Source organism: Alloalcanivorax gelatiniphagus, from assembly GCF_005938655.1.
GTDB classification, from domain to species: domain Bacteria; phylum Pseudomonadota; class Gammaproteobacteria; order Pseudomonadales; family Alcanivoracaceae; genus Alloalcanivorax; species Alloalcanivorax gelatiniphagus.
In genome coordinates, this window is record NZ_VCQT01000045.1 from 333,735 (window position 1) to 382,090 (window position 48,356).

Below are 48,356 nucleotides of genomic sequence, written 5' to 3' on the forward strand. Positions count from 1 at the left end.
CGCAGCCGCTTGATGGTGGAGAGCAGGCGCAGCACCCGCAGAATGCGCAGGCTGCGCAGAATCGCCAGGGGCCCGGCCGCCGGCGCCAGCGCGATGCCGACGATCACGAAGTCGAACACGTTCCAGCCGGAGCGGAAAAAACGCGGGCCCAAGGCCAGCAGTTTGGCGGCGATCTCCACCACGAACACGGCCAGGATCAGGCTGTTCAACAGGCCCAGCAGTTCGCCGGCGGCGTCCATCACCTGCCTGGAGGTCTCCAGCCCCAATACCACGGCGTTGAGAATGATCAGGCCGGTGATGAAGTGCCGCACCGCCGGGGATTCCACCCAGTGGCCCAGCCGGGCCCGCCAACCGTTGATTGCCTGTGTCGTCATGCCTTGTTCCGTCGCGCCGGATGATTGTCGGCGCGCAGTATACCCACCGGCGTTGGCCGGCGCTGCCCCGGTCCGGGGTTGGAGGCGGCGCGGAGGGTTAACGTGGCCGTCATCCCTGACCTGTTATCTCTCGAGGAAGGATTACGCCAACGGGCAGCCACTGGCTACGGCTATCGCTTTCTTCGATTGGCTGAATTGGATCAATAGGCTGAGCAAGGGTAAACCTATAGCAATCACAGGCGTGTTTTTTCAGGGAGAATGACCATGACCGAGAGCAAATGCCCCTTTCACCAGACCGCCGGCGGCGGCACCACCAATCAGGATTGGTGGCCCAACCAGCTGCGCATCGACATCCTTCACCAGCACGCGCCGGTGACCAGCCCCATGGACCCGGACTTCGAGTACGCCGAGGCGTTCAAGAGTCTGGACCTGGCGGCGCTGAAGAAAGACCTCACCGAGCTGATGACCGATTCCCAGGACTGGTGGCCGGCGGATTTCGGTCACTATGGTCCGCTGTTCATCCGCATGGCCTGGCACAGCGCCGGCACCTACCGGCTGGGTGATGGCCGTGGCGGCGCCGGCACCGGCACCCAGCGGTTCGCCCCGCTCAACAGCTGGCCGGACAACGTCAATCTGGATAAGGCCCGACGGCTGCTGTGGCCGATCAAGAAAAAGTACGGCAACAAGATTTCCTGGGCCGACCTGATCGTGCTCACCGGCAACGTGGCCCTGGAATCCATGGGCTTCGAGACGTTCGGCTTCGCCGGCGGCCGCGAGGATCTCTACGAACCGGAGACCGACATCTACTGGGGTGAGGAAGGCGATTGGCTCGGCACCGACAAGCGCTACTCTGGCGACCGTGACCTGGAGGACCCGCTGGGTGCCACCACCATGGGCCTGATCTATGTGAACCCGGAAGGTCCGGAAGGGGAGCCGGACCCGCTGAAAGCGGCCCACGATATCCGCGAGACCTTTGGCCGCATGGCCATGGACGACGAGGAAACCGTGGCCCTGATCGCCGGTGGTCACACCTTCGGCAAGACCCACGGCGCCGGCGACCCGGGTCTGATCGGGCCAGAGCCGGAAGCGGCGCCCATTGAATCCATGGGCCTGGGCTGGCACAGCCGCCACGGCAGCGGTTTCGGCGACGACACCATCACCGGCGGCCCGGAAGTGACCTGGACCAAAACCCCCACGCAGTGGAGTCACTACTTCTTCGAGAACCTGTTCGGCCACGAATGGGAGCTGGAGAAAAGCCCGGCGGGCGCCTACCAGTGGGTGGCCAAGGACGCCGACGCGGACATTCCCTACGCCCACGACGCCAGCAAGAAGCGCAAGCCCACCATGCTGACCACGGACCTGTCGCTGCGCTTCGACCCGGCCTACGAAAAGATCTCCCGGCGCTTCTACGAGAACCCGGAGGAATTCGCCGACGCCTTCGCCCGCGCCTGGTATAAGCTGACCCACCGGGACATGGGCCCCATAGAGCGCTACCTGGGCCCGGAAGTACCGCAGGAAGAACTGATCTGGCAGGACCCGGTACCCAAGGTGGACCACACCCTGATCGATGACCAGGACATTGCCGCCCTCAAGGCGAAGGTCCTGGACAGCGGCCTGTCGATCCCGGACCTGGTGAAAGCCGCCTGGGCGTCCGCGTCCACCTATCGCGGTTCCGACATGCGTGGTGGCACCAACGGTGCCCGGGTGCGGCTGGCGCCCCAGAAGGACTGGGCGGTGAACGATCCGAGCAACCTGGACAAGGTGCTGAAGGCGCTGGAAGGCATCCAGGCGGAATTCAACGGCGCCGCCTCCGGTGGCAAGAAAGTGTCGCGGGCGGACCTGATCGTACTGGCCGGCGCGGCGGCGGTGGAGAAAGCCGCGGAGAAGGGCGGTCACCACGTCACCGTGCCGTTTACCCCGGGCCGCACCGACGCTTCCCTGGAACAGACCGATGTGGATTCCTTCAAGTACCTGGAGCCGTTCGTGGACGCCATGCGCAACTACCGCAAGGCCAAAGCCACGGTGGACGCGGAGCACCTGATGATCGACCGTGCCCAGTTGCTCACCGTCACCGCCCCGGAACTGACCGTGCTGGTGGGCGGCATGCGCGCGCTCAACGCCAACTACGACGGCGCCGAGCACGGGGTCTTCACCGACCGCCCGGAAACGCTCAGTAACGACTTCTTCAAAACCGTCGTGGACATGAGCATTGCCTGGGCGCCGGTGTCCGGCGAGGACGAGTACCTGTTCGAAGGCCGCGACCGGTCCACCGGCAAGCTGCGCTGGACCGCCACCCGGCTCGACCTGATCTTCGGCGCCAACTCCCAGCTCCGTGCCCTCTCCGAGGTGTACGGCGCCGACGACGCCGAAGCCAAGTTCGTGAAGGACTTCGTGGCCGCCTGGGCCAAGGTCATGGATCTGGGGCGGTTCTGATCCATCGCCAGCGGGCGCCCCGGGAGTAACACAATTACCCTCGGAGGCGCCGCTCCCCTTCTTGATTCAATGTAATCTTCGTGAGACATTAAAGCGTTTAATGACTTATGAAGATTGCATTATGCCCGCTCCTTATCGTCCCTCTCCGGCGGCCCGCCGAGCCTTGCGGAAACTGGGCGAGGATATCCGCGAAGCCCGCCTGCGCCGTAATCTGTCCATGGAAATCGTGGCCGAGCGCGCCGCGACTTCCCGCGCCACCCTGACCCGTCTGGAGAAGGGGGACACGGCGGTGAGCGTCGGGATTCTGGCCGGTGTGCTGCAGGCCCTGGGCATGCTGCCCCGGCTGGCGGACCTGGCCGACAGCGCCAAGGACCCCCAAGGGCTTGAGATCAGTCGGGAATCGCTGCGCCAGCGGGCCTCATCGCCGCGTCCGAGGGTCGACAAGGATGAGTGACGTCGAGGTGTTTCTGGATTGGCGGCGCCGGAATTGTCGCGTTGGCCTGTTGCGCCGCCATGCCAGCCGGGGCCGGGAAACAGTGACCTTCGAGTACGCGCCGGAGTGGTTGGCGGCGGACCACCGCTTTTCCATGGACCCGGCGCTGCCGGTGGGGCCGGGCCTGTTTCGCCCCCCGGCGGGCGCGGAAATGTTCGGCACCCTGGGCGATTCCGCGCCGGACACCTGGGGCCGCATGCTGATGCGCCGCCGGGAACGGCGCGCGGCGGAACGGGAAGGCCGGGCGGTGCGCACCCTCCACGAGACCGACTTTCTGCTCGGTGTCTCGGACCAGACCCGGCTTGGCGCGCTGCGCTTTCGGTGGGAAGGGGACGAGGTCTTTCAGGCGCCTCAGTCCCGGGGCGTGCCGGACCTGCTTGCATTGGGGGATTTGCTCGGAGCTTCGGAGCGGATCGTTCGCGGTGACGAGACCGATGACGACCTGCGCATGATCTTCGCGCCAGGCTCTTCGCTGGGTGGCGCCCGCCCCAAGGCGTCCGTGATTGATCAGCACGGACGGCTGGCGATCGCCAAGTTCCCCAAGGAAACCGACGAGTATTCCCTGGAACGCTGGGAGGCCATCACCCTGGATCTCGCGGAGCGGGCGGGGATCCGCGCGGCCGACCACGAATTGCATGAAGTGGCCGGGCGGCCGATCTTGTTGTCCCGCCGATTCGACCGCGACGGTGATGAGCGGATTCCTTTCCTGTCGGCCATGTCGATGACCGAGCACCGGGATGGCGAACGGGGCAGCTATCTGGAGATCGTCGATGCTCTTGCCGAGCAAGGCGCGAGTGCCCGCGAGGATCGCCGGGAACTGTTCCGGCGAGTGGCGTTTTCCATCCTGGTTTCCAACGTGGACGATCATCTGCGCAATCACGGATTCTTGTGGCAAGGCGGGGCCGGCTGGTCCCTGTCGCCGGCCTATGACCTCAACCCCACGCCCCAGGATATGAAAGCCCGCGTATTGGCCACCAACATCGATCTGGATGATGGCACCTGCTCCATCGAATTGCTGCGCTCCGTGGCGGACGAATTTTCCCTCAAACTGACGGAAGCGGATGCGTGCATTCGGGAAGTGGCGGAGGCGTGTCAGGGTTGGCGTGATGCGGCGAAAAAGCGGGGCGCCCCCGCCGCCGAAATCAAGCGCATGGAAAGCGCCTTCGAGCATGAGGACCTGGCCATCGCCAGCGGTTTGTAGAAGCGGTGTTACGAGTTCCAGGGATTGATCAAAGGAATGCCGAGGGGTTCGAAGTCCTTGGTGTTGCGGGTGGCCAGGGTGGCGCCGTGGGCGTGGCAGATGGCGGCGATCTGGCCGTCGGCCATGCTCACCGGGGTGCCGTTGCGCTCGGCCTGGGCTATTCGTTGTGAATAGTGGCTGGCGGCCAGGGCGTCGAAGGGCAGCAAGCGGCCGTGGAATTCCTGATCGAACAGCTCGGCGGCGAGCATCGCCAGGGTGCGTTGCCGGCGGCCGGCGGGCAGGCGCTCGATGCCGTACAGAATCTCCGCCACGGTGATGCTGGTGGTGGCCACGTCCCCGGCCGGTTGCCGGTCCAGCCACGCCACCACCGCCGGGTTCGGCGCCGGGCGCATCAGCTCGGACAGCACATTGGTGTCCAGGACGATCACGGTTCCATGTCCGCCGGCCGTGGCGGGTCGCGGCGCTCGGGCAGCTCCAGCTCCTGGCCGTCGTAGGCGGCGAAGCGGTCGCGGATGCGGCTGCCCAGGCCCTGTTCCGCCGCCGGCTCGCTCAACGCCCGGCGCAGAATCCGCCGTACTTCCTCTTCCATGGAATGCCCGTGCCGGGCGGCCTCCAGCCGCAGGCGCTGTTTCAGGTCGTCATCGATATTACGGACCGTCAGAGTGCTCATCGGCGTTCTCCTCAATGAATGACAGCAATGCTATCACTGCTGTCATTCAGAGGAAAGCACCCACCGGGCGGCCGCTCAGGCCCGCGCCGGTTCCGGCGGCGTGGTGCCGCCGGGAAAGGCCAGCCGCAGGTTGTTCAGCCAGGTGGTGCCGAACTGCCGCCACAGGGACGCGGAGTTGTAGGGCAAGCCATAGCGGTCCGCCAGGGCTTTCACCCGGGGCGCCACTTCCGGATAGCGGTTGCTGCACAGGTCCGGGAACAGATGGTGCTCGATCTGGTGGCTCAGGTTGCCGGACATCACATGGAACAACGGGCCGCCGGTGATATTGGCGGAGCCCAGCAGCTGGCGCAGGTACCACTGACCGCGGGATTCCCCTTCGGTCTGCTCCTGGGTGAAGTGGTACACCCCGTCGGGGAAGTGCCCGCAGAAGATGATCATGAACGCCCAGATATTGCGCATGATGTTGGCCACCGCGTTGGCCGCCGCCACCAGGAGGAACACGGTGAGCGGCGATTCCGGCACCACCAGGGAAATCGGCAGCGCCACCAGGGCGGCCAGCCCCGGCCACATGATGTAGTCCTTGCGCACCTGGCCCCACACCTTGCGGCCGATATGCTTCATCAGCGGGCGGATGTCGCGGTGCTTCTTGCGGCCTTCGACCACATCGACAATGGCCTGCTCGTGCAGCGCCACGCCTTCCTCGAACAGCAGCATCAGCAGCACGAAGTACACCGGCTGCAGCAGGTAGGCGGGCTTCCACGGCTGGCGCGGGGTCACGCGCATGATGCCGTAGCCCACGTCCAGATCCTTGTCCAGCACGTTGGTCCAGGTGTGGTGCACCACGTTATGGGAGTGCATCCAGCGGTCCGAGGGGCTCATGGTGTCCCACTCCCAGGTGTTGGACTGGATCTCCGGGTCCTTCATCCAGTCCCACTGGGCGTGCAGCACATTGTGGGCGATTTCCATGTTCTCCAGGATCTTGGCCAGACCCAGCAGGATCACGCCCAGGGCCATGACGATCAGCGTGGACGGCCAGCCGGCCAGGGCGTGGCCCCAGGCCGGCAGCAGGAACAGGCTGGCGTAGATCACCAGCCGGCCCAGCAGCGCCATGCTGCGCTGGGTGCGGATCAGCCGGAGAATGTAGAGCCGGTCCTTTTCCCCCCGGGATTCCAGGGTTTCATAGTAGATGGCGTCCATTTCCCGACCAAACTCGTCGATCTGTTCTTCGGTGAGATCCACCGGAAGGGGTCGTTTCGTGCTCATAGTTTGCCTCCTGGGCCTGATGGGCCCTAAAGCGCCAGTTCGCAGTCCCCGGCGGCCGCGCACACGCAGACCTGTACGATGGCGCCGGGTTCGTTAATGAAGTCGCCGCTGCGCAGGTCGCGCACGCAGCCGGATTGCAGGGTGGTGTTGCAGGTATGGCAGATGCCCATGCGGCAGCCGTGGGGCGGGTTAAGCCCGGCGTCCTCGGCCACGCGCAGCAGGTTGGTCTCGCCGTCCGCGTCCACGTCCAGGTCGCTGTCGGCGAAGCGCACCCGACCGCCCACGGCGTCGTCGGGAATCGGCGCGAAGTCGGCGCGGAACCGCTCGATGTGCAGGCGCTGGCTCAGGCCGGCCTCTTCCCAGGTGCGCTCCAGGGCGGCCAGCAGGGCCGGCGGGCCACAGGCGTAGCAGTCCCGCTCGCGCCAGTCTGGGCACAGCCGCTCCAGCTGCGCCTCGGTGAAGTGGTTCTGGTCCTCCGGCGCCTGCCGGGTGTGCACCTCGTGCAGGTGGTAGTGGGCCTGCTCCTGGTCCAGCCGGCGCAGTTCGCGGCCGAAGATGGTGTCGAATTCATGGGGCGCGTAGTGGATATGCACGGTATCCGGCAGCCGCTCCTGGGCGATCAGGCTGCGCACCATGCTCATGGCCGGGGTGATGCCGCTGCCGGCGGTGATAAACAGGGGCTGCACCGGCGAGGCGTCCGGCAGGTAGAACTCGCCCTGGGGCAGCCCCACCGGAATGAAATCGCCCACCTTCAGGTTACGCACGATATGGTGCGACAGGCGCCCACCGTCGATCTTCTTCACGGTGATGGTGAAGCAGCCGTCGTCGCGCTCCGGCGGCGAGGAAATGGTATAGGTGCGGGTGTAGTGCCGGCCGTCCACCGGAATGCCCACCCGGATGTGCTGGCCCGGCCGGTGCAGCCGCCAGTTGCTGCCGGGCTTCAGGGTCACGGTGCGGGCATCGCGGGTCTCGTCCCACACGTCCACCACCCGGGCATGCATGCGGTGGGTGGTCCACAGCGGGTTCACCAGCTCCACGTAGTGTGAGGTGCGCAGCGGGAACGCGAACATATCGCTGATCGCGGACAGCCGCGTCAGCCAACGCCTGGGTGCCTTGCCTTGCGGTACCGGGGTGGTCATGTCTGCCTCCTGATCACCTTGTTATATTATCTGGACCATTGGTGTTTGTGTACAGATGTTCACAGTAACGGCAAAACGACCTTTTTGGAAGACGGCAACTTTGTTCAACGGTGCCGCCGCGCCAATCGCTCCGGCGTGAAGGTCAATCCCCGGCAAATTCGCTATTGCTACGGAAGAGCCCGCCGGTCCCTGGGTGAGAGTCGCCGGGTAAAGCCCGGCGGGTAGAGGTTTGGAAACGGGTCGGCGAGGGCACGGATGCTGGCCGGGGAGTAGCCTTGATGCCATAGCGAGACATGGCGCTTCTGCGACGGCACAAACGCAACCGGTTGCGCGGCATCAAAGTCGATCAGCTCGCGCAGTACCCGGATCGGTTGCTGCAATGGCGACATGGTGGTCACCCCGTTGTTATTCTCCAGACTCATGGCAGCACCGGCTTAAGGCGACGTCAAGGAGAACCCGTGAGCGACACTCTGAACTACCGCGCCCTGCTCCAGGTGGCCCTGGATCAGGCCCGCCAGGGGCTTGAGGAAGGGGGCATCCCCATCGGCGCGGCCCTGTTCGACGCCAACGGCACCCTGCTGGGGGCCGGGCACAACCGGCGCATCCAGGAAGACGACCCTTCGGTGCACGCGGAGACCGACGCTTTCCGCAAGGCCGGCCGCCAGCGCCGCTACGGCGACAAGATCATGGTCACCACCCTGGCCCCCTGTTTGTATTGCTGCGGCCTGGTGCGCCAGTTCCGCATCGGCACCGTGGTGGTGGGCGAGTCCGAGAATTTCCCCGGTGGTTTGGACGAACTGCGCGACCACGGCGTGCGTGTTATCGAGCTGGACGATCCGGACTGCAGGGCCTTGCTCGCCGATTACATCCGCGCCCATCCGGACATCTGGAACGAGGACATCGGCGAGGCCGACTAGAACTCGCCAGGGCGGGCCCGTCAACGAAGCGTGAAGGGGGTGTTATAATGGCGCTTTTACGCGCCCCTGGCGCCCTTGCCTGGCCGAGAGAACCAATGAGTGATTTGCCCGCCTGCCCGAAATGCAATTCCCCCTATACCTATGAAGATGGTGCCATGTTCGTGTGCCCGGAATGCGGCCACGAATGGAACAGCGCCGATCAAAAGGCCGCCGCGGAAGCGGACCTGATCCACGATGCCAACGGCAATGTGCTGGCCGACGGCGATACCGTCACCGTGATCAAGGACCTGAAAATCAAGGGCACCTCCTCGGTGGTCAAGGTCGGCACCAAGGTCAAGAACATCCGCCTGGTGGGCGGTGACCACGACATCGACTGCCGCATCGACGGCGTCGGCGCCATGAAGCTGAAATCGGAGTTCGTGAAGAAGGTCTGAACCCCGGCGGCGCTCGCCATCGGTGCGGCCTTTCGCCATGATAGGAAACCTTTGCGGCGCCCCCGCTTCCCCGCCCGCCCGGGACGTTTTATGGTGCCGGGTCCGGCTCCGCGCCGCCTTCGTATCCGCACGGGAGAGATGCTTCATGTCCGATGACACCTACACACCGCCCAAGGTCTGGAAATGGGAACCGGGCAACGGTGGGCGTTTCGCCAACATCAACCGTCCCATCGCCGGCCCCACCCACGACAAGGAACTGCCGGTGGGCAAGCACCCGCTGCAGCTCTATTCCCTGGCCACCCCCAACGGGGTCAAGGTCACCGTGATGCTGGAGGAACTGCTGGCCCTGGGGCACTCCGGCGCTGAATACGACGCCTGGCTGATCAATATCGGCGAGGGCGACCAGTTTGGCAGTGGTTTCGTGGAGACCAATCCGAACTCCAAGATTCCCGCCATGATGGATCACAGCGAGACGCCGCCCCGCCGGGTGTTCGAGACCGGCTCCATCGTCCTGTACCTGGCGGAAAAATTCGGCGCCCTGATTCCCGAGGGCGCGGCCCGCACCGAGTGCTTCAACTGGCTGTTCTGGCAGCAGGGCGCGGCGCCCTTCCTGGGCGGCGGCTTCGGCCACTTCTACGCCTACGCGCCGGAGAAGTACCAGTACCCGATTGACCGCTACACCATGGAAGCGAAGCGCCAGCTCGACGTGCTGGATCGCCATCTGGCCGAGAACACCTGGCTGGCCGGTGACGAGTACTCCATCGCCGATATCGCCACCTGGCCCTGGTACGGGCAACTGGTGCTGGGCCGGCTCTACGACGCCGCCGAGTTTCTGGATGTGACCAGCTACAAGAACGTGCTGCGCTGGGCCGAGGCCATCGACGCGCGGCCGGCGGTGAAGCGCGGCCGCATGGTCAACCGCAGTTTCGGTGACCCTTCCACGCAGCTGCGAGAGCGCCACGACGCCTCCGACTTCGACACCCGCACCCAGGACAAAATCGGCGGCGGAGAATAACCCCTCCATGAGCCGTTTTCTGCTGCGGCCCCGCAGCGGTATCAACGAAATCCGCCTTGGCGACCGGCCGGAAGCGGTGCGCCGGGCGGTGGGCCAGGAGCCGGAACACTGGCCGGCGCGGCAACAGTTCGGCATCGATTTCCCGGCCCGGGACCTGTTCTTCGATGGCGCCCTGGTGGTGCATTACGACGAACACCGGCGCGCCGAATGGATCGCCGCCGGCGACGGCCTGCCGCTGCGCCACGAAGGCCTGGACCTGTTCCAGGCCGCCGCCGACACGGTGCTGGTGCACCTGATGCAGTTCGGCACCCTGGAGGAAGACGACCAGGAACCCGGCCGCGCCTATGTGTTCCCCTCCCTGCAGCTGTCCCTGTGGCGACCGGACGATCCCCGCGTGCTGCAGGAAGAGCTGGCCGCCAGCGGCAACGAAAAGGAACGGCGCGCCCTGCGCCAGGCCCTGGCCCGGGCCACCTTTTTCCAGCAGATCGCGGTGTTTTCCCAGGGCTACTGGGCCCCTCCCCTGGATCACCGGCCGTCATCCGCATAGCCCGCCGATCCCAAAACATCCCAACACGCCTGAAAAGGAGGTCCAATGGCGATCACCCACACCGACCGCGCCCACCTGGAACACTGCCTGGACCTGGCCGAACAGGCCCTGGAGGCCGGCGACCAGCCGTTCGGGTCCCTGCTGGTGGATGAAGATGGCACCATCCTGCTCGCCGCCCGCAACCGGGTCGGCGGCGGCGACCATACCCGGCACCCGGAATTCGAGATCGCCCGCTGGGCGGCGCAAAACCTGCCGGCGGAACGGCGCGCCCGCGCCACCGTCTACACCTCCGGGGAACACTGCCCGATGTGCGCCGCCGCCCATGCCTGGGTGGGTCTCGGGCCCATCGTCTATGCCAGCTCCGGCGAGCAGCTGCGCGGCTGGCTGGCGGAACTGGGCCTGCCCCCGGCGCCGGTGGCCGGCCTGTCGATTCGTCAGGTGGCACCGAGCGTGCCGGTGAAAGGCCCGGTACCGGATCTGTCCGAGCGGGTGCGTGCTTTGCACCTTCGGTATCGCGACTGAAGTCGCTCCTACGTCACCTGTAGGAGCGGCTTCAGCCGCGATAAAAAAAACCTAACCGCGACGCTTACCGACCGCCCTTTCCAGCGCCATAAGCGTATCCACGTAGCCCACCAAGCGTTCCAGATACTCCGGCGCCAGCTCTTGCAACTGGTCCAGGGCGCGCACCACCTGGCGGTGGGCGTTGAGCGGGCCGGCGTCGCCGGTGGGGTGGTCCACGGCGTGGCGGATACGCCGGGCGGTGTGTTGGCGGGCGCGGCGGGCGTGCAGGGTGGCCAGGGTTTTCAGTTCCCGGCGCGGGGCGTCCTGGTCGCCGCGCCGGTCGGCGCGCAGGCGCTGATGGTGCTGTTGCAGCAGGGATTCCAGGGCGTCCTGTGGCTGGCTCCCGGCGGGGGCGTCGGCGGCTTCGCGCAGCCGGCGGGTGAGTTCCGCCAGCGGTGAGGGCCCTGGGGCGGCCAGGGTGGCCAGGCGCCGTACCGCCTTGTAGTCGCCGGCTTGGTAGTGCTCACGCAGCTGTTGGCGTTGGGCTTCGTCGGCGGCGGCGTCCAATAGCGAGGCGGCGTGCTCCCGGGCTTGTCGCAGGTCCCGCTCAAAGTCGTCCAGGCGTTGCGTCAGCCGTGTGGTGGCGCCACGCCGGGCGAGACTTTCCAGGTACTCAAAGCGCATCGGGTCGTAGCGGTGCCCGTGCTGTTCACGCAGGTCCTGGAGGCGGCTCGCCGGGTCATTCATCGGCCTGGTCCCGGCGCGGAATGGTGGTGATTTCCACCCGGCGGTTGCGGGCCCGGGTGTCGTCGTCGGTGTTCGGCGCCACCGGCTGGTTGTCGCCGAAGGCGGCGGCGAAGATGCGTTCTTCCGGCAGCCCCTGGGCGATCAGGGTGCGGGTGACGGTGAGCGCCCGTTGTGCCGACAGGCCCCAGTTATCGGTGTAGCGGGCGTTGCCTTTCTGGATCGGCAGGTCGTCGGTGAAGCCGCTGACCATAAGCAGATCATCGTGGGTGGCCAGGTATTTTTTCAGCGGCGTCACCAGGCTTTGCAGCAGGTCTTCCCCGTCGTTCTGCAGGCGGTCGGAGTTGAGTGAGAACAGTACGCTGCCGTTGATGCCGATGCGGCCGTCGCGGAACGAGATGCGGCCGCTGGCCAGCGGGTCGGCCAGCGCCTCTTCCAGGGCGGCGCGGCGTTGCTGTTCGGTTTCCAGCTTGGCCCGTTCCTCGCGCAGGGACTGGCTCAGTTCCAGCTGGATGCCGATCACCCACACCAGCATCAGCACGAAAATGCCCACCAGCGCCGCCATCAGGTCGGAGAAGATCGCCCATACCGGCGTGGTCTGAACGTCGCCGTCCTGATCCATCAGCGGGCTCCGGCGCCGTCGGCATCGGCGTGCGGCTGGCCGGATGTCTCGGCCACGTCCTTCTGCGCCGCCAGGCTCAGGTCGATCACTTCACGGGCCTGCTCCACGTAGTAGGCCAGCTGTTCGTCGTGGCGGCTGGCGGACTGCTCCAGGGCGGCTTCGATGCGTTGCAGGGTGTCCAGCAGCTTGTCGTTGGATTCGCCGAACCGGAGCACGGCGCCGCCGAAGGCGTCACTGAGGCTGGCCACGTCCCGGGCCCCTTCGGTGAGGTCGCCGGCCAGGCTGTCCAGCTGCGTGCTTTGGCGCTCCACCTGGGCGCCGAAGGTGTCGCTGACCTCACGCAGGGCGCCGCCGGCGTCCTTGATCAGGGTTTCCACCGCCTGGCGCTGGGCTTCCGCGGCCTGACGCTGGGCGCCGAGCAGAGCGTCCAGTTCGTGCATCAGGCGGTGGCGTTCTTCCAGCAGTTCGTTGTCGCGCTCGCCGCTGCGGGCCATTTCCTCGCGCAGCCGGGTGATTACCTCGGTGGCGGCCTTGGGGGTTTCCGAGGCGGTTTCGATCAACCGTGCCAGGGGCGCTTCCAGGGCGGTGCCCAGCTCGGTGAGATGGCGGGCGGCGGTGGCCTCCAGGTCGGCCAGGCGCTGCACGGCGGCCTCGCCACGGGCGCTCTCCTGGTCGCGCAGGGCGGCCAGGTCCTCGCCGGTGCGGGCCAGCAGGGTGTCCAGGCCCTGGCGCTGGCCGTCCAGCAATTCGCCGCTGGCCTGTCGGAACGCTTCTTGCTGCCGTTGCAGGCCGTTGTTGAGTTCGCCGACCAGGGTGTCCAGATGCTGCCGCTGGCTCTCCAGGCCGTCGCTGTGGCCGGCCAGCAGTTGCTCGGCGGTGCTCTGGAAGCGCTGGTCATGGGCCTCCAGGGCGGCGCCCAGATCGGTGATCAGCGTGGCGCCCTGGCGTTGTTGTTCCTGCAGGGCTTCGCGCCAGTGGCGGGCGGCCTGGTCGGTGCTGGTGGCGAACTGCTCGGCGGTGGCGGCCAGTTGCCGTTGATAGCGTTCGGTCAGCTGTTCCTGCTGGTCGCGGCCATGGGCGATCAGCGCCTCGTGGTCCTCGCGTACCCGCTCGGCGGTGGCTTCCAGGGCCCGGGTCAGGCGTTCGCCGTGCTCGCCCTGTTGCCGGTTCTGTTCCGCCAGCCCCTGTTGCCAGGTTTCACCGGCCCGGGCGGTGACCTGCTCGAAGCGCTCCGCCAGTTGCGCCAATTGCCGGTCCTGGGCCTCGCGGGCCTCCGCCAGACCCCGTTGCCACTGTTCGGCGGTGTCGTCGGTGGTGGCCCGGAAACGCTCGGCCAGGCCCGCCAGTTGTTGTTCGGTGATGGCGCCAAGATGGGCGTGGGTCCGTTCGGTCTGCTGATGCAGCCGGGTCATGGCGTCTTCCATGACCGGCCGCATACTTTCAGCGGTTTGGCGGGCGCCCTCGGCCAGGTGCCGTTGCAGGCTGTCGCCCACGGTGCGCGACAGGGCCTGATACTCGTCGCCGATACGCTGGTGAAAATCGCGCTGGTTGTCGGTAAGGGTGCCGGCCAGCCGCTCGCCCATTTGGTCCAGGCGTTCGCTCAGGGCGCGCAGTTGATCCACCACGGCGGGGAAGGCGCCGGCCTGCTCGCGCAGTGCCTGGAAGGTGTCCCGTTGCTGTTGTTTCAGGGAGAAGGGGCGCAGCTCGCGGTTGATGCGGCCGTCCAGGTCCCGGCCCACCAGCAGCCGTTCCCGGCGGCAAAAGGTGGCGGCCAGACCCAGCATGGCGGAGGCGGCGACCCCGGCGATGGAGGTGCCGAAGGCCAGGCTGAGGCCGGCGATGGGCGCGGCCAGGGCGCTCTGGATGGCTTCCAGGTTGGCGCCGCCGTCCAGGGCGGCGACCGCGCCCTGCAGGGTCACGGTCATGCCTACGAAGGTGCCGAGCAGGCCCAGCATGATCAGCAGGCCGGACAGGTAGGGGGTGAGCATGGGGCCGGGTAGGGCGGCGGGTTCGCCTTCCACCCGGCGCCGTACCGGGCCGCGCAGTTCCGCCGGCAGGCTCGCCAGCCAGCCGCCCAGGCTCTGCTCGTCGCAGGGGGTGGAGCGCAGGGTGTCGCGCAGCTGGTCGGTGGCGCGCCGGAAGCGCAGCAACTCCAGAAAGCCGAAGCCATAGACCAGGGCGATCAGGGCGGTGGCGAGCAGTGCCACCGGTGGCCCGGCCACAAAGCCCAGGCCCACCCGCAGCACCGCGGCGGCGCCCAGAAAAAATGCCAATGCGAACAGAAAACGTGTCATGTGCGGTCGCGTACCTCTTTGTACAAAGCGTCCAGCAGGCCGCGCAGGGGTTCCAGGCGGGCCTCCAGTTCGGCGAGCAGCAGCAGCTGCATCTCCCCGGTGAATCGGTGCAGCCAGCCGCCCGGTGCCATCCAGGTGGCCGGGTCGTCGGTATTCTCTTCCAGCAGCCGCTGCTGGCCGTCCGGCTTGAGCGCCTCGAAGCGGCGCGCCAGCAACCGGGGAATGGCGCCAAAGCCCCGGCGGGCATAGGCGGTCAGGGTGGCGTCGAACACGGTGTCCAGCTCCGCCAGTTGGGCGCCCGCCGCGCTGGCGTCGGAGAGGGCGCCGCGCAGCCGCACCCGCAGCGGCTGCAGGCCGGCGGTGAGCTGCCGCTGGCGGGCCACGTAGAACTGCTGGTACGGATCATAGTCGGCCACCGGTGCCGGCAGCCCGTTGCGGGTGCCCAGTTGTTCCGGCTCGAACGCCCGGGTCAGGCCGGCCAGCAGTTTGTCGCGGGTCTTGGCCAGATCCGCGCTGAGGCGCTGGCGGTCCTTGTCGCCGGCCAGGAACGGGCCGCTGGCCCGGTGGCCGTTGGCGGCGTCCAGGGCCACGGTGTCGGACAGATCGAACAGCCGTGCCAGCCGTTCCGCGAAGTCCACTTCCGGCGCACCGTTGAGCAGCTGCAGTTCGCCCAGCAGGCGCACCAGCCGGCCGCCCGAAAAGGAGGTTTGCGAAACGCTATGCACGCCGTTGCTCATGCTTGCCACCCTGGCCTTATCACGGGCCCGGCGGCGCCGGTTCGAGGGCCCCGGCCAGGCGAAGCGGCACATTCTAGGGCCTGTTCCCGCGACTTGCATCAGGTCTGTGGTAGCCGCAAAGCCGGGCCCGCTCAGGCCACCGCCAGGTCCCGGGGGAAGCGGCGGATGCGCAGGGTCAGCAACAGGGCGCCAAGCAGGGACGCGCAGGTGAAGCCCACCGCCAGATGGAAGCCGCCGCTGAATTCGATCAGCGCGCCGGCGATGGCCGGGCCCAGGAACTGGCCGGTGGCGAAGAACACGGTGACATAGCTGAACGCGATGGGGATGAAACGGGGCGCCACCTGGTCGGTGCTAGCGGCCTGGATCATGGTGAACACGCCGTTCACCGCGCAGCCCATCAGCAGAAAATGGGCGAAGAACACCGGCAGGCTCTGGTCCAGCAGGGGTAGGCCCATGGCCAGGGACACCACGGCGGTGGCCAGGGTCAGCGCATTGCCGCGCCCCCAGATGTCCGACAGCGAGCCCCACAGCGGCCCGCTGGCCACCGACAGCAGGCCGGACATGGCCATCAGCCAGCCGGCAACCTTGTCGCCGTGGCCCGCTTCCACCACATAGCTGACCATGAAGATGGACTGGATGATGTAGACCATGCCGATCACCCCATAGACGGTGGCCATGGTGATCACCCGGGGGTGGCGGTAGATGCGCCATTTGTCCGCCGGCGCCGGCCGCTGCGGGTCGTTGGCGCTGATCGGTTCGGGATCACGCACCGCTATCAGCACCAGCGCCACGGTGATCGCCGAGGTCACCGCGAACACGCCCCAGGCGCCGCGCCAGCCATGCTCGCCGAAAGCCTGGGAGAGCCAGGGCACCAGCAGGCCGGTGGCGAACAGGCCGGCGCCCACCCCGGCGCCCATGCAGCCGATCACCAGGCCGCGCCGCTCCGGGTACCAGGTGGCCAGCAGCGATACCATGGGCGCGAAGCAGAAGGCGGTGCCCAGGCCCAGCAGGCCCATCAGAGCGAGAATCCACCGGTAATCCGAGGCCACCGTCAGGCCGGCGAAACCGATGGTCAGAATGAACAGGCCCAGGGCCACCGCGTTGCGGGCTCCCCAGCGGCTGGCGGCGACTCCGCCCACCAGCACGAACAGCAGGTAGCCCAGCGCGGTCACGGTGCCCAGGTTGCCGGCCTGGCGATAGCTCAGGCCCAGATCCTCGCGCATGGGCGGCAGGATCACGCCGTAGGCGAGGCGCGCGAACACGATGGCCACCAGCGCCGTGAGGATGCCCCCGGTGACCATGATCAGGGCATTGGGGCGGTTTGGCGGCGGGGTGACCAGGGACATGGGGGGCTTCCAGAGGGTGGCGGCGCGAAACGGGCGCACTACTTTAGGGCCTTTCCGCGCCGGTTGCATTACGCCCTTTGGGGCGGCCACCGGGATAAGGCCGCCTTGAACCGACCCTGACGCCGGGCGGCCCTAAGGGGGTACACTCATTGCATTGACCTGTTTTGCCAAGGAGATCGGAACGATGACGACGCTGTTCATGGACGGCTTTGGCCGCCACTGGTGGTTGCTGGTGCTGTATGGGGTAGTGGGTGTGCTGGTCGGTGTTTATGCGGTGGCCTATCCGCTGGACGCGGCGGTGGCGCTGGCCTGGGCCATTGGCGTGATGGCGCTGGCCGAGGGCGTGATGGGGCTGGCGGCGTTGCTCGCCAACGGCGTGCCGGCGGGGCGCGGCTGGGTGTTGCTGTACGCGCTTGTGTCCCTGTTGTTCGGTCTGCTGGCGGTGATCAACCCGATGGCCACCGCCGGTGCGCTGCTGCTGGTAATGGCCTGCTGGTTCGTTATTGCCGGGGTGTTCCGGCTGCTGTTCGCGTTGAGTATCCGCCGCCATGTGCGCGGTGAGTGGGTGATCGCCCTGAGCGGCCTGCTCGGTATTCTGCTCGGCACCTTCTTCCTTGCCGAGCCGCTGGCCGGCCTGGTGGTGGCCACCGTGTGGTTCGGCGCCGGCGCGTTAATTTACGGCGTGCTGCAGATTGCCGCGGGGCTGCGCCTGAAGCGCCTGCACGCTAACGGTTCTTGAGGGGCGGCATGGCGGGATCTTCGTTTTTAGCCCGCCGGGGGCTGTGGTTGATGCTGGCCGTGGTGCTGGCGTTGCTGGCGGCGCTGCTGGTCTGGTGGCTGCTGGCGGGGCAGCGTCTTTACGGCGCCTGCCGCCCGCTGAGCCCCTGCGGCCCGGTGACCACCGGCTCGGTGGCGCCTTTTACCATGGACACCGTCGGCCAGATGATGGCGGTGCCGTCGTCCGGCAACGAAGTGGTGCTGGTGGGCACGTCGCTGCCGCCGGACTCCGAGCGGCCGAGTGGCTGGCGGGGCTACGTGGAGCTGGTGCATATGGATCTCGACGGTGGCGCCATTGGCGCCCGGCAGGAGATTCCTTTCTTGCACCCGCCGGCCTGGGTTGCCGTTTCGCAAGATGGTGACCGCATCACCCTGGTCTGCCCCAAGAACCACAATGATTCCTGGTTGCGTAAGGAGGGCTTTGAGTCCGGCGAGCTGCGCGACGACGAGTTCTGTTACCGGGGCGCCGGGGACGATGCCCTGGTGGTGTCGGCGAAGGACGGCCACCGGTTGGACACCGTCGCCGGGATGGCCCCGCCGGGCATTTTCCGGGCCGATTGGTTGCGTGGTTCGGGCCGCGACCTGACCCGGCTGGGCGAGGATTGGGTGGGCCGCATCGATGGCGATGACGTGCTGCTCTACCGCGTCGACGATGGCGATATGCGCCGCCTGGAACCCCGGGACAGCCTTTCCAAATTGTATTACGACTCCGGCTACACCCTGTCGCTGTCACCGGACGGTAAGCGGTTGGCGGCGCTTTACGCCGACGACACCCTGAGACATGACGGTTCCGCCTATATTCGCGTCTGGTCGATGGAAAACGGCAAGCAGATCGCCGCTTTCCAGGCGGACAATCGCAATCTGCCGCGCCTGGCCTGGAGCCCGGCGGGCGACGTTCTGGTGGCCGCCACCGCCATCGGCGGTTACACCATTTCCGAAGTACGGGTGGAGGTGTTCCGGCTGCCGTGAGCGGCGCCTGTTACCGCTTGCATTGATCGGCGCGAAGGTGTGTTCTGGCGGTATTCCCAAGGGAAACAGGGTCACGGAGGTGAACCATGGCCACCGGATGGGCGCCGGAAGGCGCGGTACAGGATCAGATCGACAGCACCGTGGATTCCTCGGTGCAGTATGCCCGCAGCCGTCTGCCGGCGGGGGACAGCCTGACCCATTGCGAGGAATGCGGCGAGCCGATCCCCGAGGCGCGCCGCCAGGCGCTGCCCGGCGTGCGCCTGTGCGTGCCCTGCCAAAGCGAGCACGACGACGACCTGCGTTCCGAGGGCTATAACCGGCGCGGCAGCAAGGACAGCCAGCTGCGTTGAGTCACGGCCAGTGCCAGGTGGGACGGGTCAGCAGCCCCAGCCCGGGTACCCGGGTTTCCCCCAAATCCTTTTCCAATTGCAGCCCGTGGCAGTCCGGTGCCTGATTCAGGGCCGCCACCAGCCGCGAGGCGTGGCTGATCACCCATACCTGGCTGTGTTCGGCGGCGGCCACGATTAGCCGCGCCAGGGCCGGCAGCAGATCCGGATGCAGGCTGTTCTCCGGTTCGTTGAGCACCATCAGCGAAGGCGGGCGCGGCGTCAGCAGGGCAGCCACCAGCAGCAGGTAACGCAGCGTGCCGTCGGACAGCTCGGCGGCGGTCAGCGGGCGCAGCAGGCCGTGCTGATGGAATTCCAGGCGCAGACGGCCATCGGGCTGGGGCTCGATGCCCAGGCGCGCGCCGGGGAAGGCGTCCTCGATGGCTTCGTCCAGGGCGCCGCCGTCTCCGATTTCACGAATGGTTTGCAGGGCGGCGGCCAGGTCCCGGCCATCGTGGTGCAGCACCGGGGTACGTGTGCCCAGACGGGTTTGCCGGGCCGGCGCGTCGGTGTCGGTGCGGAAGTGGTCGTAGAAGCGCCAGCCGCGAATGCGTTCGCGCAGGGCCACCACCTCCGGCGTGGCCCGGGCGTCCGCCACCTGGCTGAACAGGCTGTCGAAGCTGTTCAGGTGCTCGCTGATCACCCGCCAGCCCTCGTCGTCGCGGGCCTTCACCAGCGGGCCCCGGCGTTCCACCAGCAGCGCCGCCGGGCGCAATACCGGCCCGGCCCAGATCAGCTCCCGTTTGATCTCCGGGTCCAGGTTGAACACCGTGCGGCTGTCCGGTTTGGGCAGGCCCAGCTCGATCAGGTAGCCATAATCCTCGCCGGAGAAGCCCAGCCGCAGGCGCCGCGGACCCTGGCGCGGACCGCCCTGTACCGGCGCGGTGCCGTCGCGCATGGCCCGGGTCAGAGTTTCCGGGCCGGCCCAGAAGGTGGACTCCAGCCCACCCTCGTGGGCCAGGGCGGACACCACGTCGTCCCGGGCGGTGGCGGCCAGCAGCCGCAACGCCCGATAGAGATTGGACTTGCCGCTGCCGTTGGCGCCGGTGACCACGTTGAGCGGCCCCAGCGGCAGCGCCAGATCCAGCACCGAACGGTAGTTATTGATCGCTAACGTGGTCAGCATCCCTCGACCTGCTCCCGGAAAAAACGGTGCTTAGCTTAGCAGCCCGGGCATCGGTTCACAGGGGGCCGGCTACACCACGGTGGCGGCGTGGCGGCCGGCACGGCGGCCGGAGAAGATGCAGCCGCCCAGGAAGGTGCCTTCCAGAGCGTTGTAGCCGTGGTAGCCACCGCCGCCGAAGCCGGCCACCTCGCCGGCGGCGTACAGGCCGGCCACCGGATCGCCGGCCGGGTCGAGCACTTGGCCGTCCACGTTGGTGTGCAGGCCGCCCAGGGTCTTGCGGGTGAGAATGTGCAGGCGCACGGCGATCAGCGGGCCGTGTTGCGGGTCCAGGATCCGGTGCGGTTTGGCGGCGCGGAACAGCTTATCGCCCAGGTAGCGGCGGGCGCCGTGGATGGCGGTGATCTGGGCGTCCTTGGCGTAGGGGTTGTCCATCTGGTTGTCGCGGGCGGTGAGTTCCGCGTGCAGCCGCTGGTAATCGATGCGCTGCTCGCCGGTGAGCCGGTTCATGCCGTCCACCAGGGTTTTCAGGTCGTCGGCCACCACGAAGTCCTCGCCGTGTTTCTTGAACGCCTCCACCGGAGCCGGCGCGCCCTTGCCGAGCCGGCTCTTGAGCACTTCCTTCCATTGTCCGGAGGTCATGTCCGGGTTCTGTTCCGAGCCGGACAGGGCGAACTCTTTTTCGATGATCGACTGGTCGAGCACGAACCAGGAATAGTCATGGCCGCTTTTCAGGATTTCCTTGAGGGTGGCCAGGGTGTCATAGCCGGGCAGGCAGGGCGCCGGCAGGCGCCGGCCGTTGGCGTCGAACCACAGGGACGAGGGGCCCGGAATAATGCGGATGCCGTGGTTGGGCCAGATCGGGGCCCAGTTCTTCAGGCCCTCGGTGTAGTGCCACATGCGGTCGCTGTTGATCACCGCCGCGCCGGCGTCCCGGGTAATGGCGATCATGCGGCCATCCACATGGTGGGGCACGCCGGACACCATGCTTGCCGGCGGTTCGCCGAGGCGGTCCCGGGGCCAGTATTCGCGCACCAGATCGTGGTTGCCGCCGATGCCGCCGGAGGTCACCAGCACGGCGCCGGCCAGGAATTCGAAGTCGCCGATCACGTCCCGGGAGGAACGCTCGCCCCGTTGCACGGTGCTGGGCGCCAGCACCTCGCCGGCCACCCCGGTGACCCGGCCGTCGGCGGTCAGTATCCGGCTCACCTGGTGGCGGGCCTTGAGGGTGATGCGGCCTTGGTCCATGTGTTCGCGCACGCGCCGCTCGAACGGCGCCACCACCCCGGGGCCGGTGCCCCAGGTAATGTGAAAGCGCGGCACTGAGTTGCCGTGGCCGGTGGCGGTGGAGCCGCCCCGTTCCGCCCAGCCCACCACCGGGAACCAGCGCATGCCCTGATCGTACAGCCAGGGGCGCATTTCACCGGCGGCGAACTCCACGAAGGCCTCGGCGGTTTTGCGTGGCCAGTAGTCCTGCTCGCGGTCGAAACCGGCACTGCCGAGCCAGTCCTGCAGGGCCAGCTCGGCGCTGTCCTTGATGCGCAGGCGGCGCTGCTCCGGGCTGTCCACCAGGAACAGGCCACCCAGGGACCAGTGCGCCTGGCCGCCCATCGAGTTTTCGCCTTCCTGCTCGACGATCAGTACCGATTTGCCGGCGTCCGCCAGTTCCGCGGCGGCCACCAAGCCGGCCAGGCCGGCGCCGACGACGATGGCATCGCTATGGTTGTTATTCATGATCAGGCTCCCCGTCTCGGTCATGCCAAAGCTAGCAGCTTTGCGGAGGATTCGTCAGTGGCCATTCATTGATTCTTTTTCTCCGGCCTTTTGATTTTTTTTGCGGTCGGCTATTTTTGTATAAAAAAACCCGCTGAAGCGGATTTTAAGGACGATAAAAAAACAGAGGGAAGGGTATGAATAGGTCAATAAGTTTAATGTTTTTACTTGCCGTATTTGTTGTCGGTGGATGCGAAACAACCCACGAAGCCCGTCCCGCCCCGCCCGAGGGTTTCGCAGAGAGCCAATACGCGGTGGTGCAAACGTTCTTTGCCACCGATCGCAACCTGGAAGAGGGCCGGCGCGGAGAAGTCGGATTCGGCGGGGAGCGATCGGATATTCGCTACGGGCGCTGCCACGTCAGTATCCCCCGTGACCACAGGATGGGGGAGCTGGAATCACCCTCGATACTGCGATTCGAATTCAGGGAAGACCCCGCCAAGCATGTGGTGCTGCTGGAGACCCGGCTACAAGAGCGGGAGCGGTTTTTCTCGGAAATACGCGAAGAGGTGGAGGCGTCCTCCGGGAAGAAGGCCTTCGTGTTCGTTCATGGCTACAACGTCTCCTTCGAGGATGCGGCACGCAGAAGTGCCCAGATGACCTACGACCTGGGCTTTGATGGCGCGCCGGTATTTTATAGCTGGCCCTCCAGAGGCAAGCCGCAGGCTTATGTGGTGGACGGACAGAACGCGGAGTGGTCCGAGGCCAATCTGGCCAGGTTCCTGTCCGCGTTCTTCCAGGAGTCGGAAGCGGAAAAGGTGTATCTGATTGCTCACAGCATGGGCAGCCGCATTCTTTCCCGGGCACTGATTTCCGCCATGCAGGATGATCCGACCATTGGCGAGCGGGTCGAGGAGGTCATCTTCGCCGCGCCGGATATCGACGCCCAGGTTTTTGCCGAGGACATCATGCCCCGAATAGCGAGCGGCGTTTCACCGGTGACGTTGTACGCCTCTTCCAAGGATCTGGCGCTGGCGGCATCGAGAAAGGTTCACGGTGGTTATTCCAGGGCCGGTGATACGGCAAGGGGCGTGGTCCTGTTGGACGGCTTGGAGACCATCGACGCCTCCTATGTGGAGACCGGTTTTAACGGGCATTCCTATTTCGCTGACAACCGGTCCATTTTGTCGGACATGTTCTACCTGATAAGAACAGGCGCCCGTGCCTCGCACCGGTTCGGCCTGACGGAAGTGGATGCCGAGGATCAGGTCTATTGGCAATTCAAGAGATAGCGACCCGCCGCTAGCCAAAGCCGGGCAGGGCGCCCTGGCCGCCGGCCAGGCGGCGCTCGTGATCGAGCAGCCACTGCTTGCGGGCCAGCCCGCCGCCGTAGCCGGTGAGGGTGCCATTGGCGCCGATCACCCGATGGCAGGGCACGATGATACCCAGGGGATTGCGGCCGTTGGCCAGCCCCACCGCGCGGGCGGCACCGGGTTTGCCCAGGCGCTGGGCCAGCTCGCCGTAGCTGGCGGTTCCGGCGTAGGGAATGGCCAGCAGGGCCCGCCAGACCGCCTGCTGAAAGTCGCTGCCCGCCGGGGCCAGGGGCAGGTCGAAGTCCCGCCGCTGGCCGGCGAAGTACTCGGCCAGTTGCTGGCGGGCGGCCTGGAAGGGGGCGTCGGCCCGTTGCCGTTGCGCTTCCAGGGCGGGCCGGTGTTTCTGGGCGTCCATGTACAACCCGGTGAGAGCCTCGCCGTCGCCGAGCAGCAACAGCGGGCCCAGGGGGGAATCGGTTTCGCTGTATAGAAGCCGGGGCATGGTGTCTCCGCGCGGGGCCAATGGGAAGATCAGCATAGTCTCCCCGGGCAGCGGCGGCTCGCCGTTTTCGGACCTGGTGTCAGCGGCCCATGAACTCGGAGACCAGGCCCAGCGAGTCGATGCTGTCGCACACCAGCTTGATGCACACCAGCAGCGGGACCGCGATCAGAATGCCGACCACGCCCCACATCCAGCCCCACAGCAGAATCGACAGAAACACCATCACCGGACTCAGCGCCAGCCGGTGACCAGCCACGGTGGGGGTGATGAATTGCCCTTCCAGCACGTTCAGGCCGAGGATCAGCGCCGCCGGCAGCAGCGCTTCGTAGAAGCCGTCAAATTGCAGAATGCCGACCATGGCGATCACCACCAGGCTCACCACCGGCCCGATATAGGGGGCGTAGTTGAACAGGCCGACCATGACGCCGAACAGGATCGGGTTGGGCACGTCGAGCAGATACAGAATCAGGGACGCGGCCACCGCCAGGCACACGTTGATGATGGTGATGGTGCCCAGATAGATGGCGATGCTGTTCTGGATTTCACGCACCGTCTCCACCGCCGCCCGTTTGTTCTCGAACTGGGGAATCACCCGCACCAGCTTGCGCAGAAAGGTGTCGCCGGAGGCCAGCATGAAGTACAGAAGAATAAAGCTGATGGCGATGCCATAGAGCGCCGACCAGGTGCCGGACATCAACCATTCCACCGGGCTCCACGGCATGTCCGCCTCGCCCTGGCCGCCGGCGCCTTTGTCCGTGGCGGTCATCAGCGCGAACTGGTCGCGGGCCTGGCGCAGCTTTTCCATGGGCGCCGCCAGTTCGCGGAATTCCAGTTCGATCTGGCGCAGGTCCCGGGGGGCTTTTTCCAGCCATTCCATGGCCGGCTCGCTGAGGCCATAAAGGGCGCTGACAACGATGGAGAACACCAGCAGCACCACCACCGCCGCGCTCACCGGCGGTGGAATGCGCAGCGGGCGCAGTGCCCGCACCAGGGGCGTGAAAATCAGGCTGGTGAGAAACGCCACCACCAGGGGTGCGAACAGGGTGGCGGCGGCGTACAGGGTGTACATCACCAGCAGAACGAAGATGCCGGTGAGCATCGCCGAACGCACCGTTACCCTTTCCATCAGCTTGCGGGTTTCCCGGCGGGTGACGAGATCTCCCTCGTCGTCGGGCCGGTCCTCGGTGCGCGGGTCGTCCATCGGGCGGGCCTTCTCTGTCCTTGAGCGTGGAAACAAAGAGTCTACGGCGCCAGCGGACGGAAAATGAGGCCCCCGTCGTAAAAAGCGGTAAAGCGGCGCCACCGTCCCAGCGCGCGGCACGCTGGCGGCTCGCGGCGGCGCTACGATAAACTGCCGCCATCGGCATCCGGCCAAAGGGGGGCGTGTGTGTTCTACATTGTGACCGTTAACGTCCTGCTGGTGACGGCGGTGGTGCTGATCCACTACGAGTTTCTCTCGCGCATCACCGCCTGGCTGCCGAAGGCCGGCATCAAGCACCGTTACCGGGTGCTGGTGGGCGTGGGTGGCGCCCTGGTGGCCCACGCCGTGGAGGTGTGGCTGTTCGGCGCCGCCTACTACGTGATGGTCAACCGGCTGGGCTGGGGCGAATTCAACGCCACCTTTTCCGGCAATTACAACGGCACCCTGATGGACTGCGTGTATTTTTCCTTCACCGTCTATACGACCCTTGGCTTCGGCGATATCCAACCCCTGGGCGACGTGCGCTACCTGACCGGCATCGAGGCACTGACCGGGCTGGTGCTGATCACCTGGACCGCTTCCTTCCTGTATCTGGAAATGCAGCGTTACTGGCGCCGGCCCGGCTGAGGCGCCGGCTTTGCCTGAAAATGGGCGCTGATCGATTTGTCAGCGCCGCCGTGGCGGTAGACAATTCTTCAGGTGTTGAAAAAAACAACAACTGGAGAAACACGACATGCTGAACCGCGCATCACAACCCCTGGTCCGCCTGGTGGACCGTTACCTGCCCGATCCTTATATCTTCGTTCTGATTCTTTCCCTGGTGGCGGCGGTCGCCGCCATGGCCGTGGAAGGCCAGTCGCCGGCGGCGGTGATGGACATGTGGGGCAAGGGCTTCTGGGGCCTGCTCACCTTCTCCATGCAGATGCTGCTGGTGCTGGTCACCGGCTTCATGCTGGCCAGCACGCCGCTGGTCAAGGGCATACTCGACAAGCTGGCGGCCCTGGCGCGCTCCCCGGGCCAGGCCATCCTGCTGGTCACCTATGTGTCGCTGGTGGCGAGCTGGATCAACTGGGGCTTCGGTCTGGTGGTGGGCGCCCTGTTCGCCAAGGCCCTGGCCCGGCGCATCCAGGTGCATTACCCCTTGCTGATCGCCAGCGCCTACGGCGGCTTCGTGGTCTGGCACGGCGGCCTGGCCGGGTCCATTCCGCTGACCATCGCCACCCCGGGGCACTTCACCGAGAGCCAGATCGGCGTGATTGGCACCGGTGATACCATTTTCGCATTCTTCAATCTGGCCATCGTGGCCGCCCTGTTTATCGTGGTGCCGGTGATCAACCGTCTGATGCTGCCGCCCCAGGAGGAAAGCGTGTTCGCCGACCCCAAGGCCATCGAGGATCCGGAGGTACCGGACGTGACCCCGACGCGCCCCGCCGAGCATCTGGAGAACAGCCGCGTGTTGGCCTGGCTGGTCGGTTTCAGCGGCGTGGCCTACGCGGTCTCCTATTTCAGCCAGGGCGGCGGCCTGAACCTGAACATCGTCAATTTCATGTTCCTGTTCCTGGCCATCGTGCTGCATCAGACCCCGCGCCGGCTGCTGATCAGCCTCAATGAGGCGATCAAGGGCGGCGCCGGTATCGTTATCCAGTTCCCGTTCTACGCCGGCATCATGGCGATCATGACCGACTCCGGCCTGGCGGCCACCATCTCCAACGGCTTCGCCTCCATCGCCAGCGCCGACACCCTGCCGTTCTGGAGCTTTATCAGCGCCGGCGTGGTGAACATCTTCGTGCCCTCCGGCGGCGGCCAATGGGCGGTGCAGGCGCCGGTGATGCTGCCCGCCGCCGAGGCCCTGGGCGCGGACGTGCCCCGGGTGGCCATGGCGGTGGCCTGGGGCGATGCCTGGACCAACCTGCTGCAGCCGTTCTGGGCGCTGCCGGTGCTGGCCATCGCCGGGCTCAAGGCCAAGGACATCATGGGCTACTGCCTGATATTGCTGATCGTCACCGGCGTGATCATCAGTGCCGGGCTGACCTTCCTTTAGCGCCGGCAGGCCGGGGCCTGCTTCGCTCAGCCGGCCGCCGCCGGGGGCGGTGTTTCCGGCAGGTGATTTTGGAGTTCGCGGGCCAGCGCCAGCAGGACCCGGTCGCGGCCGGGTAAAGCATCCAGGGCGATGCCCATGGGCAGGCCGGACCGGTCCAGACCCATGGGCAGGGTCACGCCGGGCAGCCCGGCGGTGCTGCCCGGGTCGGTGTTGCGAATCAAGGTCGGAAAGGTCGGCACCGCCTCGCCATTGAGTTGCACGGTGTCGTCCTCGCCGATGGCGCGGGCGGTCAGCGGGCAGGTCGGGAAGGCCATGGCGTCCAGTTCATTGCCGGCCAGGTAGGTGGCGTAGGCCGTGATCAGAGCTGGCCGGCGGTGGCGCAGAATGTCCAGGTACTGTTCCCATGGCACGCCCTGTTGCGGGTCATTCATCATCGCCAACAGGCCGTGCACGTCCGGGCTGACGGTGCCTTCCACCACCTGATTCAGGGTAACGCCGCAGCCGCTGTCGGCCAGGTAGCGTCGCAGATCCTGAATCCCCTCGTAGAACACCAAGGGCATGCTGGCGGGCGCCAGCAGGGTCGCCAGGTCCGGGATGGGTTTCTCCACCAGGGTGACGCCCTGCCGGCGCCAGGTCTCCAGGGTGGCGCGGCCCCGCTCGGCCACGTCCGGGTCCAGCTGCTCCCAGAAAAAGGCGTCCGGCACGCCGATCCGGCAGGCCGACAGGGGCCGGGTCGGGGTGGCGGTGTCACCGGTGACCACTTCGTCGATAAGCAGCAGATCTTCCACGTGACGGGCCAGCGGGCCGGCGGTGTCCCGGGTGCCGGAAATCGGCACGATGCCGGCGTTGGGCCAGCGCCCGGCGCTGGGGCGGAAGCCGAACAGGCCGCACAGGGCGGCGGGCACCCGCACCGAACCGCCGGTGTCCGTGCCGATGCCGGCGGGCGCCAGCCGGGCGGCCACCGCCACCGCGGTGCCGCTGCTGGAGCCGCCGGGAATGCGTTGGGGGTCATAGGGGTTGCGGCTCGGCCCGGTACAGGGGTTATTGCCGGTGGCGCCGTAGGCCAGCTCATGCAGCGGGTTCTTGCCGAGTATCAGGGCGCCGGCCCGGCGCAGCGCGGCGACCACCGGCGCGTCCTGGGGCGGCCGGTGGTCCGCCAGGGCCGGTGTGCCGGCGGTGGTGGGCCAGCCGGCGGCATCGATGTTGTCCTTCAGCACCAGGGGCACGCCGTGCAAGGGGCCGGGCGCCTCGCCTGCGGCCAGCGCCCGGTCCGCCGCCCGCGCTTGCGCGAGCGCCAGGTCCGGCTGCAACGCCATGAAGGCGTTCAGGGATTGCCGCGCCTCGGCGCGTTCCAGCAGATGCCGGGTCAGGGTTTCGCTGCTTAGCGCGCCGCTGCGCAGTGCCCGCGCGGTGTCGGCCACGCCGCCTTCATGCCCGTTCATAGCCACCTCTTTTGTTGGTATTGGACTGATTGCCCGAGGGTAGGCCGGGGCGAATGGCAGCGGTATCCACGAAAATGGGGAGGTCGGTGTCGGTGGATCAGTATCGGTGGGTCAGCGCCGCCAGTTCCGCGCGGTTGGAGCAGCCGGCCTTGGCCATGCCGTGATTGAGGTGCGAGCGCACCGTGGCGTAGCCGATCTTGAGGGTGGCGGCGATGTCCTTGTCGGTCAGGCCCCGGGCCACCAACTCCGCCACCTGCCGTTCCCTGGCGCTGAGGGCGGCGAGGGGAGACGCCGGCCGGGCGAAGGCGCGACACAGGTGGGGCTGGAGCACATCCAGCAGCTCGATTTCCCGCCGCTGGAAGTCGGGGCGGCCCCGGGCGCGCCAGACGCGCAGGTCGCCCAGGTCCCGGTCGCCCTGGAACAGGAACAGATTGATGCCGTGGTGCAGGCCGTCATGGCGGAGAAATTCGTTGAAGAATTCGGTTTTTTCCAGCTCGCTCTGCGGCATCACCGCGCGCACCGGCGTGGCCCGCCGGCGGGCGCGCAGGTTCCGGGTGATCGGGTCCCGGAACTGAAACCAGTTCAGATAGCGGTCCAGATTCTCGCCGCTCATGTTATGGGCCAGGGGGCGCTCGTTGGTGCCGGTGTCGCCGTTCCATACGAACGAGGCACAGAAATCCGCCCGCAACAGCCGGGTCACGCCCTCCAGGACCCGCTCACGGGGATCACACTCCGGCGCGGCGTTGTCCAGGGTATGGATAAGATCGGCGAGCATGGTGAGTTCCGCCGTGCTCATGTCGTGCACCGTTGGACGCATGGTCGGGCTCCAGAGCGGGTAACCCCGTCATCATGCCCGCTCCGTGCTCAGGAAGAAAAGGCCACCGGGGTCAGCCACCGAGCTGGCATTCGATCACCCCGTACCAGCCCAGGCCCCGGTAGGTTTCGTACCCCGGCGTCAGAGCGAAGGCCACCAGCTTGTCGCCGTCCTGGTAGTAGCCGCGCTCGCGGCCTTCGGTGCGGAGCGGGTAGGGGCTGCCCAGTTCACCGCCACCGGTGGCGTCGGCGATAAGGCGGTGCTCGGCATCGAGCAGCATGACCCGGCATTGGGCACGTTCTTCGTCACTGAGCCCCACGCCTTGCACCACGTCGCCGGCCTGGGGTGTCCAGTCAAAGAAAATGCCAAGCACCCCCAGGGGCGTGCCGTCGGCGTCGCCGCCGGAGCGGATGGCGGTGGCATAGGTGGCCACGGCGGCGTCGTCCAGGGCGCTGTTGCGGGCGATGTCGGCGACCGTGAAGTCGTCGCCGCTGGCGGTGTTCATGGCCTGCTGGAACCAGTCGCTGCGCGCCACGTTGAGGCCCACCGCGTTGGGGTAACGGTGCGGTCGGCCATTGGCCACCACGCGCCCTTCGGCGTCGGCGATCCACAGGTCCAGGTACACCACGTAGGAACGCAGGATGGTGGCCAGGCGGTCGCTGGCGTGTTGCCGTACCGCCGGCCGGGGATCGCCGGCGGCGGCCACCACCGCCGAGTCGGTGGCCCACCAGCGCACGTCACAGGACCGCTCGAACAGGTTGCGGTCGATGATCTCGATGGCGTTCAGCGACAGGTCGGTGAGCCGCTGGCCCCGGAAGGCCACCAGCATCTCCCCGCCGGCCTCCTCGATGCGCCGGGTGTGGCCCTCCACCGCCTGGCGGAAGTCGGCGGCGATATGATTGATCTCCTCGGACACCCGGCCGATCTCCTCGGCGACCACCCCGAAGGCGGCGCCGGCGCCCCCGGCGCGGGCCGCCTCGATGCGGGCGTTGAGGGCCAGGATGCGGGTGGTTTGCATGATGTCCTCGATGGCGCCGACCTTGTCGTGGGTCATCTCGGAAATGTCATAGGCGAGCTTCAGAATGGTGTTGTCTTGCATGGGCACGCTCCCGTTTGGTTTTGCATCAGGCAGGTAGACCTTTCTCGATGTTTGCCTTGCAATAAACGGGCCTTGCGATATCCGTTAGTCCTTGTTTTTAATGGATAAAATTCGCCTATACCGGTTTATCGGCCAAACCGGGCAGTAACTTTAACGGCGGGCGGGGCGGCAAAGGATCCGGATTGGCATGCAAAAGGGGTTGACCGGGGCGGCGACGGGTGTATGCTGGCCCCTAGCTAGAAAGTACAGCAGTATTTATGAATCCCCGTTCGATACCCTTCCTTTAGTGTTCGTCCTGACCTTCATAAGTAACAGTAAACTTCCAGCGCCCCCGGGTCCCTTAAACCGGACCTAACCAAAGACTCTATGAATGATCAGGAGATGATTATGTCTACTACCACCGGTACCGTTAAGTGGTTCAACGAATCCAAAGGTTTTGGCTTTATCGAGCAAAGCGGCGGCCCCGACGTCTTCGTACACTTCAGCGCCATCACTGGCTCCGGTTTCAAAACCCTGGCTGAAGGCCAGCAGGTTGAGTTCACCGTGACCCAGGGCCAGAAAGGTCCGCAGGCAGAAAACGTGGTCGCGGTATAAGACCACGGATACCGGCCTGAGGGCCGGCATCCCTTCCGGCGCGCTTCGGCGCGGTCGGAAAAAAAGAGCGGAGCCTTCGGGCTCCGCTTTTTTTTGTGCTCACAGAGCGTGCGTTGGCCGGTCGGTTAGCGGTATAAGGGGGGAACTCGAGTTGGACGGGGGTGCCATGATTGGTGACCGCGAAGTGATTCTGTTCCATGATCCGCGCACCCTGGCCCATCAGCCGGACGCGGACGCCGCCTTTCTGCCCGGGCGCCTTGACCGCCGGGTTCGCGAGATCCTGTCCGGCCTGGTGGTCAAATGGAGTTATCCGGAGCACCCCGGCCGCCTGCGGGCAATCCTGGAGCTGCTCGAAAAGGAGCCGGTGCCCGGAGTGCGTTGCGAGCCCGGCGTGGCCGCCACCCGGGAACAACTGGCGCGGGTGCACACCACTTCCTACCTGGATGGCATCGAGGCCATGCGCGGCGAAAACGCCTGGCTGGACATGGACACCACGGCGGTGTCGCCGGGCAGTGTGGAGGCCGCCGAGGTGGCCGCCGGCACCGCCATCGCCGCGGTGGAGGCGGTGGTATCCGGCCGCGCCCGGGGTGCCTTCGCGGCGGTGCGCCCGCCGGGGCACCATGCCGAGTCGGTGCGCGCCCGTGGCTTCTGCCTGTTCAACAACGTGGCGGTGGCGGCGGCCCATGCCCAGGCGGCGCTGGGGTGCCAGCGCGTGCTGATCATTGACTGGGACGTGCACCACGGCAACGGGACCCAGGAAATTTTCTGGGCGGACCCGGACGTGCTGTTTTTCGATACCCACCGGGCGGCGCCGTTCTACCCCGGTTCCGGCGCCTTGACGGAAGTGGGCGGCGGTCTTGGTGAGGGCTATACGGTGAACGTGCCGCTACCCGGCGACACCGGCGATATGGCCATGCTGAAAGCGTTCCGGGAGGTGCTGGTGCCGGCGGCGGAGGCGTTCCAGCCGGACCTGGTGCTGGTGTCCGCCGGTTTCGACGCCCACCGTTTCGATCTGGCCATGAACGTGAGCTACGAAGGCTTCGCGTCGATGACCGCCATTGTCCGTGATATCGCCGACCGCCATTGCGACGGGCGGCTGGCCATGGTGCTGGAGGGTGGCTATCACACCGAATCCCTGGCCCATGGCGTGCGCGCCACCTTGGAAGTGATGGCCGGCGCCGATCCGGAGGACCCTGGAGCGCCGGGCATCCGCGCGGTGGAAGAGGCCGCGGAATTTCACCGCGACGCCTTCAGCGAGAGCGGCCGCTAGCGTTCCAGGGCCCAGCTGTCCCGGGCCAGGGCTTCCACCCGGGCCACATCCTCGGCGGGCACCCGGGCCGGGTCCAGGTGTTCCAGCGGATCGAAGTGGAAAATATAGAGCCGGGAAACGAACTCGGCCACCGGCAGCGAGGATTCACCATAACGCTCGCCGCGCCCCTCGGTGGACACCTTCACGCCGTTGCCCAGATCCTGGCCGGAATCATTGTTCGGGTTGTAGAAATACACCCGCATCACCTCGTCCTGATCCAGGGTCACGCGCTGAATGGTGATGGCGTGCCAGCCCACGAAGCGGGCGGCGCTGTCGGTCACCGCCAGCCCCGCCGGCTGCGGGTAGATCAGCGGCTGATTGCCGTTGTACATCGGGTGGTAGCAGGCGTAGAAGTGGCGCACGAAGCCTTCGTAATCGTGCAGCTTGCCGGTGGCCAGGTCCACCGCCAGGCGGAAGCCCCGTCCTACCCACCAGCCGTGAAACTCCGGATTGATCCAGCGGTGCGGGTCGTCATCGCGGTCGGCGCACAGACTGCCCATGGCGTGGTAGATCCGGTCCAGATGGGGCACCAGTACCGCCGACACCGCGTCCACGTCCTGGGGCGCGATGGCCGGCATGGTCAGCGCCAGCTCCTTGGACGACAGCCGCTGGCCTTCGAAATGCATCACCAGGTCGTCGTCCCGGGTGGCCCAGACGATCATCTGCAGCAGGTAATCCGGGTCGTTGTAGGCCCACATGGAAATGGCCCGCGCCGATTGGCAGGTGGGGTTGTTGCCCTGGCCCACGCCCAGGGGCAGACCCAGTACCGTCAGCACAGCGGCGATCAACTGCACCTTGGCCGGCTGCACGTCGCCCAGGGCCTGGACGATGGCGGCATCGGCGCTGGGGCTCAGGGTCTGGCCCAGCTGGCGCCACAGCGCCGGCGCCACCGGCGGCGCGAACAGCACGCCGCGTTCCAGCATCAGCGCCAGGCCGTAGGCGGCCTGGGCGGTATCCGGGAACACCGACGCCTCGATCAGGGTGTAGACCAGTTCCTGATAGCACAGCAGGGCATCGCGGCCGGTGGCGCTCAGGCCCAGGGCGGCGCTCACCAGCTCGCTGGACTGGGTCAGGGCGAAGCGCAGGAACACCGGCTGATAGGCGGACACCAGGCCGGTGTCGTGCATGGCGCGGGCGAAGCCGCCGGCTTCCTGCTGCAGGGCCTGGGTGTCCATGGTGGCCAGGCGCTCGGCGTACACCTCCAGGCCCGGGTCTTCCACCGATGCCTGGGTGGGGCCGAACAGGGCGCTGACCAGACGATCCGCGCCACGGCTGTTGGAAACGGTGATGGACGGGTTGTACAGGCAGGCGGCGATCTGCGTGATCATCGCCTTGATGTGATCCACGCGCACCGGGCGCTGGGCCAGGATGCGCCAGATTTCCTCGATCAGCCGATCGATGATGTTGTCGTAGCCGATCCGTGACACCAGCATCTGCAGCACGCCGCGGACCGCCGCCGCCATGCGCCCCTGGCGCACCCGGATCGCCTCGCCGCCGGTCTCGAACAGCAAGTCCAGATTCAGCGCCAGCACCTGGGCCAGGTAGTGGTGGGCCTGCTCGGCGGAGAGCGCCGGATGGGCCAGTTCGCCCTGGGCCACCGCCAGCAGGCGCAATTCGCTCAGGCATTCCAGGGTGATGTCGTCGGGGCCGCCGAGCCGCAGTGTCTGCACGGTGATGTCCGCCTGCAGAATTTCCGGCTGTGCCCAGTCGGTGCCGCCGAACAGGCCAGAGTGCTCGATGGCGGCGGCCCGTTGATACAGGTGTCCGGCGCCCTCCGGCTGGCAAAGCAGACGGCCGGCCAGTTGCATGACCTTGCCCACATGCAGGGCCTTGGCGAAGCGGCTGGCATCGGTGACCCGCGCCAGTGCTTCGTCGAAGCGTGTTACCAGATCCGGCGTGGCCTCGTGGTGCTGCGTATCACTGCTGCTCATGGTCTCCCCGGATATTGCTGGTTCGCCGCCGGCGGGACGGCCCGCGGAACACTATACCCCAAGATGAACCCTCGACCCTTGACGCGGCAAGCGCTGTGTTCTGTTAGGCTGGGTGTTCGGGTCAGCGACCCGGTGTGCAAGGACGCCACGCCGAACCCCGCGGTGGCATGCCGCTCCCTCCCTCCACGGTCGGCCCGTAACAAGGAGATGCTTATGACGGCGAAAAATCCGCAAAAAGGCTACGTAGCCCTGCTGGGATGGAGTCTCAACGCCATCGAGGCATTGGAAAAATTCGACCGGCGTTTCATCGTGGTCGCGCCGGACTGGGCGCGTGCCTTCGCCGAGGAACACGACATTCCCTTCATGCGCTGGGATTTCGAGCGACTTAACGACCGTTCGATGGAAATCGCCGAAAAACTCAAGGACGAAGGCGTGGACGTGGCGATCCCGCTGTTCGAGGAAACCGTCGAATGGGCCGGCGCCGTGAACTCCGTATTGATGGACAACCCGCGCCTGTACGGCCAGTCGGTGCTGTTCCGCGACAAGGCGCTGATGAAACGGCGCGCCCAACTGGGCGGCATCCGTGTGGGCATTTTCGAGGAAGCCCACGACCGGGAAGACGTGATCCGTTTTCTCAAGCGCGTCAACCAGACCCTGCTCAAGCTGGACGGCGACCCCAATGATCCGATTCACCTGAAGGCCTTCGACAAGGCCGGTTGTCTCGGCCACCGGGTGATCCGCACGCCGGACGAAGTCGACACCATTCCCGACGAGGAATTTCCGGTGTTGATGGAGAGCCACCTGGACGGTTGGGAGTTCGCGGTGGAAGCCTGGATTCACGACGGCAAGATCCGCTTCCTGAACATTTCCGAGTACGTGACGCTGGGCTACTCGGTGTTCGTGCCGGCCAGCCCGGAACTGGAAAACTGGCGTCCGCGCATCGAGCAGGAAATCGAAAAACTGATCAAAACCTTCGACCTGCAATCCGGCTTTATTCACCCGGAATACTTCGTCACCAGCGACGGCACCATGTACTTCGGCGAGGTGGCCTATCGGCCGCCGGGCTTCAAGGTGTTCGAGCTGCTGGAGAAGGTCTACGGCTTCAACGCCTACCAGGCCATGGTGCTGGTGTTTGATCCGAAAACCGAAGAGCAGGAGATTCTCGATTTCTTCCCCCGCGAGGTGGTGGATGCCAAGGGCCATGCCGGTTGCTTCGGCGTGTACCCGCGCCGCCGGGTGGTCAGCCACCTGGAGATCCCGGAAGAGACCCTGAACCATCCGTACTTCGACTTCCATGAGCTGACCGCGCCGTTGGAAGAAACCGTCACCAAGCGCACCGCCTTCGGTACCCATTGGGGGCTGGTGTACTTCCATGGCGACGACCCCTACCAGATGCGTGACCTGCTCAAGCATCAGGAAGAACTGGATTTCTATATCTGATCCGCCCCACCGCCGGCGGCTCTGACCGCCGGCGGTGGCTTTCCTCACTGTTCCGTTCTCCCCACCCGCCTTTCGCGCTACCTGCCTCCGTGCAACCCAGCCCCGTGCACTCCTGTTCTTCGGGTGTGGTGCCCGCGTGCGCCTGGCCGTGGCCCGGTGTCCGGCCGTGGGTGGGGTTGACAGCCGTCCAGGCTTTTTCTTAAATAGATAACAGTTTCGGAGAAAGAAAAAATGGCCAGCAACTACCAACTACAAACATTGGCCCGCGCTCTCGACGTTCTGGAATTGATGGAACGCACCCCGGAGCCCATGTCCCTGACCGAGATCGCCGATGCCATGGGCGAGGCCACGGCCATCGTCTATCGCATCCTGCATACCCTGGAAGCCCGGGGTTACCTGTACCGCCGCCCCCAGGACAAGCGCTACAGCTATACCGGCCGGTCCACCGGCGCCGGGGCTGTGAGTCGGGCGGTGGATGTGCTGCAGGCGGCCTCGGCGGCGGTGCCGGAGGGCGCCCCCCTGGAGCGGCTGGCCAGCAGCGTGGGGCTGGACCCGCGCATCGCCGAAGAGATTTTGGTACCGCTCAGCGAAAAAGGCCTGATGCGCCAGGACGCCGATACCGACCGCTGGCACCTCTCCCACTCGGTGATGGAACTGGCCCGCCCCTTCCTCAACAGCGACGACGTGCTGGTGCGCGTGCGGCCGCTGATGGAGCAGTGGCACGCGGAGACCGGCGAGACCGTGTCCCTGTTTCATCGTGCCGGTAACCAGCAGATCGTCACCGCCGCGCTGCCCAGCACGCACCCGGTGCGCTACGCCCTGGAAGTGGGCAGTGCCTTCCCGCTGTATCTGGGCGCCGGTGGCAAGGCGATGCTGGCGTTCCTGCCGGAAGCGGAGTGCGAGTCGCTGATCAAGGCCGGCGCCCTCGACGCCATGACCCGCTATGTCCCCAACGCCTCCGCGCTGCGCAAGGAACTGGCCCTGATCCGCCAACGGGGTTTTGCCATTTCCAGCGGTGAGCGGGTGGAAGGGGCCAGCGCGGTGGCGCTGCCGATTCTCCGCGAGGACGGCCGGCCGGCGGCGGTGTTGGGGCTGATGATGCCCAGTTTCCGTACTTCCGATGCCGAGCTGCAGCGGCTCGGTGAGCGACTTTCCGAAGCGCTTCGGTCGCTGTCCGCGCCCGCGGACCAGAGCCGCCGGGGCGCCTAACCATCGCCGGAGTCACCGGCATAAGGAGAACACTATGATTCGTGATCAGGAGGGCCTGGCGGCGCTGCTGGAAGATGTCCGGGTCTGGGTCCGTGAGGTGGCGATTCCCGCCGAGGACACCGTGGAAGCCCAGGACCAAGTGCCGGAGGAGCTGGTCGAGGACATGCGTCGCCGGGGCTTTTTCGGCTGGAGCATTCCGGAGCAGTATGGCGGCGCCGGGCTGACCTGCGAGGAGCTGGTGCTGGCCGCCATGGAGCTTTCCCAGGCCGCCACCGCCTTCCGCGCCCGGGTGGGCACCAACACCGGCATCGGCTCCGAGGCGCTGGTGGCCGACGGCACCGAGGAACAGAAAAGCCGCTACCTGCCGGCCCTGGCCCGGGGTGAGATCACCGGTTGCTTCGCGCTCACCGAACCGGAGGCCGGCTCCGACGCCACCGCCCTGACCACTAGCGCGCGCCGGGACGGCGATCACTATGTGCTCAACGGCACCAAGTGCTACATCACCAACGCCCCCATCGCCGGCCTGTTCACGGTGATGGCGCGCACCGACCCGGACAACCTCACCGCCGGCGGCATCAGCGCCTTTCTGGTGGAAGCGGGCACGCCGGGCCTGAGCGTGGGGCCGGCCTATAAAAAGATGGGCCAGGCCGGTTCGCCGGTGTCGGAAGTGTACTTCGAGGACTGCCGGGTGCCCGCCGCCAATCTGATCGGCGGCGTGGAAGGGCAGGGGTTCGTCACCGCCATGAAGGTGCTCAACAAACAGCGCCTGCATTTGAGCGCCCTGTGCACCGGCCCGGCCATGCGCATGCTCGACGAGGCCCTGAGCCATGCCAGCCAGCGCCGCCAGTTCGGGCGCCCGGTGGCGGAGTTCCAGCTGGTGCAGGCCATGATCGCCGACATGCAGACCGAAATTCACGCGGCGCGGGCGCTGATCCTGGACACCGCGCGCAAACGCGACGACGGCGGCGACGTGAAGCTGGAAGCCTCCATGTGCAAGTACTTCGCCTCGGAAATGTGCGGCCGGGTGGCCGACCGGGCGGTGCAGATCTTCGGCGGCGCCGGCTACGTGGCGGATTACAGCTGCATCGAGCGGCTCTACCGGGATGTGCGCCTGTTCCGGCTCTACGAAGGCACCAGCCAGATTCACCAACTCAATATCGCCAAGCTGACCCTGCGGCAGGCGTCCCAGCGGCTGGCGCGCTGAGCGCCGCCGTTCTCACTGAAAAAAAGAGGAAAGACGACATGCTTACAATAATCACCCGTCGTATCCGTGCTCTGGCCGTCATCGGTGCGGCCCTGGCCTGTCTCAACCCGGCCTGGGCCGCCGACTACCCGGAGCGTCCGGTCACCGCCATGGTGCCGTTCCCGGCCGGCGGCAGCACCGACCTGATGGCCCGCGCCATCGCCCAGGAACTGACCGACAGCCTGGGCACCAATGTGGTGGTGGACAACCGTTCCGGCGGCGCCGGCACGGTGGGGCTGGCGGCCCTGGCCCGGGCCCGCGCGGACGGCTACACCGTCGGCGTGGTGCCGGCGGCGCCGCTGGTCAACCAGCCGCACATGCATCGCACTCCCTACGATCTGGATTCGTTCGATTACGTGTGCCAGTTCTTTGAGAGCCCCCAGGCCCTGGCGGTGAAGCCGGGTTCCCCGTTCTCCAACCTGGAAGAACTGGTGGCCTACGCCAAGACCCACCCCGGCGAACTGACCTATGGCAGCCCCGGTCCGGGCTCATTGCCGAACCTGGCCATGGAACAGTTTCTGGAAAAAGCCGGCGTGGACATCACCCATGTGCCGTTCGCCGGTGATGGCCCGGGCGTGACCGCGCTGATGGGCGGCCATGTGGACCTCTACATGACCATGTCCAACGTGATCGCCGACCGCGACCTGAAGTCGGTGGCGATCTTCAGCGAACAGGAACTGGACACCCTGCCCGGCGTGCAAACCGCCGCCGCCCAGGGTTACGACATGACCGCCTCCTGGTGGGGTGGCGTGATCGCGCCCAAGGGCATTCCCGACGAGGCCCGCGAGGCCCTGGAAAAAAGCTGCAAACAGGCCACCGAATCGGAACGGCTGGGCAAGGTGCTCGACCGGCTCGGCACCCAGGCGGCCTATCTGGGACCGGTGGAGTTCCGCGCCAAGGTGGAAGCCATCTCCAAGACCAATGGACGGTTGATCGAAAAAGTTCTCAAAAATCGTTCCTGATCCCAGAGACAAAAAAATGAAAACAACAACCCGCGAACTTTCGAACTTCCGTTGCTGGCTCGGGCTGGCGCTGAGCGCGCTGCCCCTGCTGGTGACGCCGGCCTGGGCGGCGGATTACCCGTCCCGCCCGATCACCGAAATCGTGCCCTATCCGGCCGGCGGCAGCACCGACCTGGCCGGCCGCGCGGTGGCCAACGTCATGAGCGAGATACTCGGTGACAAGGTGGTGGTGGACAACCGCTCCGGCGGTGGCGGCAGCGTGGGCATGGCGGCCCTGGCCCGGGCCCGCGCCGACGGTTACACCATCGGCGTGGCGCCGGTGGGTACCATCGCCAACCAGCCGCACATGCACCGCACGCCTTATAGCGCCGACTCCTTCGACTATTTGTGCCAGTTCTACTATGCACCGCAGGTGCTGGCGGTGAAGCCGGGCTCGCCCTTCAAAACACTGAAGGACGTGGTGGACTACGCCAAGGCCCACCCCGGTGAGTTGACCTACGGCACCCCCGGGCCCGGCACCCTGCCGCATCTGCAGATTGAGCAGTTCAAGCGCCTGGCCGGCGTGGACATCACCCATGTGCCCTTCGCCGGTGACGGCCCGGGTCTCACCGCCTTGATGGGCGGTCACATCGACCTGTACTTCGCGTTGCCCAATACCGTCACCGACCGCGATCTGCGGGCGGTGGCCGTGTTCAGCGACCAGCCCATCGAGGCGTTGCCCGACCTGAAGACCGCCATTCAGCAAGGCTACGACATGACCGCCGCGGTGGCCGGTGGCCTGGTGTCGCCCAAGGGCGTTGCCGAGGACGTTCGCGACCGGTTGGCGTCCGCCTGTGAACAGGCCACCGGTTCCGAGGCATTGAAAACCGTGCTCCGGCGGGTCGGCCTGGACGCGGTCTATCTGGGCCCCCAGGCGTTCCAGCATCTGGTGCTCTCCACCTCGGAGACCAACGGTGAACTGATCCGCGACGTGCTCAAGGGCGGAGGTCACTGATCATGAAAGCGCGCGTTCTGGACCTGTGCTACGGCGGCGCCGCCCTGGCCGCCGCCGTGGCGGTGTTCATCGCCGGCGGCGGCAACGACCGGCCGGTGGCGGTGGCCAGTAATCCGTACTGGTATCCGAAAGTGCTGTTGGTGCTGATCGGCGTCTGCGCGATCTGGTTGATGGTGAAGGCGGTGCTGAACAGCCACGCCGCCACCCCGCCGGATCGTCTGCGCTGGCGCAGCCTTACCGGCACCGTGGTGATCAGTGGCGCCTATCTGCTGGGCTATGAGTGGCTGGGCTTCGTGCCCGCCACCCTGGCTTTGATGCTGGTGTTCGCCCTGTTCCAGGGTTTCCGCCGGCCGCTGTTGCTGGTGGTGGTGGCGGTGCTGTTCACGGTCCTGATCTGGTACGGCTTCGCCGATCTGCTCAACCGTCAGCCGCCGGGCCCGGCCCTGCCTTCCCTGAGCGCGCTGTTTTCCTGATTCCTACAAGAACATGGCCCCTGGCGGGGCCCGGAGGCTCATATGGATGCCTTGCTGTCCGCCCTTTCCATGCTCGCCGCGCCGGATGCCCTGCTGGCGGTGGTGGCGGGTACCCTGGTTGGCATTATCATCGGCGCGCTGCCCGGTCTCGGGTCGCTGCTTGCGATCACCATGGCGCTGCCGCTCACCTTCGTGCTCGGGCAGGGCGCCAGCGTGGCGCTGCTGCTGGGTATTTATTGCGGGTCGGTTTATGGCGGCTCGCTGTCGGCGATTCTGATCAACACCCCGGGCACCCCCCAATCCGCCGCCACCGTACTCGACGGTTACCCCATGGCCCGGCGCGGCGAGGCCGGCCTGGCCCTGGGTTGGGCCACCACCGCCTCGGCGTTCGGCGGTATTCTGGCCACCGTGATTCTGGCGGTGGCGTCGCCGCTGCTGGCGCGCATCGGTTTGAAGTTCGGGCCGGTGGAGTATTTCGCCCTGGGCGTGTTCGCGCTGACCTGCATTGTCACCGTGTCCCGGGACAACCTGGCCAAGGGGTTGATGGCCGGTCTGATCGGCCTGTTCGTGGCGGTGGTGGGGCAGGACCCGGTCACCGGTTATCTGCGCTACGACTTCGAGGTCTTCGACCTGTCCGCGGGCATTGGCCTGGTGCCGTTTCTGGTCGGCCTGTTCGCCCTGTCGGAAGTGTTCTGGCGCGCCGCCGAGCGGGTCAACGGCAGTGTCCCGGTGATCCGCTCCGCGTTCCGCTGCCCGTCCCTGGCTGAACTGCGGCGGCGTTTTTCCATGCTGCTCAAGTCGTCCCTGATCGGAACCTGGATCGGCACCCTGCCGGGGGTGGGCGCCTCGTCGGCGTCCATGATCAGCTACGCGGAAGCCAAGCGCAGCTCCCCCAACCGGGACAAATTCGGCACCGGTGAACCGGATGGCCTGATCGCCTCGGAGGCGGCCAACAACGCGGTGACCTCCGGGGCCATGGTGCCCACCCTGTCCCTGGGGGTGCCCGGCGACCCGATCACCGCGGTGATGCTGGGCGCACTGGTTTTGCAGGGGGTCACCCCGGGCCCGCGCCTGTTTCTGGATAACCAGGAACTGGTGCTGTTCATCTTCCTGATGCTGTTCGTGGCCAACATCTGCATGTTCTTTGGCGGCTGGCTGATGTCGCCGTTGTTCTCGCGCATCCTGCGCTTGCCCGAGCCGTTGCTGATGGCGGCGGTGGTGGTGCTGGTGGCGGCGGGTACCTACAGCATCAACGGCAACCCCTTCGATCTGCTGGTGGTGCTGCTGGCGGGCATCGGCGGTTTCCTGTTGCGCTACAACGGCTTTCCGCTGGCGCCCATGGTGATCGGTTTCGTGCTCAGCCCGATGATCGAGCAGAGCCTGCGCCAGGGGCTGCTGATGAATCGCGGCAGCTTCCTGGGCTTCTTCGCCAGCCCGATCGCCTCGGGTCTGTTTCTGATTACCGCGCTGTTCCTGCTGTGGCCCCTGCTGAGCCGGCTGCGCAAGCGCGTGTTTTCCTCTGCTACCGTGAAGGAATGATGTAATGACAAACGAACAACCCCTGGCCGGTATCAAGGTCATCGAGTTCGGCCAGTTTATCGCCGGCCCCGGGGCGACGCAGATTCTCGCCGACCTGGGCGCCGAGGTGATCAAGATCGAGAGCTTCAACGGCGACAACAGCCGGCGCTTCGGCGTCAGTGAAAGAAGCGGCCACCGCAGCGGCATGTTCATGGCCTATAACCGGGGCAAGAAATCCGTGGCTCTGGACCTGCGCAACGCCGAAGGCGTGGCGGTGGCCCGGGAGCTGGCCCTGGGCGCCGACGTGGTGGTGCAGAACAGCCGGGTCGGTGTCATGGAGAGCCTGGGCCTGGACGCGGCCAGCCTGCGCGCGGAAAAGCCTAGCCTGATCCATGCCTCGATTTCCGGGTTCGGCACCCGTGGCCCGTCCCGGGAGCGCCCGGGGCTGGACATCGCCGCCCAGGCCGAGAGCGGCATGATGTCGCTCACCGGTGAGCCCGGTGGCACGCCGCTGAAAACCGGCTTCGCGGTGGTCGACGCGGCCACCGCCACCGCCGCCGCCAACGCCATTCTGGCGGCGTTGTTCCGCTGCGCCCGCCACGGCGAGGGCGCCACCATCGAAACCTCCCTGCTGGCGGTGGCGGTGGGTCTGCAGGCGCAGATCTGGGCGGAATACGGCTGCTCCGGGCAACTGCCCCAGCGCGCCGGCAACGCCCAGCCGCTGGTGGCGCCGGCGGCGGACCTGATTCAGGTCCGGGACGGCCACATCGTGATCTCCGCCTATATGGAAGATCACTGGCAGCGGCTGTGCCGGGCCATCGACCAGCCGGAGCTGGCCACCGACCCGCGCTTCGCCACCAGCAATGACCGGGTCGCCAACCGGCCCGCCATGGTCGCCATTCTCACCGAGGCGCTGGGCGGCCACGGCGGCGAGGAAGCCCGGGCGCGGCTGGAGGCGTTCGGCGTGGTGTGCGGTGTGGTGCGTAACTATGAGCAGGTACGCGCCAGCGCCGATGTGGAAGCGATCGGCATCTTCCAGAGGGTGCATGATGGCAAGGGTGGCGAGGTGGACGTGCCGGCGTTGCCCTACACCTTTGTGGGCACCGCCGCCGTGGAGACGGTCGCCGACCCGGCGCCGCGGGCCAGCTTCCTGCCGGAACTGGGCCAGCACACCCTGGAAGTGCTGGAGCAGGCCGGCTTCCCGGCCCAGCGTCGGCAGGCCCTGCTGGACGCCAAGGTGATCGCCACCGGCGGGCGCTGACGGCGCCCGCTTCTTACCGGCTTACTGGCTGGTTGTTACCAGCTGCCGGTGTTCTCCATCGACGCCCAGGGCTCCTGGGGAGCCAGGGCGTCGCCTTTCTGCAGCAACTCCACCGAGATCAGGTCCGGCGAGCGCACGAACGCCATGTGCCCGTCCCGGGGCGGGCGGTTGATGGTGTAACCCATCGACTGCAGGTGCTCGCAAAGCCCGTAAATGTCGTCTACCCGGAACGCCAGGTGCCCGAAGTTGCGGGCCGAGCCCATGTCCGGTTCCGGGTCCCAATTCCAGGTCAGCTCCAGCTCCGCCTCCGGGGTTTCCGGGGCGGCCAGAAACACCAGCGTGAAGCGGCCCTGGGGCACTTCCTTGCGGCGGTTTTCGCGCAGGCCGAGGCCTTCGCAGTAAAAGCGGAGTGAGGCGTCCAGGTCGCTGACCCGCACCATGGTGTGCAGATACTTCATGTTTTCCATCCCGTTTGATAGAAGAGTGCGGTCGGGTTGAGCAGAATGGTCTTTCATAATAACAGAGGGAGAGCACATGGACCTGCATCGCATCGGTGCCCGCGCCCTGGCGCGCCGCATCAAGCAGAAAGCCATTACCGCCGAGGCGGCGCTGGAATATTTCATTGACCGCGTTGAGCGGCTGGACGGGCCGCTCAACGCGGTGGTGGTACGGCGCTTCGACGAGGCCCGCGAACGGGCCCGGGAAGCGGACCGGGCGCTGGCCCGGGGCGAGGACTGGGGGGCGCTGCATGGCGTGCCCATGACCATCAAGGAAACCTACGAAATCAGCGGCTGGCCAACCACCGCCGGGGTGCTGCGTGACCACGTTTCCGGCACCACCAGCCGGGCGGTGCAGCGGCTGCTGGACGCCGGCGCGGTGGTGTTCGGCAAAACCAATGTGCCGGCCATGGCCGGTGACCTGCAGAGCTATAACGACATCTATGGCACCACCAACAACCCCTGGAACACGGCGCTCACCCCGGGCGGCTCCTCTGGGGGCGCCGCCACCGCCCTGGCGGCGGGCTTCACGCCGCTGGAGCTGGGCAGCGACATCGGTGGCTCGATCCGCACCCCGGCGGCGTTCTGCGGCGTGTGCGGGCTCAAGCCCAGCTTCGGGCTGATCTCCACCCGGGGGCATGTTCCCGGCCCGCCGGGGGCGCTGGCCCGCCGTGATATCTCGGTGGCCGGCCCCATGGCCCTGCACCCGGGTGACCTGTCCCTGGCCCTGGACCTGCTGGCGGCGCCGGACGACGAGGAGGCGCCGGGCTGGCAGCTGAGCTTGCCGGCGCCCCGGCACAGCGAACTGGGGAATTTTCGCGTGGCCGCCTGGCTGGACGACCCGCGCTGCCCGGTGGACGACGCCATCCGCCAGGCTCTGGAAGGTCTGACCGGGGAGCTGGCCACCCAGGGCGCCTCCGTGGACCTGGAAGCGCGCCCGACGGGCATCACGCTGGAGAGCGCCTACGACGTCTACTATCAATTGCTGGCCGGTACCATGGGCCTGGGCCTGCCGGAGGACCTCTATCAGCAGCTGCAACAGGACGTGGCCGAGGCGGCGCCGGACGACGGCGGTTACCGGGTGCGGTTCGCCCGGGGCGTGACCCAGTCCCACACCGACTGGCTGTACGCGGATGAGCGCCGTCAGGAAATGCGCGCCGCCTGGCACCGGTTCTTCCAGGATTTCGACGTGCTGCTGTGTCCGGTGGTGCAGACCCTGCCGTTCCCCCACCAGCAGAAGCCGGGGCCCGGCGGCCGGGTGCTGCGGGTCAACGGCCAGGACCAGCCTTACCTGGACATCATGGTGTGGGTGGGGCTGGCCGGAGCGGTGTATCTGCCGGCGGTGACGCTGCCCATTGGCCTCACCCGGGACGGCCTGCCGCTGGCGGTGCAGATCATCGGCCCCTACCTGGAAGACCGCACCGTGCTGGCCTTCGCGGAGCAGCTTTCGGAGGTGCTGGCACCGCTGCCGCCGTCACCACCGGCGGAGTAAAGGCAACAAAAGCGGGAAATGTGTATACATTGCTGAGACAATGAGCGGGCGTCATGAAAAGAGGGTATTGGGAAACCGGGGAGCTGTGCTACATTCCGTCCAGCAGTTTCATTTTTTGGCCTTACTATTTCGCTATGCGGAACAGGCAAAACAACAAACCAGGAGCTTCCCATGACTCTGATGCATCGTTTCCGTAACACGCTGGCGTTCGGTGGCTCGGCCCTCGCCCTGGCCGCCAGCGTGGCGTTCAGCGCCACGGCCCACGCCGCCGATACCATTACCTGGAAGGTTCAGTCCCACTGGCCCGGTTCCAGCAGCTCCTACGAGGACAGCCTCAAACGCATCAAACGCGTGATCGAGGAGCGTACCGACGGCAAGCTGAAACTGGAGCTGTACGAAGCCGGTCAGCTGTTCAAGGCACAGGAAACCTTCAACGCGGTGAGCCGTGGCGTGATTCAGATGGGCACCATCTCCCCCGCCTACGCTCAGGACAAGATGACCCTGGCGGGCATCGCCTCCGGTCTGCCGTTCGCGTTCCGCCACGTTTGGGAAGCGTCCTACTTCCACAAGAACCTGGGCTTCGAGGACATGCTCCGCGAGGAAGCGGCCAAGTACAACGTTTACTACTCCACCGACAAGGTCTATCCCACCGAGATGGTTTCCAAGAAACCGATCAACAGCTGGGATGACTTCAAGGGCCTGAAGATTCGTTCCTCCGGCGCCCTGCAGAAGTTCCTGACTGAAGCCGGCGCCGCCGGTACCTACGTGCCGGGTGGTGAGCTCTACCAGGCGCTGTCCAGCGGTGTGGTCGACGCGGCCCACTGGGGCGCGGCACAGGGCGCGGCCAGCATGGGTCTTTACGAAGTGGCCAAGTACCACGTGCAGCCGGCTCTGAACATCGCCGGTACCGACGCCTTCATCGTCAGCCAGAAAGCGCTGGATAAACTGCCCGAGGGCATGGCTCAGATCGTCAAGGAAGCCCTGGACGAGCAGTTCTGGGTTCGCACCAGCGAATACCTGTACAAGGAAAAAATCACCCTGGCCAAGGTTCAGGCCGATCAGGGCGTGAAGATCAACACCATGCCCCAGGACGTGCAGGACCGTCTCGCCAAGGTTGCCCAGAAGACCTGGGACGAAGAAGCCAAGCGCGGCGAAAAAGCCGGCGAAGCCGTTCAGAAACTGAAAGACTTCCTGAGCGACCTGGGCTACCTGTAACGCCCGCCCGACCCCGGGGGGAGCCAGCCGGCTCCCCCTTTTTAGTGTTTACCGTTTAACTCCCGCGGAGGAACCATGTCCTTCCTTCAGAAGTTGATCAGCGGCGTGACTCGTCTGAATGACGTGATCGGCCGGTGGATCGCGCTGCTGGTGTTCGTGATGAGCGCGTTGCTGCTGCTCGAGGTCGTTTGCCGTTACCTGCTGAATTCGCCCACCGTCTGGACCTCCGAACTGACCCAGTTCGTGTTCGGCGTGTACGCGATCATGGCCGGTGGCTATGTGATGGCGCACAAGGGCCACGTTAACGTGGACTTGTTGTATTCGCGTTTCTCGGTGCGCACGCAGGCGATCATCGACGTGTTCACCTCCGTGTTGTTCTACATCTTCATTCTGGCGTTTCTGTATTTCGCGTCGTCCATGGCCTGGGAATCGTTCCAGGGCCAGGAGACCACCTATTCCGCGTGGAACCCGCCGGTGTGGCCGGTGAAGGCCTTCATGCCGCTGGCAATCGGCCTGGTTCTGCTGCAGGGCACGGTCAAACTGCTGCGCGATATCGCCGTGGCCATCAACCCGGACAACGCCCGGGTTCTTAAAGACAGCATCGATGACGGGACGGAGGAGCCGCACTGATGAGCATTGAGATGATCACTCTGCTGTTCTTCGGCTCGCTGCTGGTGTTCCTGGTGCTGGGTCTGCCGTTGACCTTCGTGCTGGGCGGCGTGTCCGTGGTGTTCCTGTATTTCACCTGGGGCCCGGACGCCTTCTATATGGTGGCTTCGCAGATCTGGAGCACCATGGGCAGCTTCAGTCTGGTGGCGATACCGCTGTTCGTGTTCATGGCCATGGTGCTGGAGCGCACCGGGGTGGCCAAGGACCTGTACCGCATGATGTTCCTGTGGTGGGGCGGCCTGCGCGGCGGCCTGGCCATCGGCACCCTGGTGATCTGCGCCATCTTCGCCGCCATGTGTGGTATCTCCGGCGCCGCCGTGGTGGCCATGGGCACCATCGCCCTGCCGTCCATGCTGGACCGTGGCTACGACAAACGCATGGTGCTGGGCTGCATCAACACCGGCGGTGGCTGGGGCATTCTGATTCCGCCCAGCATTCTGATGATTCTCTATTCACTGATCACCGGTGTGTCCGTGGGTCAGATGTTCGCCGCCGGCGTGCTGCCGGGGCTGTTGTTGATGGTGCTCACCTGCGCCTACATCCTGATCCGCTGCTACTTCCAGCCGGAACTGGCGCCGGCCCTGCCCAAGGAAGAACGGGCGTCCTGGCCGGAGAAGATCAAGGCACTGCGCGCGGTGATTCTGCCCATGCTGATCGTGGTGATGGTGCTCGGCTCCATCATCGCCGGCATCACCACCCCCACCGAAGCGGCCGCCATGGGCGTATTCGGCGCGCTGCTGTCGGCGCTGGTGTACCGCAAGATGAGCTGGGAGCTGATGCGCGACGCGTCCATCCGCACCTTTAAGCTCACCGGCATGATCATGTGGATTCTGTTCGCTGCTCACGCCTTCAGCGCCGCCTACCAGAGCATGGGCGCCCAGGAACTGTTCGAAGGCTGGATCACCTCCATCCCCGGTGGCCCCTGGGCGGTGATCATCACCATGATGGTGATCATCTTCTTCCTGGCCATGGTGCTGGACCCGGTGGGCATCATGCTGATCACCCTGCCGGTGTTCCTGCCGGTGGTGAAAGCCATGGGCTTCGACCCGGTGTGGTTCGGTATCCTGTTCGTGATCAACATGGAAATCGGCTACATGACACCACCCTTCGGGTTCAACCTCTTCTATTTGAAGGGGGTGGTGCCACCAAGCATCACCATGAAGGACATCTACGTGTCGGTGATCCCGTTCGTGCTGGTGGAGATCGTGGGCATTGCCCTGATCATGATGTTCCCGGAAATCGCCACCTACCTGCCGCAGTTGTTCTTCTAGCAGGCCCCCAATCGCGGCTAAAGCCGCTCCTACAGGACCCGCCCCGTAGGAGCGACTTCAGTCGCGATCAGTCTCCGATACAGGATTCAGGGTTCAGGATACAGGGGCTGGCGTGGTGCCAGCCTTTATCCGCTATCGCGTCCCCATCCCTGTATCTTATACACATCC

48 protein-coding genes (1 of these 48 only partly in view) are annotated in these 48,356 nt (G+C 66.3%); 28 read left to right on the forward strand and 20 right to left on the reverse strand.

Features of this window, described 5'->3' with window-relative positions; translation table 11 throughout:
• A protein-coding gene (locus tag FGS76_RS17330) for an ion transporter (protein ID WP_138773898.1) crosses the window boundary here: on the reverse strand, nt 1-374 show its 5' portion. 466 nt of this gene lie to the left of the window's left edge; only the first 374 of its 840 coding nucleotides appear in the window; its start codon is at nt 372-374; its stop codon lies off the left edge, out of view.
• Between the two features lie 264 nt (nt 375-638).
• On the opposite strand from FGS76_RS17330, the gene katG reads away from it, so the two are divergent.
• From katG to FGS76_RS17345, 3 genes are all read left to right on the forward strand, one after another.
• Nucleotides 639-2,807, forward strand: a complete 2,169-nt coding sequence (gene katG, locus FGS76_RS17335; protein WP_205717284.1) for a catalase/peroxidase HPI — start codon at nt 639-641, stop codon at nt 2,805-2,807.
• Between the two features lie 121 nt (nt 2,808-2,928).
• Nucleotides 2,929-3,261 carry a helix-turn-helix domain-containing protein gene (locus FGS76_RS17340; protein WP_138773900.1) on the forward strand — a complete coding sequence of 111 codons (333 nt, stop codon included), beginning with the start codon at nt 2,929-2,931 and terminating at the stop codon, nt 3,259-3,261.
• Nucleotides 3,254-4,501 (forward strand): type II toxin-antitoxin system HipA family toxin, encoded by a 1,248-nt coding sequence (locus FGS76_RS17345; protein WP_138773901.1) that lies wholly within the window; start codon nt 3,254-3,256, stop codon nt 4,499-4,501. The genes FGS76_RS17340 and FGS76_RS17345 overlap by 8 nt, the downstream gene beginning before the upstream one ends.
• Nucleotides 4,502-4,509: 8 nt before the next feature.
• On the opposite strand, the gene FGS76_RS17350 is transcribed toward FGS76_RS17345, so the two are convergent.
• The 5 genes from FGS76_RS17350 to FGS76_RS17370 form a co-directional block, all read right to left on the reverse strand.
• Complete coding sequence (locus FGS76_RS17350; RefSeq protein WP_138773902.1) at nt 4,510-4,929, reverse strand: type II toxin-antitoxin system VapC family toxin; 420 nt, start codon at nt 4,927-4,929, stop codon at nt 4,510-4,512.
• The gene (locus FGS76_RS17355) at nt 4,926-5,171 is read right to left on the reverse strand and encodes a FitA-like ribbon-helix-helix domain-containing protein (protein ID WP_138773903.1); all 246 of its coding nucleotides are present in this window, start codon (nt 5,169-5,171) and stop codon (nt 4,926-4,928) included. The genes FGS76_RS17350 and FGS76_RS17355 overlap by 4 nt, the downstream gene beginning before the upstream one ends.
• Before the next feature lie 75 nt (nt 5,172-5,246).
• A complete protein-coding gene (locus tag FGS76_RS17360; RefSeq protein ID WP_138773904.1) occupies nt 5,247-6,434 on the reverse strand; it encodes a fatty acid desaturase family protein in 1,188 nt (395 codons plus the stop codon).
• A gap of 26 nt (nt 6,435-6,460) precedes the next feature.
• The gene (locus tag FGS76_RS17365) at nt 6,461-7,573 is read right to left on the reverse strand and encodes a ferredoxin reductase (RefSeq protein ID WP_138773905.1); all 1,113 of its coding nucleotides are present in this window, start codon (nt 7,571-7,573) and stop codon (nt 6,461-6,463) included.
• A 167-nt stretch (nt 7,574-7,740) separates the two neighbouring features.
• Nucleotides 7,741-7,995 carry a hypothetical protein gene (locus tag FGS76_RS17370; protein ID WP_138773906.1) on the reverse strand — a complete coding sequence of 85 codons (255 nt, stop codon included), beginning with the start codon at nt 7,993-7,995 and terminating at the stop codon, nt 7,741-7,743.
• 36 nt (nt 7,996-8,031) lie between these two features.
• Between FGS76_RS17370 and FGS76_RS17375 the strand changes: the two genes are divergently transcribed.
• The 5 genes from FGS76_RS17375 to FGS76_RS17395 all read left to right on the forward strand — a co-directional run bounded on the left by FGS76_RS17375 (nt 8,032) and on the right by FGS76_RS17395 (nt 11,008).
• Nucleotides 8,032-8,490: a nucleoside deaminase gene (locus FGS76_RS17375; protein WP_138773907.1), complete on the forward strand. Its 459-nt coding sequence runs from the start codon at nt 8,032-8,034 to the stop codon at nt 8,488-8,490.
• Between the two features lie 95 nt (nt 8,491-8,585).
• On the forward strand, nt 8,586-8,924 hold the full coding sequence (locus tag FGS76_RS17380) for a zinc ribbon domain-containing protein YjdM (RefSeq protein WP_138773908.1): 339 nt from the start codon (nt 8,586-8,588) through the stop codon (nt 8,922-8,924).
• 145 nt (nt 8,925-9,069) lie between these two features.
• On the forward strand, nt 9,070-9,939 hold the full coding sequence (gene yghU, locus FGS76_RS17385; RefSeq protein ID WP_138773909.1) for a glutathione-dependent disulfide-bond oxidoreductase: 870 nt from the start codon (nt 9,070-9,072) through the stop codon (nt 9,937-9,939).
• Nucleotides 9,940-9,946: 7 nt separating this feature from the next.
• Nucleotides 9,947-10,486 (forward strand): hypothetical protein, encoded by a 540-nt coding sequence (locus FGS76_RS17390; protein WP_138773910.1) that lies wholly within the window; start codon nt 9,947-9,949, stop codon nt 10,484-10,486.
• A gap of 45 nt (nt 10,487-10,531) precedes the next feature.
• A complete protein-coding gene (locus FGS76_RS17395) occupies nt 10,532-11,008 on the forward strand; it encodes a nucleoside deaminase (RefSeq protein ID WP_138773911.1) in 477 nt (158 codons plus the stop codon).
• Between the two features lie 51 nt (nt 11,009-11,059).
• On the opposite strand, the gene FGS76_RS17400 is transcribed toward FGS76_RS17395, so the two are convergent.
• The 5 genes from FGS76_RS17400 to FGS76_RS17420 all read right to left on the reverse strand — a co-directional run bounded on the left by FGS76_RS17400 (nt 11,060) and on the right by FGS76_RS17420 (nt 16,730).
• On the reverse strand, nt 11,060-11,734 hold the full coding sequence (locus FGS76_RS17400) for a DUF2894 domain-containing protein (protein ID WP_138773912.1): 675 nt from the start codon (nt 11,732-11,734) through the stop codon (nt 11,060-11,062).
• The gene (locus tag FGS76_RS17405; RefSeq protein ID WP_138773913.1) at nt 11,727-12,353 is read right to left on the reverse strand and encodes an OmpA family protein; all 627 of its coding nucleotides are present in this window, start codon (nt 12,351-12,353) and stop codon (nt 11,727-11,729) included. The genes FGS76_RS17400 and FGS76_RS17405 overlap by 8 nt, the downstream gene beginning before the upstream one ends.
• The gene (locus FGS76_RS17410) at nt 12,353-14,647 is read right to left on the reverse strand and encodes a DUF802 domain-containing protein (protein WP_138773914.1); all 2,295 of its coding nucleotides are present in this window, start codon (nt 14,645-14,647) and stop codon (nt 12,353-12,355) included. The genes FGS76_RS17405 and FGS76_RS17410 overlap by 1 nt, the downstream gene beginning before the upstream one ends.
• Nucleotides 14,644-15,384 carry a DUF3348 family protein gene (locus FGS76_RS17415; RefSeq protein ID WP_170214504.1) on the reverse strand — a complete coding sequence of 247 codons (741 nt, stop codon included), beginning with the start codon at nt 15,382-15,384 and terminating at the stop codon, nt 14,644-14,646. Before FGS76_RS17415 ends, FGS76_RS17410 begins: the two co-directional genes overlap by 4 nt.
• 131 nt (nt 15,385-15,515) lie before the next feature.
• Nucleotides 15,516-16,730, reverse strand: coding sequence for an MFS transporter (locus FGS76_RS17420; RefSeq protein ID WP_170214505.1), 1,215 nt, complete (start codon nt 16,728-16,730; stop codon nt 15,516-15,518).
• 184 nt (nt 16,731-16,914) lie between these two features.
• On the opposite strand from FGS76_RS17420, the gene FGS76_RS17425 reads away from it, so the two are divergent.
• The 3 genes from FGS76_RS17425 (at nt 16,915) to FGS76_RS17435 (ending at nt 18,826) form a co-directional block, all read left to right on the forward strand.
• Nucleotides 16,915-17,469 carry an HdeD family acid-resistance protein gene (locus FGS76_RS17425; RefSeq protein WP_138773917.1) on the forward strand — a complete coding sequence of 185 codons (555 nt, stop codon included), beginning with the start codon at nt 16,915-16,917 and terminating at the stop codon, nt 17,467-17,469.
• An 8-nt stretch (nt 17,470-17,477) separates the two neighbouring features.
• Nucleotides 17,478-18,476, forward strand: coding sequence for a WD40 repeat domain-containing protein (locus tag FGS76_RS17430; protein WP_138773918.1), 999 nt, complete (start codon nt 17,478-17,480; stop codon nt 18,474-18,476).
• 86 nt (nt 18,477-18,562) lie between these two features.
• Entirely contained in the window at nt 18,563-18,826 is a 264-nt protein-coding gene (locus tag FGS76_RS17435; RefSeq protein WP_138773919.1) for a DksA/TraR family C4-type zinc finger protein, read from the forward strand.
• 1 nt (nt 18,827) lies between these two features.
• Here the strand turns inward: FGS76_RS17435 and FGS76_RS17440 are convergent, their stop codons facing one another.
• Nucleotides 18,828-19,988, reverse strand: a complete 1,161-nt coding sequence (locus tag FGS76_RS17440; protein ID WP_138773920.1) for an AAA family ATPase — start codon at nt 19,986-19,988, stop codon at nt 18,828-18,830.
• A 69-nt stretch (nt 19,989-20,057) separates the two neighbouring features.
• Entirely contained in the window at nt 20,058-21,719 is a 1,662-nt protein-coding gene (locus FGS76_RS17445; RefSeq protein ID WP_138773921.1) for an FAD-binding dehydrogenase, read from the reverse strand.
• Nucleotides 21,720-21,916: 197 nt separating this feature from the next.
• Here FGS76_RS17445 and FGS76_RS17450 point away from each other — a divergent pair, with 197 nt between their 5' ends.
• The gene (locus FGS76_RS17450) at nt 21,917-22,990 is read left to right on the forward strand and encodes an alpha/beta hydrolase (RefSeq protein WP_205717285.1); all 1,074 of its coding nucleotides are present in this window, start codon (nt 21,917-21,919) and stop codon (nt 22,988-22,990) included.
• 10 nt (nt 22,991-23,000) lie between these two features.
• On the opposite strand, the gene FGS76_RS17455 is transcribed toward FGS76_RS17450, so the two are convergent.
• Both FGS76_RS17455 and FGS76_RS17460 read right to left on the reverse strand, forming a co-directional pair.
• Nucleotides 23,001-23,513, reverse strand: a complete 513-nt coding sequence (locus tag FGS76_RS17455; protein WP_138773923.1) for a methylated-DNA--[protein]-cysteine S-methyltransferase — start codon at nt 23,511-23,513, stop codon at nt 23,001-23,003.
• A 79-nt stretch (nt 23,514-23,592) separates the two neighbouring features.
• The gene (locus FGS76_RS17460; protein ID WP_138773924.1) at nt 23,593-24,714 is read right to left on the reverse strand and encodes an AI-2E family transporter; all 1,122 of its coding nucleotides are present in this window, start codon (nt 24,712-24,714) and stop codon (nt 23,593-23,595) included.
• 186 nt (nt 24,715-24,900) lie between these two features.
• Here FGS76_RS17460 and FGS76_RS17465 point away from each other — a divergent pair, with 186 nt between their 5' ends.
• Both FGS76_RS17465 and FGS76_RS17470 read left to right on the forward strand, forming a co-directional pair.
• A complete protein-coding gene (locus tag FGS76_RS17465) occupies nt 24,901-25,341 on the forward strand; it encodes a potassium channel family protein (RefSeq protein ID WP_138773925.1) in 441 nt (146 codons plus the stop codon).
• Nucleotides 25,342-25,447: 106 nt separating this feature from the next.
• Complete coding sequence (locus tag FGS76_RS17470; RefSeq protein WP_138773926.1) at nt 25,448-26,755, forward strand: short-chain fatty acid transporter; 1,308 nt, start codon at nt 25,448-25,450, stop codon at nt 26,753-26,755.
• Between the two features lie 26 nt (nt 26,756-26,781).
• Here FGS76_RS17470 and iaaH read toward each other — a convergent pair whose 3' ends face one another.
• The 3 genes from iaaH to FGS76_RS17485 form a co-directional block, all read right to left on the reverse strand.
• Entirely contained in the window at nt 26,782-28,197 is a 1,416-nt protein-coding gene (gene iaaH / locus FGS76_RS17475) for an indoleacetamide hydrolase (RefSeq protein WP_170214506.1), read from the reverse strand.
• Between the two features lie 97 nt (nt 28,198-28,294).
• Complete coding sequence (locus FGS76_RS17480; protein ID WP_138773928.1) at nt 28,295-29,014, reverse strand: helix-turn-helix transcriptional regulator; 720 nt, start codon at nt 29,012-29,014, stop codon at nt 28,295-28,297.
• Between the two features lie 70 nt (nt 29,015-29,084).
• Nucleotides 29,085-30,110, reverse strand: a complete 1,026-nt coding sequence (locus FGS76_RS17485; protein WP_138773929.1) for a PDC sensor domain-containing protein — start codon at nt 30,108-30,110, stop codon at nt 29,085-29,087.
• 387 nt (nt 30,111-30,497) lie between these two features.
• Here FGS76_RS17485 and FGS76_RS17490 point away from each other — a divergent pair, with 387 nt between their 5' ends.
• Nucleotides 30,498-30,704 carry a cold-shock protein gene (locus FGS76_RS17490; RefSeq protein ID WP_138773930.1) on the forward strand — a complete coding sequence of 69 codons (207 nt, stop codon included), beginning with the start codon at nt 30,498-30,500 and terminating at the stop codon, nt 30,702-30,704.
• A gap of 166 nt (nt 30,705-30,870) precedes the next feature.
• Nucleotides 30,871-31,974 carry a histone deacetylase family protein gene (locus FGS76_RS17495; protein WP_138773931.1) on the forward strand — a complete coding sequence of 368 codons (1,104 nt, stop codon included), beginning with the start codon at nt 30,871-30,873 and terminating at the stop codon, nt 31,972-31,974.
• Here the strand turns inward: FGS76_RS17495 and FGS76_RS17500 are convergent.
• Nucleotides 31,971-33,944 (reverse strand): hypothetical protein, encoded by a 1,974-nt coding sequence (locus tag FGS76_RS17500; RefSeq protein WP_138773932.1) that lies wholly within the window; start codon nt 33,942-33,944, stop codon nt 31,971-31,973. The two genes, FGS76_RS17495 and FGS76_RS17500, sit on opposite strands and share 4 nt — an antisense overlap.
• Nucleotides 33,945-34,157: 213 nt before the next feature.
• Between FGS76_RS17500 and FGS76_RS17505 the strand changes: the two genes are divergently transcribed.
• The 8 genes from FGS76_RS17505 (at nt 34,158) to FGS76_RS17540 (ending at nt 43,044) form a co-directional block, all read left to right on the forward strand.
• Nucleotides 34,158-35,384 (forward strand): ATP-grasp domain-containing protein, encoded by a 1,227-nt coding sequence (locus tag FGS76_RS17505; RefSeq protein WP_170214507.1) that lies wholly within the window; start codon nt 34,158-34,160, stop codon nt 35,382-35,384.
• 231 nt (nt 35,385-35,615) lie between these two features.
• Entirely contained in the window at nt 35,616-36,593 is a 978-nt protein-coding gene (locus FGS76_RS17510; protein ID WP_138773934.1) for an IclR family transcriptional regulator, read from the forward strand.
• Between the two features lie 34 nt (nt 36,594-36,627).
• Nucleotides 36,628-37,797 carry an acyl-CoA dehydrogenase family protein gene (locus FGS76_RS17515; protein WP_138773935.1) on the forward strand — a complete coding sequence of 390 codons (1,170 nt, stop codon included), beginning with the start codon at nt 36,628-36,630 and terminating at the stop codon, nt 37,795-37,797.
• Nucleotides 37,798-37,835: 38 nt separating this feature from the next.
• Entirely contained in the window at nt 37,836-38,798 is a 963-nt protein-coding gene (locus tag FGS76_RS17520; RefSeq protein ID WP_138773936.1) for a Bug family tripartite tricarboxylate transporter substrate binding protein, read from the forward strand.
• Between the two features lie 16 nt (nt 38,799-38,814).
• A complete protein-coding gene (locus FGS76_RS17525; protein ID WP_138773937.1) occupies nt 38,815-39,792 on the forward strand; it encodes a Bug family tripartite tricarboxylate transporter substrate binding protein in 978 nt (325 codons plus the stop codon).
• Nucleotides 39,793-39,794: 2 nt separating this feature from the next.
• Entirely contained in the window at nt 39,795-40,265 is a 471-nt protein-coding gene (locus FGS76_RS17530) for a tripartite tricarboxylate transporter TctB family protein (RefSeq protein WP_138773938.1), read from the forward strand.
• 42 nt (nt 40,266-40,307) lie between these two features.
• On the forward strand, nt 40,308-41,804 hold the full coding sequence (locus tag FGS76_RS17535; RefSeq protein ID WP_138773939.1) for a tripartite tricarboxylate transporter permease: 1,497 nt from the start codon (nt 40,308-40,310) through the stop codon (nt 41,802-41,804).
• Nucleotides 41,805-41,808: 4 nt separating this feature from the next.
• Nucleotides 41,809-43,044 (forward strand): CaiB/BaiF CoA transferase family protein, encoded by a 1,236-nt coding sequence (locus FGS76_RS17540; protein WP_138773940.1) that lies wholly within the window; start codon nt 41,809-41,811, stop codon nt 43,042-43,044.
• 35 nt (nt 43,045-43,079) lie between these two features.
• Here the strand turns inward: FGS76_RS17540 and FGS76_RS17545 are convergent, their stop codons facing one another.
• Nucleotides 43,080-43,502 (reverse strand): VOC family protein, encoded by a 423-nt coding sequence (locus FGS76_RS17545; protein ID WP_138773941.1) that lies wholly within the window; start codon nt 43,500-43,502, stop codon nt 43,080-43,082.
• 76 nt (nt 43,503-43,578) lie between these two features.
• On the opposite strand from FGS76_RS17545, the gene FGS76_RS17550 reads away from it, so the two are divergent.
• The 4 genes from FGS76_RS17550 (at nt 43,579) to FGS76_RS17565 (ending at nt 48,188) form a co-directional block, all read left to right on the forward strand.
• The gene (locus tag FGS76_RS17550; RefSeq protein ID WP_138773942.1) at nt 43,579-45,033 is read left to right on the forward strand and encodes an amidase; all 1,455 of its coding nucleotides are present in this window, start codon (nt 43,579-43,581) and stop codon (nt 45,031-45,033) included.
• A gap of 171 nt (nt 45,034-45,204) precedes the next feature.
• The gene (gene dctP / locus FGS76_RS17555) at nt 45,205-46,248 is read left to right on the forward strand and encodes a TRAP transporter substrate-binding protein DctP (RefSeq protein WP_138773943.1); all 1,044 of its coding nucleotides are present in this window, start codon (nt 45,205-45,207) and stop codon (nt 46,246-46,248) included.
• A 75-nt stretch (nt 46,249-46,323) separates the two neighbouring features.
• Nucleotides 46,324-46,878, forward strand: coding sequence for a TRAP transporter small permease subunit (locus tag FGS76_RS17560; protein ID WP_138773944.1), 555 nt, complete (start codon nt 46,324-46,326; stop codon nt 46,876-46,878).
• Complete coding sequence (locus FGS76_RS17565) at nt 46,878-48,188, forward strand: TRAP transporter large permease (RefSeq protein WP_138773945.1); 1,311 nt, start codon at nt 46,878-46,880, stop codon at nt 48,186-48,188. The genes FGS76_RS17560 and FGS76_RS17565 overlap by 1 nt, the downstream gene beginning before the upstream one ends.
• Nucleotides 48,189-48,356: the final 168 nt, after the last annotated feature.

What these genes read in the sequence shown, in the direction of transcription:
- FGS76_RS17480 (WP_138773928.1), bottom strand. Translation starts at nt 29,014, where the DNA reads ATGCGTCCAACGGTGCACGACATGAGCACGGCGGAACTCACCATGCTC.
- FGS76_RS17440 (WP_138773920.1), bottom strand. Translation starts at nt 19,988, where the DNA reads ATGCTGACCACGTTAGCGATCAATAACTACCGTTCGGTGCTGGATCTG.
- FGS76_RS17520 (WP_138773936.1), top strand. Translation starts at nt 37,836, where the DNA reads ATGCTTACAATAATCACCCGTCGTATCCGTGCTCTGGCCGTCATCGGT.
- FGS76_RS17420 (WP_170214505.1), bottom strand. Translation starts at nt 16,730, where the DNA reads ATGTCCCTGGTCACCCCGCCGCCAAACCGCCCCAATGCCCTGATCATG.
- yghU (WP_138773909.1), top strand. Translation starts at nt 9,070, where the DNA reads ATGTCCGATGACACCTACACACCGCCCAAGGTCTGGAAATGGGAACCG.
- FGS76_RS17525 (WP_138773937.1), top strand. Translation starts at nt 38,815, where the DNA reads ATGAAAACAACAACCCGCGAACTTTCGAACTTCCGTTGCTGGCTCGGG.
- FGS76_RS17505 (WP_170214507.1), top strand. Translation starts at nt 34,158, where the DNA reads ATGACGGCGAAAAATCCGCAAAAAGGCTACGTAGCCCTGCTGGGATGG.
- FGS76_RS17530 (WP_138773938.1), top strand. Translation starts at nt 39,795, where the DNA reads ATGAAAGCGCGCGTTCTGGACCTGTGCTACGGCGGCGCCGCCCTGGCC.
- dctP (WP_138773943.1), top strand. Translation starts at nt 45,205, where the DNA reads ATGACTCTGATGCATCGTTTCCGTAACACGCTGGCGTTCGGTGGCTCG.
- FGS76_RS17415 (WP_170214504.1), bottom strand. Translation starts at nt 15,384, where the DNA reads ATGAGCAACGGCGTGCATAGCGTTTCGCAAACCTCCTTTTCGGGCGGC.
- FGS76_RS17460 (WP_138773924.1), bottom strand. Translation starts at nt 24,714, where the DNA reads ATGGACGACCCGCGCACCGAGGACCGGCCCGACGACGAGGGAGATCTC.
- FGS76_RS17435 (WP_138773919.1), top strand. Translation starts at nt 18,563, where the DNA reads ATGGCCACCGGATGGGCGCCGGAAGGCGCGGTACAGGATCAGATCGAC.
- FGS76_RS17560 (WP_138773944.1), top strand. Translation starts at nt 46,324, where the DNA reads ATGTCCTTCCTTCAGAAGTTGATCAGCGGCGTGACTCGTCTGAATGAC.
- FGS76_RS17370 (WP_138773906.1), bottom strand. Translation starts at nt 7,995, where the DNA reads ATGAGTCTGGAGAATAACAACGGGGTGACCACCATGTCGCCATTGCAG.
- FGS76_RS17355 (WP_138773903.1), bottom strand. Translation starts at nt 5,171, where the DNA reads ATGAGCACTCTGACGGTCCGTAATATCGATGACGACCTGAAACAGCGC.
- FGS76_RS17510 (WP_138773934.1), top strand. Translation starts at nt 35,616, where the DNA reads ATGGCCAGCAACTACCAACTACAAACATTGGCCCGCGCTCTCGACGTT.
- FGS76_RS17470 (WP_138773926.1), top strand. Translation starts at nt 25,448, where the DNA reads ATGCTGAACCGCGCATCACAACCCCTGGTCCGCCTGGTGGACCGTTAC.
- FGS76_RS17495 (WP_138773931.1), top strand. Translation starts at nt 30,871, where the DNA reads ATGATTGGTGACCGCGAAGTGATTCTGTTCCATGATCCGCGCACCCTG.
- FGS76_RS17400 (WP_138773912.1), bottom strand. Translation starts at nt 11,734, where the DNA reads ATGAATGACCCGGCGAGCCGCCTCCAGGACCTGCGTGAACAGCACGGG.
- FGS76_RS17450 (WP_205717285.1), top strand. Translation starts at nt 21,917, where the DNA reads ATGTTTTTACTTGCCGTATTTGTTGTCGGTGGATGCGAAACAACCCAC.
- FGS76_RS17380 (WP_138773908.1), top strand. Translation starts at nt 8,586, where the DNA reads ATGAGTGATTTGCCCGCCTGCCCGAAATGCAATTCCCCCTATACCTAT.
- FGS76_RS17360 (WP_138773904.1), bottom strand. Translation starts at nt 6,434, where the DNA reads ATGAGCACGAAACGACCCCTTCCGGTGGATCTCACCGAAGAACAGATC.
- FGS76_RS17445 (WP_138773921.1), bottom strand. Translation starts at nt 21,719, where the DNA reads ATGAATAACAACCATAGCGATGCCATCGTCGTCGGCGCCGGCCTGGCC.
- FGS76_RS17535 (WP_138773939.1), top strand. Translation starts at nt 40,308, where the DNA reads ATGGATGCCTTGCTGTCCGCCCTTTCCATGCTCGCCGCGCCGGATGCC.
- FGS76_RS17345 (WP_138773901.1), top strand. Translation starts at nt 3,254, where the DNA reads ATGAGTGACGTCGAGGTGTTTCTGGATTGGCGGCGCCGGAATTGTCGC.
- FGS76_RS17545 (WP_138773941.1), bottom strand. Translation starts at nt 43,502, where the DNA reads ATGAAGTATCTGCACACCATGGTGCGGGTCAGCGACCTGGACGCCTCA.
- FGS76_RS17425 (WP_138773917.1), top strand. Translation starts at nt 16,915, where the DNA reads ATGACGACGCTGTTCATGGACGGCTTTGGCCGCCACTGGTGGTTGCTG.
- FGS76_RS17365 (WP_138773905.1), bottom strand. Translation starts at nt 7,573, where the DNA reads ATGACCACCCCGGTACCGCAAGGCAAGGCACCCAGGCGTTGGCTGACG.
- katG (WP_205717284.1), top strand. Translation starts at nt 639, where the DNA reads ATGACCGAGAGCAAATGCCCCTTTCACCAGACCGCCGGCGGCGGCACC.
- FGS76_RS17405 (WP_138773913.1), bottom strand. Translation starts at nt 12,353, where the DNA reads ATGGATCAGGACGGCGACGTTCAGACCACGCCGGTATGGGCGATCTTC.
- FGS76_RS17515 (WP_138773935.1), top strand. Translation starts at nt 36,628, where the DNA reads ATGATTCGTGATCAGGAGGGCCTGGCGGCGCTGCTGGAAGATGTCCGG.
- FGS76_RS17410 (WP_138773914.1), bottom strand. Translation starts at nt 14,647, where the DNA reads ATGACACGTTTTCTGTTCGCATTGGCATTTTTTCTGGGCGCCGCCGCG.
- FGS76_RS17540 (WP_138773940.1), top strand. Translation starts at nt 41,809, where the DNA reads ATGACAAACGAACAACCCCTGGCCGGTATCAAGGTCATCGAGTTCGGC.
- FGS76_RS17340 (WP_138773900.1), top strand. Translation starts at nt 2,929, where the DNA reads ATGCCCGCTCCTTATCGTCCCTCTCCGGCGGCCCGCCGAGCCTTGCGG.
- FGS76_RS17430 (WP_138773918.1), top strand. Translation starts at nt 17,478, where the DNA reads ATGGCGGGATCTTCGTTTTTAGCCCGCCGGGGGCTGTGGTTGATGCTG.
- FGS76_RS17395 (WP_138773911.1), top strand. Translation starts at nt 10,532, where the DNA reads ATGGCGATCACCCACACCGACCGCGCCCACCTGGAACACTGCCTGGAC.
- iaaH (WP_170214506.1), bottom strand. Translation starts at nt 28,197, where the DNA reads ATGAACGGGCATGAAGGCGGCGTGGCCGACACCGCGCGGGCACTGCGC.
- FGS76_RS17500 (WP_138773932.1), bottom strand. Translation starts at nt 33,944, where the DNA reads ATGAGCAGCAGTGATACGCAGCACCACGAGGCCACGCCGGATCTGGTA.
- FGS76_RS17390 (WP_138773910.1), top strand. Translation starts at nt 9,947, where the DNA reads ATGAGCCGTTTTCTGCTGCGGCCCCGCAGCGGTATCAACGAAATCCGC.
- FGS76_RS17485 (WP_138773929.1), bottom strand. Translation starts at nt 30,110, where the DNA reads ATGCAAGACAACACCATTCTGAAGCTCGCCTATGACATTTCCGAGATG.
- FGS76_RS17550 (WP_138773942.1), top strand. Translation starts at nt 43,579, where the DNA reads ATGGACCTGCATCGCATCGGTGCCCGCGCCCTGGCGCGCCGCATCAAG.
- FGS76_RS17490 (WP_138773930.1), top strand. Translation starts at nt 30,498, where the DNA reads ATGTCTACTACCACCGGTACCGTTAAGTGGTTCAACGAATCCAAAGGT.
- FGS76_RS17455 (WP_138773923.1), bottom strand. Translation starts at nt 23,513, where the DNA reads ATGCCCCGGCTTCTATACAGCGAAACCGATTCCCCCCTGGGCCCGCTG.
- FGS76_RS17565 (WP_138773945.1), top strand. Translation starts at nt 46,878, where the DNA reads ATGAGCATTGAGATGATCACTCTGCTGTTCTTCGGCTCGCTGCTGGTG.